This is a genomic window from Paenibacillus sp. N3.4, assembly GCF_008017805.1.
In the GTDB taxonomy this organism is placed as follows: Bacteria; Bacillota; Bacilli; order Paenibacillales; family NBRC-103111; genus Paenibacillus_E.
Genome location: NZ_VRTT01000065.1, coordinates 1 through 41,890, shown reverse-complemented (window position 1 = coordinate 41,890; position 41,890 = coordinate 1). Strand labels below are relative to the sequence as shown.

General features: G+C 42.7%; 38 protein-coding genes and 4 pseudogenes. 33 read left to right on the top strand and 9 right to left on the bottom strand.

Translation table 11 applies throughout. The annotated features are described in order from the left end of the window. Window positions 1–435: 435 nt before the first annotated feature. Window positions 436–1,119, top strand: a complete 684-nt coding sequence (locus FU659_RS26120; protein WP_315971357.1) for a phosphotransferase — start codon at window positions 436–438, stop codon at window positions 1,117–1,119. A gap of 301 nt (window positions 1,120–1,420) precedes the next feature. On the opposite strand, the gene FU659_RS26115 is transcribed toward FU659_RS26120, so the two are convergent. Together FU659_RS26115 and FU659_RS26110 are read right to left on the bottom strand one after the other, a co-directional pair. Beyond that, window positions 1,421–2,194: a DUF4179 domain-containing protein gene (locus FU659_RS26115; protein WP_147950252.1), complete on the bottom strand. Its 774-nt coding sequence runs from the start codon at window positions 2,192–2,194 to the stop codon at window positions 1,421–1,423. Next, the gene (locus FU659_RS26110; protein ID WP_147950251.1) at window positions 2,187–2,762 is read right to left on the bottom strand and encodes a sigma-70 family RNA polymerase sigma factor; all 576 of its coding nucleotides are present in this window, start codon (window positions 2,760–2,762) and stop codon (window positions 2,187–2,189) included. Before FU659_RS26110 ends, FU659_RS26115 begins: the two co-directional genes overlap by 8 nt. Before the next feature lie 417 nt (window positions 2,763–3,179). On the opposite strand from FU659_RS26110, the gene FU659_RS26105 reads away from it, so the two are divergent. The 5 genes and pseudogenes from FU659_RS26105 to FU659_RS26085 all read left to right on the top strand — a co-directional run bounded on the left by FU659_RS26105 (window position 3,180) and on the right by FU659_RS26085 (window position 5,741). Further along, window positions 3,180–3,488, top strand: coding sequence for a PadR family transcriptional regulator (locus tag FU659_RS26105; RefSeq protein ID WP_315971359.1), 309 nt, complete (start codon window positions 3,180–3,182; stop codon window positions 3,486–3,488). Continuing rightward, window positions 3,485–3,833: pseudogene (locus FU659_RS26100) on the top strand (DUF1048 domain-containing protein). Before FU659_RS26105 ends, FU659_RS26100 begins: the two are co-directional and overlap by 4 nt. 12 nt (window positions 3,834–3,845) lie before the next feature. Further along, entirely contained in the window at window positions 3,846–4,196 is a 351-nt protein-coding gene (locus FU659_RS26095) for a DUF1048 domain-containing protein (protein ID WP_147950249.1), read from the top strand. A 15-nt stretch (window positions 4,197–4,211) separates the two neighbouring features. Then, complete coding sequence (locus FU659_RS26090; protein ID WP_147950248.1) at window positions 4,212–4,970, top strand: ABC transporter ATP-binding protein; 759 nt, start codon at window positions 4,212–4,214, stop codon at window positions 4,968–4,970. Further along, window positions 4,971–5,741, top strand: a complete 771-nt coding sequence (locus FU659_RS26085; RefSeq protein WP_147950247.1) for an ABC transporter permease — start codon at window positions 4,971–4,973, stop codon at window positions 5,739–5,741. 310 nt (window positions 5,742–6,051) lie between these two features. Here the strand turns inward: FU659_RS26085 and FU659_RS26080 are convergent, their stop codons facing one another. Next, complete coding sequence (locus FU659_RS26080; RefSeq protein WP_147950246.1) at window positions 6,052–7,257, bottom strand: COG4705 family protein; 1,206 nt, start codon at window positions 7,255–7,257, stop codon at window positions 6,052–6,054. Between the two features lie 444 nt (window positions 7,258–7,701). Between FU659_RS26080 and FU659_RS26075 the strand changes: the two genes are divergently transcribed. The 5 genes from FU659_RS26075 to FU659_RS26060 all read left to right on the top strand — a co-directional run bounded on the left by FU659_RS26075 (window position 7,702) and on the right by FU659_RS26060 (window position 12,350). Further along, window positions 7,702–8,901 carry a DHH family phosphoesterase gene (locus tag FU659_RS26075; RefSeq protein ID WP_147950245.1) on the top strand — a complete coding sequence of 400 codons (1,200 nt, stop codon included), beginning with the start codon at window positions 7,702–7,704 and terminating at the stop codon, window positions 8,899–8,901. 1,053 nt (window positions 8,902–9,954) lie between these two features. After that, window positions 9,955–10,218 (top strand): PepSY domain-containing protein, encoded by a 264-nt coding sequence (locus FU659_RS37680; protein WP_261808057.1) that lies wholly within the window; start codon window positions 9,955–9,957, stop codon window positions 10,216–10,218. Window positions 10,219–10,286: 68 nt separating this feature from the next. Then, window positions 10,287–11,051, top strand: coding sequence for a PepSY-associated TM helix domain-containing protein (locus FU659_RS26070; RefSeq protein WP_261808056.1), 765 nt, complete (start codon window positions 10,287–10,289; stop codon window positions 11,049–11,051). Between the two features lie 102 nt (window positions 11,052–11,153). After that, complete coding sequence (locus FU659_RS26065; RefSeq protein WP_147950244.1) at window positions 11,154–11,732, top strand: hypothetical protein; 579 nt, start codon at window positions 11,154–11,156, stop codon at window positions 11,730–11,732. A 228-nt stretch (window positions 11,733–11,960) separates the two neighbouring features. Beyond that, window positions 11,961–12,350 carry a cupredoxin domain-containing protein gene (locus FU659_RS26060; protein ID WP_147950243.1) on the top strand — a complete coding sequence of 130 codons (390 nt, stop codon included), beginning with the start codon at window positions 11,961–11,963 and terminating at the stop codon, window positions 12,348–12,350. Window positions 12,351–12,447: 97 nt separating this feature from the next. Here the strand turns inward: FU659_RS26060 and FU659_RS26055 are convergent, their stop codons facing one another. Further along, on the bottom strand, window positions 12,448–12,981 hold the full coding sequence (locus tag FU659_RS26055; protein WP_147950255.1) for a YcnI family copper-binding membrane protein: 534 nt from the start codon (window positions 12,979–12,981) through the stop codon (window positions 12,448–12,450). Window positions 12,982–13,204: 223 nt separating this feature from the next. Here FU659_RS26055 and FU659_RS26050 point away from each other — a divergent pair, with 223 nt between their 5' ends. Beyond that, window positions 13,205–15,418: a heavy metal translocating P-type ATPase gene (locus tag FU659_RS26050; RefSeq protein ID WP_261808055.1), complete on the top strand. Its 2,214-nt coding sequence runs from the start codon at window positions 13,205–13,207 to the stop codon at window positions 15,416–15,418. Between the two features lie 40 nt (window positions 15,419–15,458). Here FU659_RS26050 and FU659_RS26045 read toward each other — a convergent pair whose 3' ends face one another. Next, window positions 15,459–15,827: a c-type cytochrome gene (locus FU659_RS26045; protein ID WP_187274404.1), complete on the bottom strand. Its 369-nt coding sequence runs from the start codon at window positions 15,825–15,827 to the stop codon at window positions 15,459–15,461. A gap of 456 nt (window positions 15,828–16,283) precedes the next feature. On the opposite strand from FU659_RS26045, the pseudogene FU659_RS26040 reads away from it, so the two are divergent. The 4 genes and pseudogenes from FU659_RS26040 (at window position 16,284) to FU659_RS26025 (ending at window position 20,671) form a co-directional block, all read left to right on the top strand. After that, window positions 16,284–16,972 (top strand): annotated as a pseudogene (locus FU659_RS26040) (response regulator). 619 nt (window positions 16,973–17,591) lie between these two features. Beyond that, complete coding sequence (locus tag FU659_RS26035) at window positions 17,592–18,071, top strand: MerR family transcriptional regulator (protein ID WP_147950242.1); 480 nt, start codon at window positions 17,592–17,594, stop codon at window positions 18,069–18,071. A 24-nt stretch (window positions 18,072–18,095) separates the two neighbouring features. After that, window positions 18,096–18,968, top strand: coding sequence for an SRPBCC family protein (locus tag FU659_RS38415; protein WP_147950241.1), 873 nt, complete (start codon window positions 18,096–18,098; stop codon window positions 18,966–18,968). An 836-nt stretch (window positions 18,969–19,804) separates the two neighbouring features. Next, window positions 19,805–20,671 (top strand): hypothetical protein, encoded by an 867-nt coding sequence (locus FU659_RS26025; RefSeq protein ID WP_147950240.1) that lies wholly within the window; start codon window positions 19,805–19,807, stop codon window positions 20,669–20,671. Between the two features lie 47 nt (window positions 20,672–20,718). On the opposite strand, the gene FU659_RS26020 is transcribed toward FU659_RS26025, so the two are convergent. Next, complete coding sequence (locus FU659_RS26020) at window positions 20,719–21,519, bottom strand: helix-turn-helix domain-containing protein (protein WP_147950239.1); 801 nt, start codon at window positions 21,517–21,519, stop codon at window positions 20,719–20,721. 430 nt (window positions 21,520–21,949) lie between these two features. On the opposite strand from FU659_RS26020, the pseudogene FU659_RS26015 reads away from it, so the two are divergent. From FU659_RS26015 to FU659_RS25960, 12 genes and pseudogenes are all read left to right on the top strand, one after another. After that, window positions 21,950–22,905: pseudogene (locus tag FU659_RS26015) on the top strand (ABC transporter permease). A 15-nt stretch (window positions 22,906–22,920) separates the two neighbouring features. Continuing rightward, window positions 22,921–23,793, top strand: coding sequence for a carbohydrate ABC transporter permease (locus tag FU659_RS26010; RefSeq protein ID WP_147950238.1), 873 nt, complete (start codon window positions 22,921–22,923; stop codon window positions 23,791–23,793). Between the two features lie 102 nt (window positions 23,794–23,895). Continuing rightward, window positions 23,896–25,551 (top strand): ABC transporter substrate-binding protein, encoded by a 1,656-nt coding sequence (locus tag FU659_RS26005; protein WP_147950237.1) that lies wholly within the window; start codon window positions 23,896–23,898, stop codon window positions 25,549–25,551. Window positions 25,552–25,793: 242 nt separating this feature from the next. Further along, window positions 25,794–29,231 carry a glycoside hydrolase family 2 TIM barrel-domain containing protein gene (locus FU659_RS26000; protein ID WP_147950236.1) on the top strand — a complete coding sequence of 1,146 codons (3,438 nt, stop codon included), beginning with the start codon at window positions 25,794–25,796 and terminating at the stop codon, window positions 29,229–29,231. A gap of 86 nt (window positions 29,232–29,317) precedes the next feature. Then, window positions 29,318–31,378 carry an alpha-glucuronidase family glycosyl hydrolase gene (locus tag FU659_RS25995; RefSeq protein WP_147950235.1) on the top strand — a complete coding sequence of 687 codons (2,061 nt, stop codon included), beginning with the start codon at window positions 29,318–29,320 and terminating at the stop codon, window positions 31,376–31,378. Window positions 31,379–31,477: 99 nt separating this feature from the next. Continuing rightward, window positions 31,478–32,271 (top strand): annotated as a pseudogene (locus tag FU659_RS25990) (Nif3-like dinuclear metal center hexameric protein). 158 nt (window positions 32,272–32,429) lie between these two features. Continuing rightward, window positions 32,430–32,828 (top strand): RrF2 family transcriptional regulator, encoded by a 399-nt coding sequence (locus FU659_RS25985; RefSeq protein WP_147950234.1) that lies wholly within the window; start codon window positions 32,430–32,432, stop codon window positions 32,826–32,828. 89 nt (window positions 32,829–32,917) lie between these two features. Then, window positions 32,918–33,829: an NAD(P)/FAD-dependent oxidoreductase gene (locus tag FU659_RS25980; RefSeq protein WP_147950233.1), complete on the top strand. Its 912-nt coding sequence runs from the start codon at window positions 32,918–32,920 to the stop codon at window positions 33,827–33,829. Between the two features lie 83 nt (window positions 33,830–33,912). Continuing rightward, window positions 33,913–34,110, top strand: coding sequence for a class I SAM-dependent methyltransferase (locus tag FU659_RS25975; protein ID WP_397356562.1), 198 nt, complete (start codon window positions 33,913–33,915; stop codon window positions 34,108–34,110). 315 nt (window positions 34,111–34,425) lie between these two features. Then, window positions 34,426–34,956 (top strand): GrpB family protein, encoded by a 531-nt coding sequence (locus FU659_RS25970; protein ID WP_147950232.1) that lies wholly within the window; start codon window positions 34,426–34,428, stop codon window positions 34,954–34,956. Between the two features lie 37 nt (window positions 34,957–34,993). Then, window positions 34,994–35,395, top strand: a complete 402-nt coding sequence (locus FU659_RS25965) for a hypothetical protein (RefSeq protein WP_147950231.1) — start codon at window positions 34,994–34,996, stop codon at window positions 35,393–35,395. Between the two features lie 110 nt (window positions 35,396–35,505). Beyond that, complete coding sequence (locus tag FU659_RS25960) at window positions 35,506–35,991, top strand: GyrI-like domain-containing protein (protein WP_147950230.1); 486 nt, start codon at window positions 35,506–35,508, stop codon at window positions 35,989–35,991. 87 nt (window positions 35,992–36,078) lie between these two features. On the opposite strand, the gene FU659_RS25955 is transcribed toward FU659_RS25960, so the two are convergent. Together FU659_RS25955 and FU659_RS37665 are read right to left on the bottom strand one after the other, a co-directional pair. Then, window positions 36,079–36,468 (bottom strand): MepB family protein, encoded by a 390-nt coding sequence (locus FU659_RS25955; RefSeq protein WP_261808054.1) that lies wholly within the window; start codon window positions 36,466–36,468, stop codon window positions 36,079–36,081. Next, window positions 36,465–36,689 carry a hypothetical protein gene (locus FU659_RS37665; RefSeq protein WP_147950228.1) on the bottom strand — a complete coding sequence of 75 codons (225 nt, stop codon included), beginning with the start codon at window positions 36,687–36,689 and terminating at the stop codon, window positions 36,465–36,467. Before FU659_RS37665 ends, FU659_RS25955 begins: the two co-directional genes overlap by 4 nt. A gap of 394 nt (window positions 36,690–37,083) precedes the next feature. Between FU659_RS37665 and FU659_RS25945 the strand changes: the two genes are divergently transcribed. From FU659_RS25945 to FU659_RS25930, 4 genes are all read left to right on the top strand, one after another. Next, the gene (locus FU659_RS25945) at window positions 37,084–37,605 is read left to right on the top strand and encodes a GNAT family N-acetyltransferase (protein ID WP_147950227.1); all 522 of its coding nucleotides are present in this window, start codon (window positions 37,084–37,086) and stop codon (window positions 37,603–37,605) included. Between the two features lie 208 nt (window positions 37,606–37,813). Continuing rightward, window positions 37,814–38,209 (top strand): DUF4259 domain-containing protein, encoded by a 396-nt coding sequence (locus tag FU659_RS25940; RefSeq protein WP_147950226.1) that lies wholly within the window; start codon window positions 37,814–37,816, stop codon window positions 38,207–38,209. A gap of 330 nt (window positions 38,210–38,539) precedes the next feature. Beyond that, on the top strand, window positions 38,540–39,610 hold the full coding sequence (locus FU659_RS25935) for an AI-2E family transporter (RefSeq protein WP_147950225.1): 1,071 nt from the start codon (window positions 38,540–38,542) through the stop codon (window positions 39,608–39,610). 203 nt (window positions 39,611–39,813) lie between these two features. After that, window positions 39,814–39,999, top strand: a complete 186-nt coding sequence (locus FU659_RS25930; protein WP_147950224.1) for a DUF4177 domain-containing protein — start codon at window positions 39,814–39,816, stop codon at window positions 39,997–39,999. Between the two features lie 183 nt (window positions 40,000–40,182). Here FU659_RS25930 and FU659_RS25925 read toward each other — a convergent pair whose 3' ends face one another. Further along, window positions 40,183–40,920 carry an alpha/beta fold hydrolase gene (locus FU659_RS25925; RefSeq protein ID WP_261808058.1) on the bottom strand — a complete coding sequence of 246 codons (738 nt, stop codon included), beginning with the start codon at window positions 40,918–40,920 and terminating at the stop codon, window positions 40,183–40,185. 461 nt (window positions 40,921–41,381) lie between these two features. Between FU659_RS25925 and FU659_RS25920 the strand changes: the two genes are divergently transcribed. Beyond that, a complete protein-coding gene (locus FU659_RS25920; RefSeq protein ID WP_147950222.1) occupies window positions 41,382–41,729 on the top strand; it encodes a hypothetical protein in 348 nt (115 codons plus the stop codon). The last annotated feature ends 161 nt before the right edge of the window (window positions 41,730–41,890 follow it).

Below are 41,890 nucleotides of genomic sequence, written 5' to 3'. Positions count from 1 at the left end.
TGCAGAAGAATAACACTTGGAGAAATGTTCCATACGCTTCTTCTGTTCCCGCATGCCCAAGATTGGAATAACGGTGTCTAATGATGTCTAATGAGCTTAATTATCGAATAGCATCTGTATCCCAAGGCGACGAAATCCTGCGAATGAGTGAGTATATGCGAGATAAACCCTTAAAACCGAGGGACGGGCAGTTTAGTTATAATTGTTCTCTATAAGCAATGCCTTGTAACATTTTGTTATTATTAGTGGAGTAGCCCCTAGAACTAACAGGCTAAATCTGCAATAGATAACGCACTGAAAAGCGAGGAATGAAACTTAGTGACTCAGGAAGAAGTGTTAAAAGGCGGTAATGTAAATCACATAGTTCGAATGTCGAACACAGTTCGTCGACCTATAGGTCATTGGAGTCCGAATGTTCATGAACTACTAAAACATTTGGAAAAGCATAGCTTTGACGGAGCACCAAGATTACTCGGAATTGATGACTCTGGTCGTGAAATATTGACATTTATTTCTGGAGAAGTGCCAGGGAACAATTATCCAAAACTTGTACCCTATATGTGGTCAGACGAAACTCTTGTGGGTTTGGCACGCCTTTTACGTCGTTTCCATGATGCGACTAAAGCGTTCACTCCCCATACAGAGGACAGATGGCAGCTGAGCTATGCCGACGATGCCGAACACGAAGTGATCTGTCATAATGACGCAGCATTATATAATGTTGTCTTTCAAAATGGGGCTCCTGTGGCACTGATTGATTTTGACATGGCAGGCCCAGGTCCGCGTATGTGGGACATTGCGTACACCCTGTACACATCGGTTCCGCTTGCGAGTTTCGCACCTGACCATTTTACTGGAACAACGGTAGCATACCAATATGAAATACACGCTGCAGAGCGTCGTCGGCGAATTCATTTGTTTTTTGAATCTTATGGAATTCCCGTCCCTAATAATTTGCGACAGTGGATTCTTCAACGTTTGCTAGTACTGTGTGATACGTTGAGAAATGGTGCCGCCGACGGGAATCCTGCCTTTCAAAAAATGGTTGATGAGGGGCACTTGGCGCACTATAAGAATGAGATTCTTTTTGTAACAGATCATTTCGAAGAGTGGATGTAAAATCGAATATTTCGCTAACGACAAACGAAAGTAAAGGAGCTTGCCTTGTAGCAGCTCTTTTTTAGTTCATTCAAGTAACGGGCAGCATAGCTTATTGATCTAAGATTGTTGTTGAAGTGATAAAAGTTCTTACCTAGGCACTGACGGTTGCTGTCCCGGCATACCGATTGCTGAATCCATACTTTATGAATCTCAAAACCAATGAAAAGGGACGCCGGTTCAAACTTGATTTATTCGCGACAAAAAAACGTGGATACTCATGAGGTGTCCACGCTTTTCATTGGAAATTGTAAAGTACGGATTACTTGGCACTTGGGGTTGATGACTTCAGTTGATCGATTTGAAGCTGGCCTTTCCAGCTTCCCTTAGTCCCACCGATGCGATTCACATTGACTTGTAGCACCATCTCTTGCGGGAGCTTATGACCAACCGTCATGAACGCGAGTAACCCCTCTGGCTCGCCTTGATCGGCGATCCCTGTATCCAGTTTATTACCTTTGGAATCCGTAAGGTAGAACGGCAGATTATCAGCGTTAGGAGTACCGAAATAGTTCAATACATTAAAGCCTTCCTGTCCAGGTACACTATAGGTAGGATTCGTGGTCTGCTGGCCATTCTCCTTGCCGTCAGTACGTATATTTAAACCTTGGGAATCAAATTCATACGCCACTAACGTTCCGTCTGCCTTTTCGACTCGGTAATGCAACAGTACTTTGGAATCTTCTGTATACACCTCTGTGAAATGAATAGTCACACCCTGATCTGAAATTTTGTAATCGAGTGGAACAGTAAGGCCCTTTGCGGCAGCCTGCTTGACTTGGTTGTCCACCAAGCCGTTAAGATTGACATTACTTTGGCTAAAGTAAGAGTTGTTAAGCGCGTAAGCAGCTGTTGGGATCAGAATGGCAGCAGCTACGCTGAAAGCAAATATTTTTTTCTTGAGTTTCATTTGAGAGTTCTCCTTTTGGGCGTGATATTGAATAAAGTTTTGCCGAATCCGTTGATCTAACTCTTCAGGAACTTGAATCTCCTCCATATATCTCGTCAATGCTTCGTTTACATTTTGTTTAGACATTTTTTAACGTGACCTCCTGCACTAGATGAGTACCGAATCTTTGTCGAATTTGCTTCAGAGCTAGGCTATTTCGTGACTTGACGGTACCGACCGGAATACGAAGTAGTTCAGCGATTTCGTCGTTGCTGTATTCGTAGTAATATTTGTATAAGACTACAACACGCAATTTATAGGGTAGCTTCTTTATCAAACCTAGCAACTGTTGCTGTCCTTCGCTTTGGATCAGGAACTCATCTGGGAGCTCTGGAGGACGATGCTCCTGAAGCATGTCGTGCTTTTGCGACAAGCGGAACCTCCGCCACACTTGCCTGCGCCAATTGTTGATTTGATTGATGAGGATTCCGTTCAACCAATAAGAGAAGGAACGTGAGCGGTTAAAGCTCGGTAATGATTTGAACATCTGGCAGTAAACTTCGCTCACAACGTCATTCACGTCTTCCTTATTGCGAATCAGCATCGTCGCCGTGGCATACACTTTTTTCTTTGTTAGGTCGTATATGACATCAAATGCCGCCTGATCCCCTTCAATCACTCGATCTATCCATGGATTTAATTCTTGATCATTCATCTGAGGGCCCTCCAAACTGTATACACCCTATATTGGCTCCATCGTGAAAAATGGTTCAGTTTTTTTAAAAAGATCAACTAGCAGAAATAGAATTGTAATAAAATTAGCCTAACGCGTTTCGTTGAAAGTTGCATCAGTCGGTTTTTGGGAAAGTGAACTTGTTTTGAATGGGGAAGCGATAATCGGGTGATTAGGGACGGATAACTATAGTTCAATTAACGTCAAGATAAAGGCTGCCGGCAAATCGGCAGCCTTTTCTCAACTAAAGGACAGGATAGTGAAAATGTAAAATCCGTGGCAGAGCAAACGCTATTGACAGACCATCTACTGCGTGATACTTTATAGTAGTAGTAAGTAATACTTCATACCAGTCATACAGAATAGCAAGGAGTGATTGTGCTGGAAAACCTAACGGAAATGCTCAAAGGCGTGCTTGAGGGCTGCGTCCTTGAAATTATAAGCCGCAAAGAAACCTACGGCTACGAAATCACGCGGCGGCTGAACGCCCTCGGCTTCACAGATGTTGTGGAGGGAACGGTATACACCATCCTGATCCGACTTGAAAAAAACAAGTTGGTGGAGATCACCAAGAAGCCCTCCGACATGGGACCGCCGCGAAAGTTTTTCGCGATCAACGACGCGGGGTGCGAGGAGCTGCGGAGGTTCTGGGAAAAATGGGAGTTCGTATCCTCAAAAATTAACGAGTTAAAGGAGAATGAACAATGAATTTTTGGGAAAAAATCACCGGCAGCGACATGACTAAAGAATTTAAGACTTTTTGAATCGCGAGTCAAAAAGCTGCCGGCTGATTATCAAGCGGCATGGGAAAAAATTAATGTCAATCTTTGGCCGCACTCCGATTTCACCGGTCGCAATCTCATGCCAATTCTTGACGGTGTGCTTGGCCTGCTGGAAGAATCGGCGGCGGACGGTCAGAGTGTCCAAGAGGTTTTGGGTGACGATATCAAAGGCTTCTGTTCAGCGCTGGCCGGTGAAGAAGGGGCGAAGTCTATTCGCGACAAGTGGCGCGAGCAACTCAACAATAATATCGCTAAAAAATTAGGTAAATAGGAGGAGGATAAAATGAAAATACGAGATATCATCGAAGGCAAAAAAGAGTGGCGAGCACACGTGGTGCGTGTCAAAGCGCTCCCGCAAGATTATCAGATTGTTTATAAAGAGATGCAAAAATATCTCTTTAAGGTCGGCCCTCTTGAGCTGACCGAGGGGACGGGTTTGCTCTCGGGGATTATCGATCTTTTTGAAGGGGGCGCGGCCTTGGGGAAAGGCGTGCTCGAAGTGACGGGCAGAGACGTAGCGGCTTTCTGCGACGATCTAATCAGAGATTCAAAAACTTACGCTGACATCTATCAAGATTCTGTTGACCAAGAAGGTAACAAGACCATGAAAAAGGTTACGGATAAAAAAAAGTGAAAGGGGGATATCGGGATGGAAAAAACAATTGAAGTGAAAGGTCTGCGAAAGTCTTTCAAGGACACAGAAGTCCTAAAGGGCGTCGATTTTGAAGTGAAGCGAGGTGAGATTTTCGCCCTGCTTGGCTCCAACGGCGCGGGCAAGACAACAGTTGTCAAAATCCTCACCACGCTGCTCAAACAAGACAGCGGAACCGCCACTGTAAACGGATTTGATGTCGCGTCAAAACCCGAGAATGTGCGGCAGGCAATCAGTCTGACCGGGCAATTTGCCGCCGTAGACGAAATTTTGACCGGACGGGAAAATCTGATCATGATTGCCAAGCTACGATACCTCAAAAATCCGCTTCAGGTTGCGGACGACTTGCTTAAACGCTTCGGATTGACAGACGCCGCCGACCGCAGGGCGTCTACTTATTCGGGTGGTATGCGCCGCAGGCTCGACATCGCCTTGAGCCTTGTGGGTAATCCGCAGATTATTTTCCTCGACGAGCCGACGACTGGGCTTGACCCCGAGGCACGAATTGAGGTTTGGAAGATTGTTAAGGAGCTGGCGGGCGGCGGCACGACGGTACTCCTAACCACGCAGTATTTGGAGGAGGCTGAGCAGCTTGCCGACCGTATTGCCATTCTGCATGAGGGTAGGATCATCGCCAGCGGCACGCTCTCGGATCTAAAAAAGCTGTTCCCATCCGCAAAGGTGGAGTATGTCGAAAAACAACCGACATTAGAAGAGATTTTCCTCTCAATCGTCGGTAAAAAGGAGACGAAGTAAATGGAGAAGGCAAAGAATCATTTCTTCACCGATATTAGCGTTATGCTTGGACGTTCCATGCGCCATATTTTTCGCAGTATGGACACCATCATCACGGTCTGCCTCACTCCAATTGCGATGATGCTGCTGTTCGTCTATGTGTTCGGAGGTGCAATTCAAACCGGAACGGATAACTATGTGAATTACCTGTTGCCAGGCATACTGCTTATGGCGATCGCAAGCGGAATAGCCTATACGGCTTACCGCCTGTTTATGGATAAGCAGCGGGGCATATTCGAGCGGTTTCACACCATGCCGATTTCACGTTCCGCCTTGCTTTGGGGGCATGTGCTGACCTCTCTGATGTCCAACGCCATATCGGTGATCGTCATCATTCTCGCAGCGTTGATTATGGGTTTTCGTTCGTCCGCGGGAATACTGCCATGGCTTGCCGTAGCAGGCATACTCGCGTTGTTTACACTGGCCTTAACTTGGGTCGCGGCGATTGCCGGACTGTCCGCAAAAACGATGGAAGGTGCAAGCGCGTTTTCCTATCCACTTATCTTCCTGCCGTTTATCAGTTCGGCGTTTGTGCCGACCGAGTCGATGCCGTCGGTCGTTCGCGCCTTTGCCGAAAACCAGCCGGTGACCTCGATCGTGAACTCCATCCGTGCGCTACTGTCGGGGCAACCTGTCGGAAATGATATTTGGGTTGCGCTCGCGTGGTGCTTAGGGATACTGATCGTCGCATATCTGTTTGCGATGCGCGTATACAAGCGGAAAGCAACTTAACGTTTGCAGGCATTAAAATGATAGTGGTCAACAAAAACATCAAGTAAGAGATGGTACAGTGCGTAAATACGAGAGGAAATTATGCCCGGATTGAAGCGAAGTATCGGGAAAGTGCAGGAAACCATGAGGACGGCGACCGAAGATTTTTATCCCGTCTGATCGGATAAAGAGCCCGGTGCGGGAAATCCGCACGCCGGGTTCTGTGGGGGTTCGGGCTACCAGTTGGGTGGCCTCTCTACCCGGAGGAAAAGCTGGAGATTACATCAAATGCTTACCTATGGTCACCGATACTTACGACCGTTTTTCATTTTTATTTATTTGCTCCGTTTAAGATACTAAGAGAATTGTTAAGTGCAGATTTGCACTTATTGGCATCAGGGCTTTTTGAACGAACTGCCGTTAATACTGCGTCAATAGTTCCATCAATTTGGGTCCATGTTGTGTTATCTATTTTTTGAAGCTTCGATGCTGATGTGTCCCATGCACGTTCCAAATCGTCGGCCCCTGTTTTTGCTGAAGCAAAGTCATTTGAGTTTACGTTGTTTAGCATATCATTTTCAATTTTAATAAAATCTGTTAATTGTCCAGTCAATGTAGCTTGTGAAGAATCTGCTTGAGGAGCTATATTATTACTGCTCCAAACATAACCGCCTATACCAACAGCTAATAAAATACACAATACTGTGATGGTTTGCACCAAAACATTTTTCTTGCTTGCATTTGTTTGGTCTGTTGCTATAGTTTGGCTTTTTGCAATGGTGTCAAATTTTGTAACAGCAAGGAAAATGATAATCGCTAAAATAGGAATAAGAAAAATGATACTAGTAACGGTTGCCCCCAATTCCAACCCGCCATATTTTTTCGGCTGAGATAGATAATCTCCTAATGATGCTCCGAGTGGACGAGTAAGAATGTATGCAACCCAAAACGCTAATATCGCATTGAGTTTTGCATATTTCCATGCCAAAAACATACAAGCTATGATAATAGCGACTGTTATTGCTGTGTTAAGATAACCAAGACCAACCTTTTCGGCATACAAATCGCCGACAGCTGTACCAAGTGCAAATGTGAAAAGAATGGTAAGCCAATAGAAAACTTCTCTCTTTCTTGTGCGAATCGAGTGTATGGAGAGTGTTTTTTCACTAAGATACCAAAAAAGAAAAGTTAATCCTAATAGTACGAAGAAAACTATCGAGCTAAACTCAAGCGGTACTTTGAATCCGTCTGTCATATTATCGGTTACTAATGTTCCGAATACGCTTATAAGTATAACGGTTAGCCAATAAATGCCAGGGACATATTTAGTTGCTCTGAATTGAAAATACAATACAACGATAAGTGCTATCCCCATAATTATTGTAGTGAGAGTTAAACCTAATCCAACGTTGCCATTTAAGAAGTCGGAAAATGTTTCACCGACAGTTGTGCATAAAATCTTGATTATCCAGAAGAAAATAGTAACTTCTGGTACTTTGCTAAGTAAAATTTTCAATTTGTTTTGACTTGCTTTCATATATAATTTCCTTTCTTTACAGTGGTTTCCCACAACTTATTTTTTATTTTTCCCTCAATCTATAAAAGGATACCTGTTTTTTAGAAAAACACGTTATAGTGAGTTTAAAACAATATTAATAAAATGAAATGAGAGCAACATTAAAAACTATTATCAATTACACAAAAAAACTACGTAATTTATGGTAAGGTTCTCTATAGTTGCCCGAACATTTTTTTAGGTCTGATTGTGTCTCATCCGCTACACTAACGGAGAAACGTTAGCGTTCAATAAGAAACCAGGACGAGGCTGCCGTCAATATTCGGCAGCCTGCTCGGACAACAGAAGCAGGAAGAAAAAGCAGGAAAATTCATTAAACAAGGGTATTTTTCTATCCATTAACATCGAATAAAGTGACTTGATAGAGGGTATTATAATGGAAAATATTAACAGGATGGTGTACCCTTGTATCATTTGTATACTCATAATGATCTGGATGGAGTAGGTTGCGGTATAATAGCTCGATTAGCATTTGGTGAAAAGGTAGAAATCCGTTATAACTCTGTCGGAGGGTTGAATCTACAAGTAAAACGCTTTTTAGAAAAATCAAGAAAAAAGAGCCATTTGTTTATCACAGACTTATCCGTGGATGAAACGAATGAACATGGGCTTAACGAGTTTGTGAAATCGGGTGGAAAAGTAAAACTTATTGATCATCATAAAACCTCGCTCCATTTAAACATATATCCATGGGGAATTATTCAGATCGCGTATGAAAATGGAAAACTTACATCTGCAACTTCTCTATTTTATGAGTATCTGATCCAGAACGGATTGATGAAGCCAATGAAGGGATTAGATAAGTTCGTCGAATTGGTCCGTCAGTATGATACATGGGAATGGGAACAGAATGAAAACATTGTTGCCAAACGATTAAACGACCTCTTTTATCTAATTTCCATCGAAGAATTCGAGGAAAAAATGGTGTCGCGCATTCAGCAAAGCGAGCACTTTGCGTTCGATCCCTTTGAAGAAAAAATTTTAGATATGGAAGAAGAAAAAATCGAACGCTATGTGCACAGAAAAAAGAGAGAAATCATCCAATCCCGTATAGATGATCATCATGTAGGTATAGTTCATGCGGAATCTTATCATTCTGAACTTGGAAACGATTTGGGCAAAGAAAATCCTCATTTGGATTACATCGCAATCTTGAATATGGGCAGTAAAAAGATAAGCTTTCGAACGATTCACGAGCACATCGACGTCTCGGAAATTGCGGGTCTTTATGGAGGAGGAGGCCATTCTAAAGCTTCCGGTTGCTCTATGACAGACGAAGCCTATCAATGTTATGTAGCGAAGTCATTTCAGATGGAACCCATTCGCGCAGATGCGAATAAAAATACATTTAACATGAAAAATTCCGTTTATGGATCACTTTATGAAAATAGAAATGAACAACAAGTGTTTATTTTTCCATCGGGAGGCAGATGGGTAGTTGATGTGGACGGGGTCGAGTCCAATCAACTTTTTTCTACTTTCGAAGAGGCAGAGCGTTACGTCAAAAGGGATTATGCAGCATGGTTAGTTCGAGATGAAACGTATGTTTCATTTCTAATGGAGCATATGGCCACACGAAAAGCAAATAGCCTTGAGAATTTGTAAGTAAAATAAGCAAAGTAAAGGTAGTTTCAGCTACTTTGGCTTTGCTTGTTTTTTTGAGAGGATATATGATGGTTTCTGATAAAACACACTTAAAGCCCTAAGGACAAACATTCCCTGGGCTTTTTTGTGTGCTTTTGTTAACCACCTGTATTATGTTTTCAACATATATTCCATTATTTCTACTTCTTCTTTTTTCTGCTTTTACCATGATTTGGTTTGTTGTCTCTTTGGTCCTTAGCGTGATTTTCTTGTTGTTGATCGTGTGTTGTCATGACATTAGCCCACCCATCTGAGGAATTAAAAACATAAATAGTGTACTCATTTAAGGAGTAATAAAATCAGCCACTTTGTGCCAATATTAAAACTCGAGTGGACTATCAGAGACCTATGATGGGAAATGTGGTGAAGGTGAGTTGTGGGAAAATAACCGAGCAGATAGTAAAAACAATCAACAGAATCACGCCAATTTCCTTGAGGAAGCACAAACCTTAACGAGCGAGAAGGCCGCTGATTATGTTCCAGGTTTAAATGGAATCCCCAAAAATCAAGTTTGAGTAACTAGCTGTTCTTCTCATCATATATCAATGAGAGAGCAGCCTTTTAAGTTTGGTGTAGTAAAGCTTGTAGTTTTTTTGTCAATCCGAAAGAAAAAGCGCATATGTTTGTGTCGCCGAACACCAAGTTCTTGTCAATTCTCAGTGTCAAAAACTTGATCCGATTGCCGATTTGTGACATGAACATAGTCCGATTGCCGACAAGTTTAAAAGAGCGCGCTCAGCTAAAGGGTAGATTAACGCAACAACGGCAAGATTATGGTATAATTTGGTATAAGTGTTTATTTATCATCATCTATCGAAAGGACACAGAACGATAGCTTAATAAAACAGCGGCAGTCTTGGACTTTATTTTCTCGTCCATGGTTGCCGCTGTTTTATTTATTGGTGTCATTCTAAAATTTTATTTTTAACGGACACTTAATGAGTTTTTACCAAAGTATTAATTTGATAAAAAACCACATTCTGATCTGTGTAGGAAAGGGAGAGTTATCTAACCATGAGTATTGGTGTTGAAATGGTAAGTGGAGGGCAACAAACGACTAAGATAAAAAATTTATATGCAGCCATATGGAGGTGGCATTTTTATGCAGGTATGATCTTTGCGCCTTTCTTGGTTATTTTGGCTGTGACCGGTGGCATTTATTTATTTATTTATTTATTTAAGCCGCAAATTGAGTCCATGATGTACAAGGATTATTATTACGTACAACCAGGACTACAGCAATTAACAGTGCAAGAGCAAATTAAGAAAATGAACTAGGCAAAAAATCAATTTATGGTATCGTGCTTCCACGCGTAAATAGAGGGAAGCGGGTATTCTGGCGCGATATGCACGCTGTGACGGCATTTTGGTTATCTCTGTTCATCGCGGCATTGATACTAACGGGATTACCATGGTCAGGTATTTTGGGTACATATATCAATAAATCAGCTACATATCCTCAGGGATTTTTCTCATTTGATCCACAAAAGCCAGAATCGACTATCCCGACCAAAGATGTGGTAAACGGTGTTCCATGGGCTGCAGAGCAACTTCCAATTCCGAATTCTACTTCAGGTATGAGTGGTTCCATTTCTATTGAGCAAGTGATGAGTATTGGCAAAAATATGGAACTGGCACCAGGTTATCAAATTGCTCTTCCAGCAGATGAGAAAGGTGTGTATACCATCTATTCAACGACAGCAGATCTAAAGAAACAAACGACCCTTCATATTGATCAATATAGTGGGAAAGTATTGGCGGATCAGCGATTTAAGGACTTCAGTTTCATGGCTAAAGCCGTAACGATTGGCATCGCACTGCACCAAGGTGAGTACTTTGGAGTGACTAATCAAATTATATGCTTGATGGTTTGTCTCGGCATTATTCTAGTTGCTGTTAGCGGAGTTGTTATGTGGTGGTTGAGAAAACCAGAGGGAAGAGTAGGATCTCCAGCTCTGCCAAAGGATTTTAAAATGGTCAAATGGGTCGCGGTTATCACCAATCTGTTAGGTATAGTCTTTCCACTTGTTGGAATTTCCTTGCTAATCGTTTTGATCTTGGATTCATTAGTTATTCGAAGAGTACCAGCCTTAAAACAGCTACTAGGTTAATTTGGTTCTTCAGAATAAAGAGTAATGAGTTGAGTATCATCTTTATAGGATATAACGTGGCGTATGGAAAATTGTCTATTTTTAAAAAGAGGTGAAAGTCTATTGAGAAGATTAATAAAAGGCATTTATTTCAAAATATGTGGTTTATGCATGATATTATGTTTATTTTCTCATGTTTTACCAGCAGCAGCTCATGAGCACGGTGGAGACTCAGCAACAGAGATCCAAATGGGACCATCTGAATTAACGATGAATACAAGTATTGCATCTCTCATTTTCGTCCTGTTAGTAGTAGTTGTTCTCATTTTTCACTTACGATCAAAGAGCACACTTCTATCTAAAATGACGGGTATGATGGCAGCAATGACGATTGCTATGGTATCAAGCCTGCTTGTCGGTACAATAGCCGGAATTGTGATGGAAAAATTATTTCTTTCAACCGTTATTGGAGTCACCTTTGGGATGATTATTGGTTATGTATCCGGTAAGTCACTACATCTTCTTGCTTCACTGGATGGTATGTTAGCAGGCTTAATGGGAGGTATGATGGGGGCGATGCTGGGAGTTATGGTGATCTCAGATTTCCCTACACTTTCAATTATTTTCATGGATATTGTTTTGGCAGTTTCGATGTTGGTTTTATATAGGTTGTTAGATACTGAAGAAATTCTAACAGGGTAATATGAATTATGATTCACTAAATAGTACGATTATTAATGCTTCTCAGATCGAAGCAGCATCTAATTAGATATAGGCAGATGTACAAAACAAATATTCACTAATCATTCATATTATTAGCACCAAGGAGTCATTCTAATTTAATGATAAGGTGTATAATCAACCTTGCCGATCATTGGCGTAGGTTGTTTTTTATATACAGTATATAGACAGCGAAAGGGGGAAAAGCATATGACAAAGTACTCAAAGATAGGTCTAATTTCGGGAATCCTTATTATATGTCTTTTTATCTTTGCTCTATTTTATTTTCAGCATACCGAGTCATCAGCCGAAGAACCCGTAATTACGCAGCATGAAGGTTATCAAGTTGCTACGATAAATGTAAAAGATGATGGCTTTTATCCTGCTAACATCGAAGTTCAGGCAGGAGTGCCAACAAAATTAAATTTTAAAAAAAGAAGTGGCTTTACTTGTATCAGAAGCGTTGGCTCCCCTGATTTGGGAATAGATGTCTATTTGGAAAAAGGAGATAACATCACAACTTTAAAAGATTTAAAGCCGGGGACCTATAAATTTCACTGTGGCATGTATATGTACTATGGGACATTAACTGTGAAATAAAGAAAGTTCAGTAGAGATTCTGTATGAATGGGTAAAACTAAAAAAGATCGTTTCAACCTTTACAGGAATGAAACGATCTTTTTTCATGACACAGCTATCACTTTCCTTTTTTTAACAAGGAAGTAATAAGAGATAAAACTCCAAGTACAAGTGCAGCAATTGAAAGATAAAGAGGAAGCTTAGAGTTTCCAGTATCCTCGTCATGAGCAGCTGCGACAGCACCACCACCATGATCATGTCCATCTGAATCCATTTTAGCAGCCGCTGGTTTTGGATTTACGTTTGTAACGGATGCAGGCTTGTCTGAACCTGCTGCCCCGATCCATTCAACGACACTTCCATCTTTGTAAGTTTGGTATGCTTTCCAAGAGATGGATGTTGCTTGATCTCCTACTTTTCCTTGCATATTGAATTCGCCGAATTCAGTGCTAGAAAGCCCATCAGTCGTTGCTGTCCAAACGACGCTCGCAATTTTACCTGCGCTATCTTTGGTCAATTCATATTTCCATCCCGCCATAGGTTCAAAGCGAGAGACGGCCACCTCAGCTGGAATTTTAATTTCTACTTTAACAGTAGGAACTTCTTTTTCCGTAGGAACACGAACAGTGAACTTTTCGTAAGATCCTTGCATGGTTTGTTGTGGATACACAACAACATGTGCGCTTGCGATGCCTGCAAATAGCAACAAAAAAACAGCATGACTCGAAAGAGCTATTTTAAGCCATATATTTGTCCATATGATGATATTTGCAATTAATCTCGATTTAAAAAGTTACAACGAATCTAGCATGATCCTAGATCATACCCCATATAGTTGCAAGTAAGTACGGTGATTTGTATGGGAGGTGGAGAAGTTGAATGAACATTCAGCGCTTCAAAAAATAAGCTTAGAAATAGAGGGGATGACTTGTGCAGCTTGCTCAGCGCGTATTGAGAAAGTCATTGGCAAGATGACTGGCGTTCATGAAATCGCAGTCAATTTACCGTTGGGACGGGCCGCGTTAGTGTTGGACTCCGATTCTGTGCTTAGAGGGCGAATTATTGAGCGTATCGAGCAATTGGGATATTCAGCGAGAAAGTTTGAAGAAGGGAGAGAGTCTAAGAAAACAGTACTTGGTTTAGGTGCAAAATTACTTGTTTCTGCGCTTTTGACACTTCCTCTTTTGTGGGCAATGGTTCGTCATTATACGATGACATCCGGAATTTGGATTCCTGACCTGTTTCTTCAGCCATGGTTTCAATGGGCGCTCGCGACGCCAGTTCAGTTTGCTATAGGTGCTCCATTTTACTTTAATGCTTGGAAGGCGATAAGAAGCAAAAGTGCCAATATGGATGTACTTATCGTCCTTAGTACGACTTGCGCCTACTTGTACAGTCATTACATGACCATGCACATGCTGCATTCAGGAGGAGCTGACCCTCATGCGGTGTATTTTGAGACAAGCGCCATGATTATTACTGTCGTGCTGCTTGGTAAATGGTTAGAAGCTTCCGCCAAAGAAAGAAGTATGAAGACCATTCATCAACTACGCCGTCTAAGTCCGCAAACAGTTACAATCATCGGAAGTGAGAACCACCCAGAGACCATAACTTTAAATAACGTCAAAATTGGGGACACACTCCTGATCCTTCCTGGAGAAGTTGTTCCTACGGATGGACGAGTTATAAGTGGCAAGTCTGCCATTGATGAGTCCTTCGTTACCGGAGAGTCCATACCTGCTGAGAAGCGTCAATATGACGGTCTGATAGGTGGATCCGTTAATATGGACGGTGTCATTACTATGCAAGTGACTGCGCTTGGACCAAATACTGCTTTGGGCAAAATGATCCATTTGATGGAGGAAGCACAGGGCTCTAAGGCTGAGATCGGGCGATATGTAGATCGCATCGCGGCGGTGTTCGTTCCTTCAGTTCTGGTGCTTGCATTGCTCACTATGTGTGTTTGGTCCTTTTGGCTTAATCCGGGGGACTTCAAAGGAGCGCTGTTCAAAGCAATCGCCGTACTCGTTATCGCTTGCCCTTGCGCTTTAGGGTTAGCGACGCCAACTTCAATATTGGTGGGTACGAGCCGAGCTATGGAGTCGGGTATCTTATTTAAAGAAGGCAAATATGTTGAGCAATTGCAGCAGATCGATATCGTTTTACTGGATAAAACGGGAACACTCACCCATGGATCTCCCCGGGTTACAGATATCATCACAGATCCGGGTCAGGAACAGCGCCTTCTTCGTATGCTTGCTGCTGCTGAGAAAGGAACGGAGCATCCCTATGCAAAAGCGATTGTGAAAGAAGCTGTTAGGCGTGGACTTCAGGTCAAAGAGTCTGCTTCCTCTCAAGCAATAGCTGGTTTGGGTGTGACGGCGCAAGTAGATAAACACGACATTCTTATCGGCTCTAAAACTTTTATGAGTCAGACTGGGATTTCCATGGAGAGGTTTGCTCAAGTAGCAGAACAAATAGAGATAGAAGGAAAGACGGTACTGTTTGCAGCGGTGAACGGTGCGCCTGCAGGAATTATTGCCCTCATGGACACATTAAAACCATCTACGCCTCAAGCCATACGACGGTTGAAAAAACTGGGTATAGAAATCGCAATGGTGACCGGCGACCAACTAAGAACAGCCAATACAATAGCTGAAAAAGCTGGTATAACAGCTATTTATGCGGAAATGCTGCCGCAGGACAAGGTACATTTGATAAGAACGTTGCAGCAAAAAGGTAAACGTGTAGCGATGGTAGGTGATGGCGTGAATGATGCCCCGGCGCTGGCAGCCGCAGATATTGGTATTGCTGTGGGTACCGGTGCGGAGATCGCCAAGGAAGCAGCAGACGTAAACTTGCTTCATAATGACTTGGGGGGCGTTGCGGATGCCATTGTTATGAGCCATAAGACGATGCGCAACATTCGTCAAAATTTAATTTTCGCGTTAATGTATAATGTCTTGGCTATACCACTAGCCTTCATGGGTTTTATGACGCCTTGGATCGCTGGAACGGCTATGGCGCTGAGTTCTGTATCCGTTGTTGCAAACGCTATAAGACTACAAGGCGCATCTTGGCGAAATTAAATGAAGCCGCCATCCCAAAAGGATGGCAGCTTCATGCAATCTACTTCTTCTCAGCTAGCCAGCTGGCTAGATTCGCAACTTCTTCATTACTCAGCTTTGACTTAAAAGATGGCATCATACCACCGCCGCTTTCTATCTTTTTGTACAATTGTTCAGGAGAAAGCTTGCTACCAACTTTTTGCAAATTGGGACCTGCACCGCCTTGGAGATCAGTTCCATGACAGGACATGCAGTTTTGTTTAAATATCGTTTGAGCCATATCAGCATTTAGAGTAACTGCAGGCATTTTAGCAGCTGTTTCTGCTTTTTGCTCTGTGGCTTTATGTGTTGCAGCTTTTTCAAATAATATGCCTAAACCGAGAATAGCTGCTGAACAGAAAAGCACGAACATAATCCAGTTTTTCTTCATTGTTGGAGACTCCTTCTTGTTATTTAGTCAATTAAGCTATGTTTCTTTCGATATCTTCCTTGCCGGTAGATTCACTTAAACTTACATTCTGCCCTTTCAAGTTCTGGAGTGTGAAACCAGGTGCTTTCCTCACGATCGGTGAGTTGCTTGCATAAATGAAATGATAAACGGCTCCTTCCTTCAGTCAAAACCTCACTATCAAAAAATCCCATCAGGAATGTTCCATGCTATTATAACTAGCAATTACAAGTCTGACATGACTAGAAAGTGCTATGTCAGCTAAGCGAGTTTGAACATTTCATGAAGGTTTTACGCTAAAACATGCATTATGGCTCTTTCGAGTCATTTTGAATTTGAATTTATTGCGTATAGTTAGTTATATAGAAAATTACGGTTGGATGTTTCAAATTAATTCTGATGGTAAACAAACGTAGGAATTTGGAAGGAGGCATCCTGATGGATCAGCCTTTTCGGGTATTAATTGTAGATGATCACCACCTTGCCAGGGAAGGTATCCATAGTATTTTAAGTATGGATTCTTCCTTCGATATCGTTGCAGAGGGAAGAAGTGGTGCAGAGGCGATCAAGCTTACAGAAGAATGGATGCCAGATTTAATTTTGATGGACATTAACATACCGCAAATGGATGGTTTAGAGGCTACGAAGCAAATAAAAGAAAAATTTCCCTACGTCAAAATTGTAATGGTCACTGTATCCGATGATATTACACATTTGTTTGAAGCTTTGAAAAAAGGAGCGCAGGGTTATCTGCTTAAAAATTTGAGTCCGAACTCCTGGCATGAATATTTAAAGCTATTGCTGTAGACGAAGCCCCTATGTCCAGGGAACTTGCCTTGCGATTACTACAGGAATTTACACCTGTGGAAAAACACGAGGCACCCAATGCGCTTATCACAGGTCGAGAACGAGAAATACTGGAATGGGTCGCAAGTGGAAAATCTAACCGAATAATTTCGGATGGATTGGGTATATCGGAGCATACGGTGAAAAATCATCTTAAAAACATTATGCAGAAATTGCAAATGGACAACCATGACGATAAGGAAAGCCGGTGGCTGCAAGAACACGGTTTTGAATCAATTGGTCGAACGACTGCAACAAGAAAAATCCCGAAGATATCATAATTGATATCTCGGGATTTTTTGCGAGTTTTAGTCATTTTACTATTTATGCTATTAAAACTCGATATCAGAAAATATGAAAGGAAGTGAATTTTGAATAATATTGGATTTAATATTCGAAATCTACGCAAATTAAGTAACTTTAAAAACTATTCTGTCATCCAAATGCTGAGTCTTTATCTCCTTTTAAGCCATTCAAGGTCAAAATCTAAGAAAACGTGAGTACTTGAGAGAAAAGTGATTCTCCATAGAGGGAGGATAATGCCAATCATATTTAGAAATAATTGGTGTAAGGTTATTTCTGCAATCAATGAAGATTTGTAGCCTTATCAGGTAAGAATTTTGATGATGCTTTATTACTTGCATGTTCAACTGCTGTTTCAAATGGACTGGCTTTCCCGATCGGCAGGATAGCTTAGAGCGAGAGCCATGAACAGTTACTTCACAGACTGCTTATTTCGTAGGCAAAGACGGAGGGAAGTAAGTAAAACTTTAGTGGGATCTATGAAAAACTTAAAAAAAGATAAAAATATTAACGATAAACCCTCTTGCACCTTACGCAACGTCATGTTTTATACTAAAGACACCGGTAAACAGCTAGCTTCAAAGAAAGGAGTGGGTTATGCAGCAGCATTGGAAAGTAGGGGATCTTGCCAAATTGACAGGACTTACTGTCCGCACCCTGCGGTTTTACGATCAGATCGGTTTATTTTCGCCGTCATGGCATTCCGATTCCGGTCATCGGTTGTATAACGAAGCCGACATTAAACTGCTGCATCAAATCTTGTCTCTAAAAGATTTAGGCTTATCGCTTGTAGAAATTAAGTCGGTCCTTAAAGGTGATACGTATACCCCGTCTGACATCGTGGCTATTCAGATTGAACGGGTACGGAAGAATATAAAAATCCAACAAAAACTTCTGGCCGAACTCGAACGCGTGGGCGAGCGAATGCATCATCAGGAGCCACCTTCAATTGACGCATTTATTTCATTACTGGAAACGATGAAGTTAAGCCACGAAAAGTATATTGTTGAACACCGGTTGTACTGGGAACGCCGTCTTGATCTGCTTGGCGATTTTCTAAACGATAAATTAACATGAGTTCTTTATAGGGAGGATTTTCTTATGAAACAGCGATTTACGACTCATTCTACATTCCAAATTGAGCGCATTTACCAGGCTGCTCCGGAACGTGTGTTTGCGGCATGGTCGGACCGGAGCGCCAAAGCTCGCTGGTTCCAGCCTGCTGAGGTATTCGATTTTCGCATCGGAGGACGAGAATTCAGCCAGGGTGGCCCCCCAGGGGGACCTGTCTATACATTTGAGGCTTATTATCAGGAAATCGTGCCCAATGAGCGTCTCGTCTACACGTACAGTCTGGACCAAGGAGAAACCCGGATATCGGTTTCCATTTCAACCATTGAAATTATGCCGACGAGCGATGGCGTCAGACTAATATTTACAGAGCAGGGAACGTTTTTCGACGGCCACGATACGCCGGAACAACGCGAGCATGGAACTAAGGAAATGTTGGACCTTCTCGGAGCATCTCTTGGGGAAAGCAACGCAGACACCTTCGAACTCGTCTCTCGTCGGAAGATCGGTGCCCCTCGGAATTTGGTATACCGGGCTTGGACGGAACCGGAACTTCTGGCCCAGTGGTGGGGACCAAACGGTTTCACGAATACTTTCCACTCTTTTGATTTAAGTCTAGGAGGCGTCTGGGAATATACCATGCATGGGCCTAATGGAGTCGACTATCCGAACCGAAGCATTCTTCAGGAAATCGGGCCCGAATGTATTGTGCTGCGGCACGAATCCAGCCCTCACTTTATTCTGACTGCCACATTCGAGGACGTTGACGGTGGGACAGAGATCACTTTCCGGCAGACTTTCGAAACGGAGAAAGAATATAACAATCTCAAACCCATTTGCGAAGAAGCGAATGAACAAAATTTGGATAGGCTCGGGTCGCTCTTAAAGAGGCTTTCCCAATAGGTTGGAAGTTACTTAATGTTGAACTATCTTTTTCTACGATTGAGACAGCTTCTTTTTGGGCGGGGGACGGCATGGACGACCGCGATCAGCATAATCGAGAAATCCATATTTACAAAAAATACTTAGTTCAATTCATAAAAATCCTTTTCCTTTCAAAGATGAAAAGATTGTATCGCAAGTAGACAGATTTATACCTAGTTACTCTTGTAAGCATTGAGATGATATTTTTTCGATGAACGTGGTCATGGCTAGTTGCTCTTTGAATGGAGAATCTCGGGTGTCTGAGATTTTCCTGTTTATGATGCGGTGAGATGGTTAGCTTCTTGCGTTTTATCCAACTCCGAAAGTGCTTTTGGCGTCGAGGGCTGCTTTAATCTGTTGAGAGTCTTTCCTTTTTTTGACGGGGACGCCTAACGAACTCAGCAAGTCTTATTTGATTAAATTACAAGAAGTTATCGTTTTAACGAACTCCAGACGCCTTATTGTAAGTGAAAGCGTATCCATTCACTCATTATTGGCTCCATAACACCGTTTCAGTTCGTTAGAAGAGTGGACAGGCTCATTTCTCGTCGATAAGAACCTTACGATTCGTTAGCGTAGACAACACAAGTATGGAGTTGCTTGAATGTTAGATTGGCTTCTGTTGTGGATGCACCTGGAGAAAATATTGCTATATGAGCACCAGATACATTTAAACAAAGGAGGTTGCCGCGGGGTAACCTCCTTTTTGGGTTCATTAAAGTAAAGGGCAGTAAGATTGAATATATCCAATCTATACCTATCAAACCGAGAGTAAACGATATAAAATAAATAGGTAATTTTTTGGGGGGATAAAAGTGACACTTGGAATAGATGTAAACGAGATCATTAAAGATCTTCGTGAAAAAAGTGTAATTGATGGCACCACTAAGGTTCTTAATAAGATGAATGGAACCACGGAAGGACTAGTATATACGCTTACAGTCAGCGACAGTCCCAAATACGTTTTGAAGCTCGATAGCTCAGAAAATATTTTCTTGGTCGAACAATTGCATCAAGCTTATTTAAATAGCACACTATTACCTAAACTACTCTATATCGATCCTGCTAAAACGTTCATTGTGTATGTCTATACTGCTGGTACGACGCATTTTAATCGTGGTACAAAAATAGACTGGCTAACTGTATTGATCAAAGATCTTCTAAATCATTACGAAATCTATCAACAAACGGATAAGTGGGGTTACTGGTTAGAGGATCCGTGTGAAACCTGGCATAATTTCATTGATCGGGGTGTGGAATATGCTCGAATTAATGTGGGTAGCTGTTTACCAGTCGAGGATTATTATAAAGTGAAATCATTTGTTAGAAACATATCGACAGGTGAAGGATATGAAAGGTTCTTGCTTCACGGTGATTGTGGTGTCCATAATTTCGTATTTGAACAAAATGCAATAACAAGAGTAATCGATCCTTCACCTATGGTTGGGCCTGTCATATATGATTTTATTTATGCCTTTTGCTCCTCGCCTGACGATTTGAACCTAGAAACTTTAATTTCAACTTTCACTTTGCTAAATCATAAGCCTATTGGGAGAGCAAGGCTTATCGAAGAAGTCATCATTCAGCTTTATTGTCGCATCGGGATCTGTTTAAAACACCATCCATATGATTCAGCTGAGTATTTAAAGGCTTGGTCATACTGGAAGGCCCTTGTACCTTAAGTATTTAGTTCTTTAGAAAATGATACGTTAGGACCCCGGTTCATTGTTCATTCGGAGGTTCTTTTTTGCATGCTTGCCTTTGACGGAGGATAGCCTTTAATGGATCTGAAAACATTGCTGAAATAGCTGATGTCCTTGTACCCGCAGCGCTCGGCCACCTCCGAGACGGAAAATCCGCCGCCGGAAAGCATCATTTCCGCGTTGTTGACCCGAATGATGTTGATGAAATGCTTAACACTGTAGCTCGTGCTGGTTTTGAAGAGCTTGCCGAGATACACTGGGTGCAGATTGACCACCTTGGCGACGGTCGCCAAATCCAGTTCATTCGAGTAGTGGTCGATGATGAACTCCTTGATCTTGTCGATCCGGATATCGGAAAGGGATTTCGGGGAATGGTGAAAGGAAATCGCCAGCAACCGGTGGAGAATCAAATGAAAGATGCCCCTCGCGAACATCCGATATCCGGGCTGCATGCCACTCCAAACGCGATTAAATTCAAGGATGTAGTTTAAGATTTCGCTTGTGATGCGATTTTTGGTTACGGTTTCGAACGGAAACCGGATTTCACCGGAGGGCTGCAGCAAAGTAAAGTTGAAGGCATAGGAATGCATGGGATCATCTTTGAAGGTATGCGCCTCACGGATGCTTCCCTGGGGGATGTAAAGCATATCCCCTGCTTCCACCGTGATTTTCTCGCCGTTAACAAAATAATTCGCTTTTCCTTTGACGACGAACGTCATGTCGTAAAAATCGATTTCCTGTCGGATGATTTCCCAGTCGGGGAAACAGCGGCGGTCGACGAATAAGAAAACCTCGGGGACAATTGATTCGAACTGCTCGAAGTCCATGGCAAAGATCAGCTCCGGGATTATGCAGGATCGCTTCCTTTCTTGGGAAAAGGAGGCACTAAGTTCATCATAACATGCCTATACGGTGCTTAAAAAGATATTTAATAATTACAAGTTTTCTTTTATTCTTCTATGGTAAAAAAAGGGGCATTTCTGTAAAATAATATTAATTAAATGGTGCTCGGGCTACACGTACAACCGCACCAATTTGCGAAAAAATATTTAATAATTACAGATTTTTATGACTCGAATAACGCGGGGAACGTAAGTAGAACGCACAATGACGTAGGTAACGAAAACGTTTTTCAAGGTATTTTGTATGCGCTTTCTGAGAGTGCGTACGAATTTAATGGACTGGTGATGAAGTACGATAGCGATGGTTTTTTGGTACATAAATAAAGGGAATCTTCCAGAAGAAAGTGGTGGTTGTATGTCAGTTGAAAATAATGCGGTTTTAAAAACTCCTCTTCTGAGACACGTCAGAAAAGAGTGGAAGTTGTATTCCTTTTTACTTATTCCTGTCATTTATTTCATTATTTTCAAGTATGTACCCATGCTTGGAAATGTAATCGCTTTCCGCAAGTATAGGGGCGGAACCAACTTGTTTGGTACCGAATGGGTCGGCTTATCCTACTTCGCATGTTCATGAAGGATCCTTCCTTCTGGAGAGCCTTCCGCAACAATCTTTCATTAAGCGTCATCTATCTAATCGTTAGGTTTCCGCTCACATTGATTTTTGCCTTGCTGCTCAATGAGTTGAGACGGGTTCAATTGAAGAAATTCGTTCAAACCGTATCTTATCTTCCTCACTTTATCTCTATTGTTATTGTTGCGGGCATGACCAAGGAATTGCTTTCTTTGACGGGGCCATTTAATACATTGATCGAACATATGGGCTTTGCAAAAATATCGTTCATCTCCTTGCCGCAATGGTTCCCGACGATTTATGTAACGTCCGGCATCTGGCAAGGTCTCGGTTGGGGGACCATTCTCTATCTGGCAGCGATGACGAGCATTAACACGGATTTATACGAAGCAGCCAAAGTGGATGGAGCCAATCGGCTGCGGCTCGCTTGGCACGTTACGATTCCCGGCATTCTGCCAACGATCATGACGCTGCTCATCTTGGATATCGGCGGAATCATGGGTTCGAACTTCGAGAAAATCTTGCTTCTCTACAACCCGTTAACCTATGAAACGGCAGACGTTATCTCCACTTACGTCTATCGGATGGGGATCGGAGGATCGGTTGGGGGATCAAGCAACGCCGGCGGCAACTTTAGTTATGCTACGGCAGTCGGTTTATTTGAGGGAATCATCGGCCTTATCTTAGTCACGACGGCGAACTATATTTCAAAGAAAACAACGAAATCAAGCTTGTGGTAGAAGGGAGCAATTCAGGTGAAGGAGTCCACATCCTATCGTACGTTTGAAGTCATAAACGGCTTCATCATGGCTCTTGTCGTCATCATGACGATATATCCGTTTCTCTATTTGGTCGCGCAGTCCTTCAGTTCGGAAGCTGCGGTTTATGCGGGTAAGGTCACCATTTTCCCCGTGGAATTTACGGCCCAGACGTATCAGGTCATTCTGAGTAAGCCGGATTTTTTCCGGTATTACGGTAATACCATCATGTATGCTGTTGTCGGAACGATCATTTCTGTAGCTGCGACGGCCGTTATGTCCTATCCTTTATCAAAGGATAGACTGCGCTTGAACAAATTTTTTATTCCTTTCGTGCTCTTCACGATGTATTTCGGAGGTGGGCTGATTCCGAACTACTTACTGATAGCGAAGACTCTGCATATGCGAGATAGTATGTGGGCGATCATCATTCCTGGCGCGATCAGTGCTTTCAATGTAATTTTGATGAAAACCTTTTTTGCCAGCTTGCCGAATGAAGTAGAAGAAGCGGCTACTGTTGATGGTCTTGGTATTTATGGCATTTTTATGAGGATTACGCTGCCCTTATCCAAACCGATTCTGGCTACCATGGTCTTGTTCAGCATGGTTTCCATCTGGAATAACTGGTTTGGTCCCTCTCTTTACCTGGAGTCGAAGGATAAGTGGCCGGTCGCTCTGTATATGAAACAGATCATCGACAGCGCGGTAAGTCCTACAGAGGTAGGCGCCAATTCCGATTCAGTCGCGCAAATCGCGGCAACCATCAAATCCAGCGCGATGGTATTAACATCACTGCCAATAATTTGTATCTATCCTTTTGTACAGAAGTATTTCGTTCAAGGTATGATGATCGGTTCCGTGAAGGGGTAATAGCTGTTTGTCAGAGTGCTGCAGCAGCACCCGAATGCACGCCTCATGAACGCTGCAGCCTCTTTGCTATAAAATTAAAACTCATTATGAAAGGGTGGCAATATGAGAAGAACAAAGAAGACATTAGGAGCAGCATTGGCGGTAATGATTGCAGTAGGTATGACAGCTTGCACGGATAGCAAGGAATCCTCCAGCGCAACACCGAACAGCACCGGAGGTGCTGAAAAAGCATTGACTTACTCGTTTGGTGAAGGAAAGACATTTCATTCGAATGAGCCTGTAAGTTATTCCATGATGTATAGCGATCATGAAAACTATCCGAATAAAAAAGATTGGCGGCTTTGGAGTGCGATTCAGGAGAAGACGAATGTAACGTTCGATTTAAACGTAACAGCGCGGACCGAATATGAGAACAAAAAATCACTTCTGGTCAATAGCGGCGATGCTCCTTTCATTATTCCGAAAACTTACGATGAATCTTCTTTCGTAGCCGGCGGCCAAATTGTCCCGATTAGCGATTGGGTACAGTATATGCCGAACTATATGAAGGCTGTCAAAGACTGGGGAATGGATAAGGATTTGCGCGCCAAGTTAAAGTCGGATGGCAAGTACTACGTGCTTCCGGGTATGTGGGAAGTAGCTGGTGGAGGCTATTCCTACGTTATTCGGAAAGACATATTCGAAAAAGCGGGCGTCGACTTGAAAGCCTTGGAAGGCAAATGGACCTATGAAGACTTTTACGAGGCATTGAAAAAAGTGAAAGCTTTCACCGGCGCGAAATACGTATGGTCCGACGAATTCACTGGCAAATCGACGCTGAGCATCGCTGCCGTTGAATACGGCGTAACCGGCGGTTGGGGACTCGCCAACGGCACGCGGTTTAACGAACAGACGAAACAATTCGAATTCGCCAACTCCACGAACGATTTCAAAGATTATGTGACTTACTTTAATAAACTGGTCAAAGAAGGTCTGCTGGATCCGGAGTCCTTCACGCAAGATGACAAAACGGCACAAGCCAAGTTCTTTAAAGGCGATACTTACGTCATGAACACGAACTATCAGTTGCTGAGCGATTTTAAAACGAAGATGCAGGTACCGAACGCCGACCTGTATATGGTTGTTCAACCAGGTGGTCCAAAAGGGTTGCTTCAAATCGAAACGTCCCGACTCGAGAACGGTATTATGATCAGTCAGAACGCGCTCAAGAAGCTTGGTAAAGACAAATTTATCGAAATGCTTCGCTTCATCGATTGGCTGTGGTATTCCGACGAAGGTCAAACACTTAGCCTTTGGGGTGTTGAAGGTGAAACGTATACGAAAGATGCGAGCGGCAATATTACGCTTAAACCGGACGTTACGTATAACGGCATTAATCCGCAAGCGACTAAGAAACTAAACGTTGACTTTGGCTTTGGCGGCGGCGTATTCGCCTATGGCGGTTCAGCTAAACTGAAGATGTCCAAGATGACGGAAGGCGAGAAGGACTTCAACAACCGTATTCTGTCGCTGCGGAAAGCAAGAACGCTCGCACCACCGATCATGGGTAACGCCGAAGAAAGCGAACAAATGAACCTAATTTCCAAGCCGCTCATGGATTATGTGGATACAATGACATTAAAATTCATCACGGGTCAGGCTAACATTGCAACCGATTGGAATTCTTATGTGGCTCAGGTTGAAACGCTGGGTGCTTCCCGTTATCTCAAAATGTCGAATGATATTTTTAACAAGACGAAGAATATGCTTGGGTATTAATTATTTGATTAGTTAGTAGGATCTGCGACAATTTCGATTGTCGCAGATCCTGAATTATTAAATATGAAAATTACTCGTGGCGTAAGCCTAGGTCATCTATATATGAAACAGTTGCTAAGGATCAAGAATCCCTTAAATGCCTAAATAGGCGATTTTTACCACACCAGAAAGGTTGGGTTTTTGGTTTTGGAAATTAGTCGCTCGTGGGGCATTTGAAATGGCTTGGAGAGTGGTCGTAAACGATGAATAAGAAGATACTGTTTAATAATGAATGGGAATTTGCCAAGGGCAGCCTGGATGGGACGGATGGCGCCGGTTTGACCTTTGAGCCGGTAGATCTCCCTCATGATTGGCTGATCAACGATACATTAAATCTGTATGAAAATAGTATCGGCTGGTACAAGAAGAGATTTACATGGGCCAAAGAAGCGGATCGGCAAATGCTAATAAGCTTCGATGGGGTTTATATGGACTCTTCCGTTTATGTGAATAAGCGATATATAGGAGAATGGAAGTGCGGATATTCTTCCTTCGAACACGAGATCACGGATGCGATCGTGGACGGAGAGAATGAAATCGTGGTGAAGGTCATCCACCAAAGTCCGAATAGCCGGTGGTATTCCGGGGCCGGCATCTACCGCAATGTCTGGCTCAAGACGAGAACTCTCAATCACATTGTAACGGATGGCATTTATGCTGCTGCCAATAGGGTCAACGATCGCTGGGAGGTAGAAGTCGAGACGGAACTAAGCCTCCATGAGGACGTCCAAATCTCGCATACGATCCTGTACAAGGGCGAAATTGCTGCGACTGTGACAGACAAGATTGTTGCAGGGAGTTTTCATCATCGACAAACGCTATCGATAGATCGCGCTCATTTATGGAGCACGGCTGAGCCGAACCTGTATCAGTTTGTTACCCAATTGCGGTGTGCTGCAGAGGATCGGGAAGTCATAGTCGTAGAGAGCATCACTCAAAATTTCGGGTTTCGTGAGATCAAGCTTGACCCTCAGTTGGGCTTTTATCTGAACGGCACAAGAATGAAATTGAATGGGGTTTGCGAGCACCACGACTTGGGAGCGCTTGGAGCCGCCTTTTATAAAGAAGCACTGAGAAGAAGGCTTCAGATATTGAAAGAAATGGGCGTTAACGCTATTCGAACCGCTCACAATATACCGGCAGTAGAACTGATGGATCTAGCGGATGAGATGGGGTTTCTGGTCGTCTCGGAAGCGTTCGATATGTGGGAAAGATCCAAAACGCCATACGATTATGCGAGGTTTTTCGAGGATTGGGCTAAAGCAGATGTGAAAAGCTGGATCCAGCGGGATCGGAATCATCCGAGCCTGTTGATGTGGAGTATCGGGAATGAGATTTACGACACTCATGCCGATGCAAAAGGGCAAGAAATCACTCGCATGCTTAAGGATGAAGTGATGAAATATGATCCTAAGCAGAACGGCAGAGTGACGATAGGTTCCAATTATATGCCCTGGGAGAACGCGCAAAAATGTGCGGATATCGTGAAAGTGGCCGGGTACAACTACGCGGAGAAATATTACCATAAGCACCATGAGGAACATCCCGATTGGATCATTTACGGCAGCGAGACGGCCTCTCTCGTTCAAAGCAGAGGCATTTATCGATTCCCGTTCGAGAAGTCCATTCTTGCCGATGACGACGAGCAGTGCTCAGCTTTGGGAAATAGTGCGACGAGTTGGGGAGCCAAGTCAGTTGAGGCCTGTATAATTGCGGAAAGAGAGGCGCCGTTCTCTCTAGGGCAATTCATATGGAGCGGCTTTGACTATATTGGTGAACCGACGCCTTATCATACCAAGAACTCCTATCTCGGACAGATCGATACGGCTACATTCAAGAAAGATTCGTACTATATTTACCAATCAGCATGGACAGACTACAGGACGAACCCGATGGTCCATATTTTTCCCTATTGGGACTTTAATCCGGGCCAATTGATCGATGTTCGCGTGTGCTCGAATGCACCGAGAGTCGAATTGCAATTCAATGGCGCTAGCGTGGGAACTTTGGATATCGATCATGCGCATGGAACCCAACTGGTCGGCTGGTGGAAGTTTCCTTATGAAGCAGGGGAATTAAAAGCAATTGCCTATGATGAAACGGGCCATGCAATTGCGACGGAGATAAGAAGGTCCTTTGGGGATGCGAAGAAGATTTGTCTGCTGCCGGATAAAGAGAGCCTGATGGCCGATGGCACAGACTTGATCTTCCTGGAAATTTATATGGAAGATTCGGATGGCAATCCAGTGGAGAATGCAAGCAGCCGGGTTCGTGTCGAGGTGACGGGAGCAGGGCGTTTGCTTGGTTTGGATAATGGCGACAGTACAGACTATGATCCGTATAAAGGGGTTAGCAGAAGACTGTTCAGCGGCAAACTTATGGTGATCATCGGGGCTACCCTGGAGCCTGGCAAGATTCGGGTTGTGGTTTCTTCCGTCGGATTGGAGAGTCAGACGGTGGAATTTGATAGTCTTCCTGTAAGCGAAGAAACATCCTTAGAAGGTGTTTCCGCCCATACCATGAATCAAGAGCAGCCGTCGGTCATGGGAACCGTGGGGGAAATTCCTTTACGCAAGATTGAAATCGTAAGCACATCCGGACAATTGTTCGACGAATCGAGAAAAGAGATGACGCTGCAAGCCTACTTGTACCCCGCAGATACCTCCTATCAAGAGGTCGAGTGGCGTGTAGTTAATGATGCAGGGATTGCCTCCAACCTTGCGACAGTGGAAGCGTTCGGTCTTGAAGCGACACTTACCGCGTTGGGAGATGGCGATTTCCGGCTTCGCTGCATGAGTAAGAACGGCACGAACAAGACGAAGCTCATCTCCCAGCTGGAATTTAAAGCAGAGGGACTCGGCACAGCTTACAAGGATCCTTATGAATTTATTTCTGCGGGACTTTTTGATTACAGTAAAGGAGAAGTTGGCAACGGGAACGAGAGAGGCGTAGCTACAAGCCGAGATAGTGAAACTCAAGTCGGGTTTCGTGATATTGATTTCGGTTCGTATGGGTCCGATTTGATTACGATTCCGATCTTCGCCTTATCCAGTGAAGAGTATTCCCTGCAAATTTGGGAAGGCATGCCGGATGAAGAGGGCCGTGTACGCCTAGCCGATGTGATCTATCGGAAACCATCCAAGTGGAATGTGTATCAAGAAGAAACTTATCGGTTATCCAAGCGTCTACGCGGAATCACTTCCATTTGCTTCGTCCTTCAGAAGAAGGTACACATTAAGGGTTTTTCGTTCCAAAAGCAGAACAGAGCCTTCGAGACAAATCTGGTCACGGAATGCGACCGCATTTATGGTGATACGTTTACAATTTCGGAAGCCAGCGTTGAAGGGATAGGAAATAATGTTTCCTTGGAATTTGACCAAATGGATTTTACAAGCCAAGGGGCAACACAGCTTGCTATCTATGGCCGATCGCTTCTTGATAAAAATACGATTCATATTCGTTTCGCTAATCAGGATGGTGAGGCAAATCAACACATTGAGTTTACACAATCCGATGGTTACGAAGAGCGGGTATTTGAATTGGGAAAAATAATAGGCATCCAAAAAGTAACCTTCATATTTTTGCCGGGAAGTCATTTTGATTTTGCTTGGTTCCGATTCGAGAGGACAGGAATTCAATGACTGGGGCTGATGGAAGTGCCAATTCCCGCTGTCGGGTTACATGGTAAACGTCAGCTATTTGAATATAAACTAGCGGAGGTATCACGATGAGTCACATCACGAATGCATATGCCTGCTGGTTGCGCAATGCGCCGATAAACGATGATAAGAGGGTAGAGGAGTATCGGGAGTGGGCACGGGAACTCGCCGTGCTAGGTCCCTTATCAGAGGTGCTTCAGACTGCGGTCGCTGAGCTGATGGATGGTATCGAGGCCATGCTTGGCGTGAGGCCTCTCCGTTCAGCGGCTTCTTATGGGAGGGCCTGCATCCTGATCGGCGTTCGCGGGCAGTTACAGGATCTTGATGCAGAGCTAAGTTGGCAAGATGGATCCGTAGACAGTTACGTGATCAAAAACGTATCGATTGATGGACAATCCAGGCTTGTCGTTGCCGGCCATTCGGCCAAAGGAACTTTGTACGCGGTTTTCCATCTTTTGCGGTTAATGCAATGCGGCGAGAGTTTGGCTGATCTTGCGATAACGGAAGCGCCGTCGAACGGATTGCGTATGTTAAACCAATGGGATAATATGGACGGTTCAATTGAACGGGGTTATGCGGGAAAATCCATATTCTACCGAAATAATGAGATCGTTCTAGACATGTCCCGAATTCGTGACTATGCCCGCTTGCTGGCATCGGTAGGGATCAATGCTATTTCGATCAACAACGTGAACGTACATTCCGTAGAAACCTTGCTGATTACGGATAAGCTGCTACCGGATGTCGCACGGGTCGCCGGCGTTTTCCGGCGCTATGGAATCTCAACGTTCCTAAGCGTCAACTACGCCAGCCCGTTGCAGCTTGGAGGATTAAACAGCGCAGACCCGCTTGACGAAAGCGTCAGGCATTGGTGGAAGGAGAAGGCTGATGAGATTTACCGATATATTCCGGACTTTGGCGGCTTCTTGGTAAAGGCAGATTCCGAGGGGCGACCCGGGCCGTTCACCTATGGGCGTGACCATGCCGATGGTGCGAATATGTTGGCGGAGGCGCTTCAGCCCTTCGACGGGATTGTCATTTGGCGCTGCTTCGTTTACAACTGTCAACAGGATTGGCGTGATCGCAAGACCGACCGGGCGAGAGCGGCGTTCGATCATTTTACACCACTTGATGGAAAGTTTCGCGATAACGTCATTCTGCAGATTAAGAACGGACCCATGGATTTCCAGGTCCGCGAGCCGCTCTCTCCGCTTCTTGGAGCGCTGTCCGCGACGAATCAGGTGCTGGAGCTCCAGATTACGCAAGAGTACACGGGCCAGCAGAGGCATCTGTGCTATCTGATTCCCCAGTGGAAAGAGGTTCTCGACTTCGATACATTTGCCCATGGGAGCGGAAGCACGGTTGCCCAAGTAGCAAGCGGCGAGTTGTTCGGGAGAAGGCTTGGGGGCATTGCGGCGGTATCGAATATCGGAGAAAATCCGAATTGGACCGGCCACACGCTTGCACAAGCCAATTTATATGGCTTTGGAAGGCTTGCTTGGAATCCGCAGCTATCAGCTGAGCAAATCACGCAAGAATGGATCTATATGACATTCGGTTCTGACCCCGATGTCGTTCGAAGTGTGTCGAAGATGCTTCTCGAATCATGGGAAATCTATGAAAATTACACAGCTCCTCTTGGCGTAGGATGGATGGTCAATCCGGGTAACCATTATGGTCCGAACGTAGACGGTTACGAATATTCGAGATGGGGGACTTACCATTTTGCCGACAGCCACGGCATTGGCGTAGATCGAACCATCAAGTCGGGAACCGGGTACACAGCCCAATACTTTTCGCCGCGTTCGGAATGGTATGAGTCAAGGGAGTTATGTCCGGATGAACTGCTTCTCTTTTTCCATCATGTGCCGTATACGCACAAACTGAAGACGGGTAAGACGGTCATCCAGCACATCTACGATACCCACTTCGACGGTGTTCTTCAGGTGGAGGAATTGGCCAAGATCTGGAGTTCGATAGAGGGGAAAATAGATGCAGAGCGCTTCGAAGATGTGAGGAGCCGACTGCAAGAGCAAGCGGCAAATTCAAGGGAGTGGCGCGACCAGATCAATACATATTTCTTTCGCAAATCGGGCATTCCTGACGAACACGGCCGCATTATCAGTTAAAATATGGAAGACGGGACAAACAAGCAGGCGTGGTCACCGGTGTCTGATTATAGTCCCGTCTTTATTTTGCTGATCACTTTAGAGTAGGGGATGGTTTGAATGACGATTACAATTGGACAGGTGATTGATCGATTGCTAGAGCAGGCTCCAGTAAACGAGCCCACAGTCGATTCAGTGAGAGTCGGATCTCCCCAAACGGAAGTAACGGGAATTGTCGTTGTGTTCTTGGCCACGCAGGCTGTGATCGAGCAGGCTGCGGCATTAGGGGCCAACTTGATTATTTCACACGAAGGGACGTTTTACCGCCACCAGGAGGATATGAAGGGGGGACAGGATGATCCGGTTATCAACGAAAAAAGAGAATTGCTTGATCGTACAGGAATCGCCATTTATCGATATCACGATCATATTCATCATTACAAAACGGACGGTATTATGATAGGGTTAATAAACGCACTGGGCTGGGCGCCCTACGTTGAAGAGCATTTGCCCGCCGCAACGATTGTGCACATTCCTCATATGACTCTTGAACGAACGGGGCAATACTTGAAGGAACAGCTTCAAATACCATTCGTGCGCGTTGTGGGGGAAACAGAGATGCCTTGCACCCGCATTGGACTATTGGCAGGCTACAGAGGGGGAGGCGCTTGGCACTCCCATTGCTGAAAGATTACAATCTAGACCTGGTTATCGCCGGAGAAGGGCCGGAATGGGAAACACCGGAATATATTCGCGACGCTGTTCATCAAGGCAAGAATAAGGCTTACATCGCATTGGGGCACGCGGAAAGCGAAGAGCCCGGCATGAAGGAGTTGGCGGAACGACTGCAGGAACAGTTCCCCGGCCTTCCTGTTCATTTTATAAGGGAAAAGCCTTTATTTCATATTTTGTAATCATATCTCATGAATTTACGGATAAAAATAATCACAGTTGGAGAACTTGTAAATATGCCTTTAGGATCTGCATCGGAGTGATTGTACGGGTTAAATGCTTGCCTTTTAGAAAAGATGGAGTTATCATGGACTCATAAAGTCGTTAATGGAGGTGCTGAATGAAATATTCCCAGGCGACCGACTATGCGCTTCATGCGATGCTTTATCTGGTAACGGCGGCGACTGATAAGCCTGTTGGCGTTCAAATGCTTGCTGAGAAGCTGGGCGTTTCGCAGACCTATCTGTCAAAGATGATGACCAAGCTTGTAAAGGCCGGATTGATTCAGTCTGCGCCCGGTGCAAATGGTGGGTATCGCCTCAGACGGAAGCAGGAAGATATCTCCTTTCTGGATATCATCCATGCGATCGAGGGGACCGCTTCCTTTTTCGAATGCAGCTTGAATCACGGGAGTGAATGTCTAATCCAGCAAGTTGTGATAGACGCTGAGCGACAGATGGAGCAGCATCTGGAGAACAAGAAGATAGCGGATTTGGTGAAAGGAATGAAGACGGAGTGATGATCCGTTCTTTTTTAGAGGTAATTAAAGATATAATAAATCGATTATATCTTTAATATAAATAATGAAAAGCGGAAGGGAGAATCAGTATGACTCATGATTGTATGATTATCGGCGGAGGGCCGGCTGGTCTAAATGCGGCTCTGGTACTTGGCAGAGCAAGAAAAAATGTGGTGGTTATTGATGAAGGGCGTCCGCGTAATAGGGTTACTCGCATGACCCACGGCTTTCTTACTAGGGATCCAATAAGTCCAAGTGAATTTAGACGAATCGCAAAGGAGCAGATTAGCTTATATCCATCCGTTTATTTTGTGGAAGACACGGCCGTATCGATTACGGGAACCGATGGTTATTTTCAAATTACGACTGCACAGGGACAGACCTATCAAAGCAAAAAGTTGCTTTTTGCAGCAGGAATGAAGGATCTCCCGACGGATATTAAGGGGTTGGCAGATGTATATGGCAAAAGTGCCTTTATCTGCCCGTACTGTGATGGCTGGGAGCTAAGAGAGCAACCGCTTGTTTTAATTGTTAAAGGAGCAGAAGCACTGCACTTTGCCAAAGTGATATCTGGTTGGACCCCTCATTTTGCAATCTGTACGAATGGACCTGATGAATTGACGGACGAACAACGTGAGGAATTAAATCAACATAACGTTCCTGTTTATGACTCGCCGATTGACACTGTTGATTCTAACGACGGTATGGTGCAGCAAGTTGTTCTGCAGGACGGCACAAAAATCACATGTACAGGGATATTTTTTAGACCGAAGCTTATTCCTGGATCCGACCTGCCGCAAGCCATAGGTTGCCAGATCACGGAAGCGGGAACTGTCATCGTCGATAGTTTCGGTAAAACGAACGTTCCAGGTGTCTTTAGTGCCGGTGATGCAGCATCGCAGCTTCATCAAGCGATTATGGCCGCTTCTTTGGGCTCATTGGCCGGTGTGGGCATTAACAATGAACTGAATGATGAGGCTTGGCATAAAGCTTCGCATTAGCCGCCGGTTCAAGAATGGAATAATACTGTTGCAGGCTGGTCATTTGGTCATGGTCGCTAAAAAATAAAATAGTTCAACTAGATGTGGAAAGCCGCGTCAGACTCATTCAGGGAACGATTGACGACCTGCCTCTTTCAGACTCGAAATTCGACGCGGCAAGTTGTATCTTGGTTCTTCACTTCATTGACGATGAGCAAGAAAAGTTGAGGCTGTTCGGAACGAAAATAACCAAGTTTTATCCTACTGGACTTTTTGGGGGATGGATTTGCCATGCGGAATGATTTATCGCAGATAACTCTTTGCGAAAAAATAAACCGAGATATTCCATAATGTGGTAAAATAAAGGAAACATTAAAATATAATTTAGGTGAAATTTATACAATGAAGGTTGGATAGCGATGAAGGAGAACTATGTAAGTTCTCTTAGCAGAATGTTCTTTTTGAAAAAAAGAAAAATCGATATTTAATTTGCATAATGCATCCGATGAAATGGACCCTAGCGTCAAAAATTCCAAGAGCTAGGCAAGTTTATGATGATGTATCCCTGTAATACCCTAAACTGATCGCAATGATATTTCCCAGAGGAGGTTAATTAGATGCATGTTATGGTTTCAGAATACAATGATGATTGGAAACAAAAGTTTAGCGAGGAGTCTCAAAAAATAACAGATATTTTCGGTAATGAGTTAGTTGACATTCATCACATAGGCAGCACTTCTGTTCCAGGGTTAAAAGCCAAACCAATCATTGATATCATGCCCGTAGTAAAAGATATCAAAAAAATTGATTCGTTAAATGAACAAATGACAGGTCTGGGTTATGAATGTATGGGCGAACTTGGCATGAAAGGAAGAAGATATTTCCGAAAAGGCGGAGATAATCGCACGCATCAAGTGCATGTGTTTCAAAGGGATAATAATGAAGATATTACTCGCCATATGGCGGTAAGGGATTACCTCCGAACGCATCCCGATGAAGCAAATCGTTATGGAGATTTAAAAGAAAGCCTCGCCAAACGCTTCCCAAGGGACATTGAAGCATATATGGACGGTAAAGATGCGTTTGTTAAAGAGCTAGAAAGAAAAGCGCTAAATTGGTACAAAATGGGCAAGGAAACGTTAAGCTAACGAGGATCGACAGCCGAAGTCGAAAAAAGGGGCGAATATGAAAATAAAAAAAAGATCTATCATTCTGTTAGTTGCAGCATTCTCTTTGATGATACTAGTTTTTTTAGGATTTAACTGGTTGAGAAATATAACAGATCAATTTCAAAGCTATTCAGTAACCATAAAGAATAATTCAGACTATGATATTGTTTCAATAGAGACTGGAATATTAAAAGGGGCTTCAAATGATATTCATACCGAGAAAATTAGGAGTGGTGAAATCAGGAAAATCAAACCTAAACTAAGTTTAAAAGGAGAAGGAGCAATATATATAAAATATATCGATTCAAGAGGAGCTACCAAAGAAGAGATTGTATGTGGTTATACAGAATATCTGTCGGGAAATTCAATGGTGACAATTAGTAATAATAAAGTAACTATTAAGCAAAATTGTACGTAAATTTTTAAGTGTTTATTGTTCCAAGGATATCTTGTCCTAATAGCTGATTCACATTGTGCCCCAACCACCCATATATTCAGCCTGATTCAGAAACCGAACGGAGAAACGAAATGAGCGAACTAGGCGTTAAAGACAACACGTGTAGAGTGGTCAAAAGAGGATTCTCAGCAGTTGGAACAAGATATGAAGCGAAGTATTCGGAATACCCAACCGTAATTCCGCTATCATTTGACTCATTACTAAGTCGTATGGACGAAATCCCGAATCGAACTGGTGCAAAATTGGCTCTTTACGAACCAGGTAATTTCGCACCCGATAACCTTGGAACTTACTATACAACCGCTCAAGTCACAGAAATTGGTAATATTCCACAAGGAATGGTAAGCCAGATAACTCCTGTGTGTACTTATGCTGTCTATACTCACAGAGGTGAGATTTGGAAAATAGGTGATGCTTACGGTGTTCTTAACCGTTGGATTGCTGAGAATGGTTACAAACATAGTAAGGGTTGGGTAGTGGAGTTGATGGACCACCGATTCAATCCGACTTCGCCTGAAAGTGAACTAGAGATTTATACACCAATAGAAGAAAATTAGTCGATGAAAGAAGAGTTACCCCGCAAAACACCTTTTGTGGGCTTTTCTACGTTCTGCATGAATATTAGCATCTCTTTATTTATTCCGCTAACGATTAGGGCCGTAAAGCTTTTGAACACGTACATAGTCTATCGGTGTATCCACAGGTATCTCTAGGAAATATTCCAGCTGCCATTTCTGAGTTTTTTGAGCTTGTCGGCTCGTAGGATTGTCCCAAGGTGGGTAAACGCGTATTGCTCTTTTACCACCTTTGCCTTTATTGGATACTATATCCTGATCACATAGAACAGCTTTTGGGAATACAAACTGACCAAAGGCACTGCCTTTGCGTGCACTAATAACGAAGAAATCTACTGGATCTGATACGTCATATGGTTGGATCGGTCCATTCCCAATTCTCTCCCATAAAGTCACAAATTGCCCAAGCTTTGTTGGAGTGATTCTTGCGACACGAAATCTAATGGAGAGAGCATTCAAGTTAAATACATACGCTCCATATTCAGTGTTTTGTTCTTCAAGGAGTAGTCGAGAGCAATCAAATCTGCAAGGGTTATAAATAAGATCCTTGGTTGCAAGTAAGTCACTGTGAATTGTGTCATAGGAAGTCCAAGAATTTTGATCGCTAGGGCATGCTTCCGTATACTCTCGATTTTTTCATCCATCCGTTCAAATCCCCCATCTGAGTCCCATGTACCCATACATTGTTGCTCTTAATGTTCACTATCTTAATGCAATCATAGCTCGTTCACTAGTATAGTCAATAGGATTGATGTTCATTCTGCATATCGAACAGCCAAACTAACTAAGCGACCTCGTAATAATATAACAAATTTCGTCATACCTTCTCCGGTCGAATTCTAGGGCTGCCTGTCACTTGAATCATTTCTTTGCCGTGGGTATCGGTGTCGTCAGTATTTTTTTGTTCGTCATCGCTCGAACGGGCAGGATAGTGGAACGTCAGCCGCTAATTTTTATTAAAATAGTGTCATTTATTGACCGAGAACAAATGTTCTTATAAAATTATTATTATTTACTAAGTCTCTCAGAATCCGTCATGATGATAGAAACAAACAATAATTTAGGGGGCAAGAAATGTCAGAGCAAAAGGATTTACCGCAAGTTAAGATTGAGCCTTGGTCCAACGACGATCTTGATTTACTACGTCTTATTAATGCCCCTGAAATGATGGAGCATCTTGGAGGACCAGAAACCGAGGAGCAGATCTTGTCTCGTCACAAGCGGTATCTTGAGATTGGTGGGCGGGGGACTGGACATATGTTTAGCATTTCCTTTCTTCCACGATTCGAAAAGGTCGGCAGTGTAGGATACTGGGATAGCATGTGGAAAAATGATAACATCTATGAAATTGGTTGGAGTGTCCTACCGCAATACCAAGGCAGAGGATTAGCGACCGCAGGTGTCGCAGAAGCCATAGTTAATGCCAGTATTGAGCAAAAGCATAGGTTTATTCATGCATTCCCGTCAATCAACAACCCTGCATCGAACGCGGTTTGTCGAAAACTCAACTTTTCGTTGATGGGTCAGTGCGAATTCGAATACCCGCCAGGGAACATTATGCAGTGTAATAATTGGCGATTAGACTTACGACAATGAAAATCGCTTCGTCTCATGGACCGATTGTTTAGCTAAACGAAGAACGTTAGTTAAACTTCTGAAGGGCTGCCGCGTGGTAGCCCTTCACTCCGCTAACTGGCAGGATACTTTCATCATTTATCGAATACCTAAAATACGAATCTAATTATTAAATTTGTACCCAAAAATTATTTCAAACCATTAAAAGAGATTGTGAGGCTATTCATACATGGGAGCATGGGGAATTGGAAATTTCGAAAATGATACAGTACAAGATTGGATAATTGAACTTGTAGAAGCTCAAGATATTAATTTACTTTCGGAATCTATTGAAATGGTTTTAGAAGACGATTACTTAGATGCAGATGTAGCATGTATTGCCATAGGAGCAGTAGAAATACTGGCAGCGTTACAAAATAGACCAGGAAAAGAAATAAATGAAGATGAACTTCAAGAATGGATATTACAACATAAAGGGCAGGGGACAAACCTATTAGAGAAATCCTACAAAGCTTTAGAAAAGATACTTGCGGAATCTGAACTTAAAGAATTATGGGAGGAAACAGAAGAATACGGGAACTGGGTAACCACAATAAAGGAATTGCAAAGTAGAATAATTATTTAAGGGGAGTACTTAAGATGAAGTGAAAATCTCCTCCGTTTATTCCGCTAACGGGAAACTATAGCTCCATAAAATTGTACTCATTAGGGCTGCCAATGAATTACTCTGCGGCCTATTCCGCTGCGTTTTGAACCGTCCTTTTCTTCTGCATAGACGCTGAGATATCCAAAACAATACCGACTCTAGCAATTTGGCCGCCTACCATCTAAATGATGATTCATTCTAAATGGTATATCAAATGCCGAAAATTAGAAATTCGTCCATGGTTACCTGCAGTTTATTTGATCCGCTTTTTCGAGGATTATTAAAACAAAGAATTGATGAGGTGAATATATGCCACAAGGAAAGTATTTTCGATATGGCTATGGGACTATTATTATCTTATTAATCGTTTTTTTAATGACGAAAGTAGAATTTCTGCTAAATCCTGTTTATACTATCTTTCGCACCTTATTCTTGCCATTTGTTATCGCAGGTGTGTTCTATTATTTATTGAGACCAATTGTTCATTTTCTCGTTAAAATGAGACTAAATCTATCTTTGAGTATTCTCACGATCTTTTTAATTATGCTGGGACTTATCGTTTTTATTTCAGTGAAAATTGTACCTGTCATTCAAGGTCAATTAAACAATTTAATTGGAAATCTTCCACAGACTGTCTTAATGACTAAAGATCAAATAAACAATATACATTGGCTATCTTCTATGTTGAGTGAGAATCAGTTTGATCTATCAACAAAAATTTCTGAGTATGTAAAAAGTATTATCTCCAGTACAGGGATTGCCTTTAATAGTATTTTGGGTTTTATTTCAAAAATAGTGATTCTATTATCTACAGTACCATTCATCTTGTACTATTTATTAAAAGGAGGCGAAAGGGTTCCGCAGTCTATACTTCGCTTATTGCCGCTAGAGCAACGGGAGGAAGGGCTGCAAGCTTTACGGGAGATGGATAGTGCATTAAGTGCATATATACAAGGTAAGATTCTCATTAGTATGATACTTGGCGTCTTGATTTATATTGGGTACACCATTATTGGACTGGAGTATTCATTGATACTTGCACTCTCTGCTGCGGCGTTGAATGTTATTCCATTTGTGGGTCTATTTATTGGCATAATCCCAAGCATCGTTGTAGCATTTATTCATTCACCCGGTATGCTTTTGAAAATGATAGTGGTTGTCGTAATCGTGCAGCAAATTGAAAGCAACTTCCTTTCTCCTCAAGTAATGGGCAAAAAATTAGATGTCCATCCTTTGAGCATTATTTTATTGTTGATTACGGTTGGTAACTTTGGAGGCCTTCTTGGGATGTTCCTTGCGATTCCGGCCTATGTAATACTTAAAATCATTTCTAGCCATCTGTATCGCTTTTATATGATCAGTAAACCCCGAAAATCCTGAAAATAATTATGGCGTCGGATTTCTGAAAATAAGATAGTGAAGGAGCTGCTTGCATGCAGCTCGTTTCTCGTTTGTTGAAGTAACGGGCAGGAGAGCGTGGAAGATGCTGGCTACTACGTTGATGTATTGATGAGGAAAATTGGAACATTCAGCAATCGTAACCGTAGTATAAGCAAAAACATGGTAAGAAGGGTGGGATAGGATTGTACGAATACAAATATGTAGAAACATCTTTAGGTGGGTTTTTCTCTTCCGCAACACATCGAGAAACAATTGACGAAAATGCAAGAGCAGGATGGAGATTAGTACAGGTCTTACCGACAAATTATAATGGCCATGGTAAACCTACAGCATATGAGATTATTTTTGAACGACCCATTCAAAAATAATAATTTGAGGAATAATGTGGTGGCCGCATCAGCGATTAAACTATCGGAGAACTATAGTTCAGGAGCTGTATTGGCAGGAGAGGCGCCGAAGTCAATTGATAGACAGACTTCTCCTGCTAACGGGAAACTTTGGTATTGCGAAATGTAAAAAGGAGGGCGAAATCACCATCCTTTTTCGTTAGATTAAAGGGCTTGGTTAAAATAATTTATGATTTCATTTTTCACTTGCTCTCTTGGTTCTAGAACATCGTGACCTGCCTGATTTACTATAATAACCTTTGGATTATGTTTCTGATACTCTCTCAGATGATCATCGTTTAGAAAAGAACTATTCTCAGCACCTTTCAGGATGAGAAGTTGTCCTTCAATATTATTAAGGGCTGGTGAAAGATCACAATCCTCTAATTCATTAAGCAGACGCATCGGCAATTCTTTGGCAAATCTTTTATATATGATACTATCTTTTTCAATGTAAAAGGTATCTTTCTTAATTTCAAATTCTTTACGGCTTAGTTCCTGGACTGCCGTTATAGTTGCATATAAGTGATCCCATGTTTCATATGTTTCGTAAGAATCTGTAAGTTTCTTAGCCCACTCCTCTTTTACCTTTGGGTGGTGTGCTTGGAAGTCTCCGACCACAAATCCTTGAACGATATTTGGGTTAAGTGAAGCATACTTCAATACGTAGGATACTCCTCTTGAATGCGCGATGAAATGTGCTTTATTTATCCCTAAATTTTTCATTACAGCCTCAATATCTGTTGCCATATGCTCTAGTGTAAAGCCGTTTTCGGGCATTCCACTTTCACCGCAGCCTCTAATATCAATGGCAACCACATGTCTGGGACTTTCGTATCGTCCAGAGGAGAGTTCTTTACCAATCCATTTATACGTTCTTGCATTAGAAAAGGTTCCATGAATACAAAGAAATTACAGGGAGCTTACTGCATGTTGTTTCAGGTTTCCATTCTAAATAGTGAGTTTGAAACCCCTCGGATCTTTTAACGAAATAGCTTTTCATCCATTTCAATCCTCCTAGTAGTAGCAGTAATAGTATTTCTAAAATTATACTACGAAACCTTAAATTGACAATCATTTACACATCATGTAAATAATATCCTTGATGGTGTAGTGTATGGTTTGTCGCGTTACTGGAAGGAGTTTGCATACCAGCAGCTCCTTTTCCATTTCTCAACTAATGGGCAGGAAAACGTGGTTGCAACGAAGAATAATTGAGGGAAATGCCTGAGGCTAAGCCTAGAGAATGGATGAAAATACGGATTTACAAACCGCTTGATGACCTTTCAACAGATGAAGTGATTGAATGTCTGAATAGGCGCGATGGAACACTGCTTTCGGGTTATTGAAGAAAGGATAGAACAATGCAGTTTCAGGATGTTAATGAAATATATTATCCTCCAGAATTTGAAGTTAAAGTTTTTTCAACAGTTAGGCTTTTTATTAAGTTAGATAAGAATTTAACTAGATATGATGAAAGAAATCTTCCTGATTTTATAATAAATTGGACTTACCATAATAAAAGTAAGAAGGTAAAGCCTTTTAGTTTAATCGAATTTATACCTATGCAACAAGGATTTGAGGCAGGTATTAAATTAGTGAGAATAGATAATGAGAAAGATGTGTTAAAATTATTCTGCAAAGATATCCTAGATATATTTAACTGTGAAAAAACACTTATATTAGAGTGGAACATTAAATTATTAGGCTAATGAGGAACAAGATCTGAATACACCTACTTAATGGAGCTGCCGCGAACAATGTTGGCAGCTCCATTAAACTGATATGAACGAGGCGGTCAATACCTCTTCTAATAATTAAATGTTTTTTTATTTTTGTCAGGAAAAAATCCATTTTTAACCATTAATGGAGA

Excerpts from the sequence above, each read along its gene's own strand:
- FU659_RS37680 (WP_261808057.1), top strand. The coding sequence starts at position 9,955 with ATGAGTATTGGTGTTGAAATGGTAAGTGGAGGGCAACAAACGACTAAG.
- FU659_RS26000 (WP_147950236.1), top strand. The coding sequence starts at position 25,794 with ATGAATAAGAAGATACTGTTTAATAATGAATGGGAATTTGCCAAGGGC.
- FU659_RS25945 (WP_147950227.1), top strand. The coding sequence starts at position 37,084 with ATGTCAGAGCAAAAGGATTTACCGCAAGTTAAGATTGAGCCTTGGTCC.
- FU659_RS26060 (WP_147950243.1), top strand. The coding sequence starts at position 11,961 with ATGACAAAGTACTCAAAGATAGGTCTAATTTCGGGAATCCTTATTATA.
- FU659_RS25965 (WP_147950231.1), top strand. The coding sequence starts at position 34,994 with ATGAAAATAAAAAAAAGATCTATCATTCTGTTAGTTGCAGCATTCTCT.
- FU659_RS25995 (WP_147950235.1), top strand. The coding sequence starts at position 29,318 with ATGAGTCACATCACGAATGCATATGCCTGCTGGTTGCGCAATGCGCCG.
- FU659_RS26105 (WP_315971359.1), top strand. The coding sequence starts at position 3,180 with ATGCTCAAAGGCGTGCTTGAGGGCTGCGTCCTTGAAATTATAAGCCGC.
- FU659_RS38415 (WP_147950241.1), top strand. The coding sequence starts at position 18,096 with ATGAAACAGCGATTTACGACTCATTCTACATTCCAAATTGAGCGCATT.
- FU659_RS26055 (WP_147950255.1), bottom strand. The coding sequence starts at position 12,981 with ATGCAAGGATCTTACGAAAAGTTCACTGTTCGTGTTCCTACGGAAAAA.
- FU659_RS25970 (WP_147950232.1), top strand. The coding sequence starts at position 34,426 with ATGCATGTTATGGTTTCAGAATACAATGATGATTGGAAACAAAAGTTT.
- FU659_RS26090 (WP_147950248.1), top strand. The coding sequence starts at position 4,212 with ATGGAAAAAACAATTGAAGTGAAAGGTCTGCGAAAGTCTTTCAAGGAC.
- FU659_RS25980 (WP_147950233.1), top strand. The coding sequence starts at position 32,918 with ATGACTCATGATTGTATGATTATCGGCGGAGGGCCGGCTGGTCTAAAT.
- FU659_RS26095 (WP_147950249.1), top strand. The coding sequence starts at position 3,846 with ATGAAAATACGAGATATCATCGAAGGCAAAAAAGAGTGGCGAGCACAC.
- FU659_RS25940 (WP_147950226.1), top strand. The coding sequence starts at position 37,814 with ATGGGAGCATGGGGAATTGGAAATTTCGAAAATGATACAGTACAAGAT.
- FU659_RS25935 (WP_147950225.1), top strand. The coding sequence starts at position 38,540 with ATGCCACAAGGAAAGTATTTTCGATATGGCTATGGGACTATTATTATC.
- FU659_RS37665 (WP_147950228.1), bottom strand. The coding sequence starts at position 36,689 with ATGGGTACATGGGACTCAGATGGGGGATTTGAACGGATGGATGAAAAA.
- FU659_RS26115 (WP_147950252.1), bottom strand. The coding sequence starts at position 2,194 with ATGTCTAAACAAAATGTAAACGAAGCATTGACGAGATATATGGAGGAG.
- FU659_RS26045 (WP_187274404.1), bottom strand. The coding sequence starts at position 15,827 with ATGAAGAAAAACTGGATTATGTTCGTGCTTTTCTGTTCAGCAGCTATT.
- FU659_RS26085 (WP_147950247.1), top strand. The coding sequence starts at position 4,971 with ATGGAGAAGGCAAAGAATCATTTCTTCACCGATATTAGCGTTATGCTT.
- FU659_RS26005 (WP_147950237.1), top strand. The coding sequence starts at position 23,896 with ATGAGAAGAACAAAGAAGACATTAGGAGCAGCATTGGCGGTAATGATT.
- FU659_RS25920 (WP_147950222.1), top strand. The coding sequence starts at position 41,382 with ATGCAGTTTCAGGATGTTAATGAAATATATTATCCTCCAGAATTTGAA.
- FU659_RS26035 (WP_147950242.1), top strand. The coding sequence starts at position 17,592 with ATGCAGCAGCATTGGAAAGTAGGGGATCTTGCCAAATTGACAGGACTT.
- FU659_RS25985 (WP_147950234.1), top strand. The coding sequence starts at position 32,430 with ATGAAATATTCCCAGGCGACCGACTATGCGCTTCATGCGATGCTTTAT.
- FU659_RS26110 (WP_147950251.1), bottom strand. The coding sequence starts at position 2,762 with ATGAATGATCAAGAATTAAATCCATGGATAGATCGAGTGATTGAAGGG.
- FU659_RS25960 (WP_147950230.1), top strand. The coding sequence starts at position 35,506 with ATGAGCGAACTAGGCGTTAAAGACAACACGTGTAGAGTGGTCAAAAGA.
- FU659_RS26020 (WP_147950239.1), bottom strand. The coding sequence starts at position 21,519 with ATGGACTTCGAGCAGTTCGAATCAATTGTCCCCGAGGTTTTCTTATTC.
- FU659_RS26080 (WP_147950246.1), bottom strand. The coding sequence starts at position 7,257 with ATGAAAGCAAGTCAAAACAAATTGAAAATTTTACTTAGCAAAGTACCA.
- FU659_RS26070 (WP_261808056.1), top strand. The coding sequence starts at position 10,287 with ATGCACGCTGTGACGGCATTTTGGTTATCTCTGTTCATCGCGGCATTG.